This is a genomic window from Ruegeria sp. YTSA219 (assembly GCF_059609985.1).
In genome coordinates this window covers 56498-114168 of record NZ_JBXWMT010000005.1, presented here as the reverse complement: position 1 = coordinate 114168, position 57671 = coordinate 56498, and the positions used below count along the sequence as shown (strand labels likewise).

The following is a 57671-nucleotide window of genomic DNA, read 5'->3' as shown; positions in this document are numbered from 1 at the left end:
GGATGGCCGAACGCTTGACCGGCCAGCGGGTCGATCGGTTGCGGCGGCGGTCCAAGTACATTCTAGCTGATCTTAGCAGTGGCGAAACGTTACTGATTCATCTGGGCATGTCCGGGCGAATGACGGTCTCGGGTGATCCGCTGGGTCAATTTGCGCATACCCATCCCATGCCCGAGAAACATGACCATGTGGTGTTTCACATGGCCAATGGTGCCCGGATCACCTTCAATGACCCACGTCGGTTTGGTGCGATGGACCTGCTACCTACGGCAACCGCCGAGCATCATAAGCTGTTATCGGTCCTGGGACCGGAGCCTTTGGGCAATGATTTTCATGAACAGCATCTGATCGAAGCGTTCAAAGGCAAGAACACACCGGTCAAATCAGCGCTGTTGGATCAGGGAATCGTTGCAGGACTGGGCAATATCTACGTCTGCGAAGCGCTGTATCGGGGTCGAGTGTCGCCACGTCGCAAAGCGGGACAGATTTCTTCTACCCGCGTTGCCGGGTTGGTTACTATCATCCGTCAAGTGCTGCAGGAAGCGATCGAGGCAGGTGGATCGTCGCTGCGGGATTTCCGGCAAGCCGATGGAGAACTTGGATATTTTCAGCACAGCTTTGATGTCTACGGGCGCGAGGGTGCGCCCTGCCGGACAGGGGGTTGCGGGGCAGAAATCAAGAGAATCACCCAGTCCGGTCGCTCATCCTTCTATTGTGTGCAATGCCAAAGATAGCTTGATCCAAGTTTTTCGCGTGGTAAGGAATCGTACCTGAACGGAACAACCGGAAGCTTTAACTCATGGCTTTTGAGACGATCATCGTCGAAATCGAAGACCACGTCGCCCTCATCAAACTCGACCGCCCCGATGCGATGAATGCGCTGAACACTCAGTTGCTGGGTGAATTGTGCACCGCGTTGGAAGAGGCGGATGGAAACGACAAGGTACGCTGCGTCGTCATCACAGGCTCGGACAAGGCCTTTGCCGCAGGTGCGGACATCAAAGAAATGTCCGAGATGAGCTTTGTTGACGTCTTCACTGTCAACCTGTTTGCCGAGGCCAACGATCGTATCTCGGCCATCCGCAAACCTATCATTGCAGCAGTTGCGGGTTATGCGCTGGGCGGTGGCTGTGAATTGGCGATGCTGTGCGATTTCATCATTGCCGCCGATACTGCCAAGTTTGGCCAGCCTGAAATCAATCTGGGCGTTATTGCAGGGCTGGGCGGCAGCCAACGTCTGACCCGGTTCGTCGGCAAGTCAAAATCGATGGACATGAATCTGACCGGCCGCTTCATGGACGCGGAAGAGGCTGAACGTTCTGGTCTTGTCAGCCGGATTGTACCGGCCAAGAAGTTGATCGAAGAAGCCATTGGCGTGGCCCAGAAAATTGCCGAGAAATCGCAACTGTCGACCATGGCGGCAAAAGAGGCGGTCAACCGCAGCTATGAAGTGCCGTTGAGCGAAGGTATGTTGTTCGAGCGCCGGGTGTTCCATTCGATGTTCGCCACCGAGGACCAGAAAGAAGGCATGGCAGCCTTTCTGGAAAAACGCTCGGCTCAGTTCCGGGACAAGTAAACCGGCCACGAAATATGTATCGAACAGGCGGGCTGAGCCCGCCTTTTTCTTGCCCGCGGTTCAGCAGTACAGAATCGGCTTGGCAAAGCCTCAAAACTTGTCTATGCACCGCCGCTATACATGCGCGTGCGGCCCGCTTGGCCCGACTCACACTCGTGATTCTGATCCGGTGCGGATATCCGCGGCGCGCATTCTACATAACCGTACCGAACAAAGGTCAGAGACACATGGCAAATTCGCCCCAGGCAAAAAAACGCGCTCGTCAGAACGAAAAGCGTTTCGCCGTTAACAAAGCGCGTCGTTCGCGTATCCGCACCTATCTGCGCAAAGTAGAAGAAGCAATCGCATCCGGTGACAAGGACGCAGCAACTGCCGCTCTGCGCGCAGCTCAGCCCGAACTGATGCGCGGCGTCACCAAAGGCGTCTTCCACAAGAACACAGCCTCCCGCAAAATGTCCCGTCTGTCGTCCCGCGTCAAAGCGCTGGGCTGAGTCTTTATGTGACCTAGGGTCACGTAAGCATGGCTGAACTATTCCGAAGGGCGTCGCATATCGCGGCGCCCTTTTGCTGTTGCCAGAATACCGCGTCTTCACGTTGCCGAGAGATTCTTTCGCACAAAGACCCGAGTCAATATCAGAGTTTCGTTGCCGCAGACGTCGGCCTCTTGTTACCACTGATACAGCGATTCACTCGCTTGGGGGGACAGGCTGTTCCTACGATTGTACTGACGGGCATCAGAGCGGTCGAGGAACGAATGTTGGCATCCGGATAAACCGGTTTGCTGATCTGCTGAGGGTCTTGGGGTAACCGAGGATCCGAGCCCTGTCTAAAGATAAGATTGCGAAGCGCAGGCCGCTTTTCGGGATATTCAGGTGCTGGATGTCACGAGTTTGGATTGTGCTGACTTTCAGGGACAAACCCGCCAAACTTCTGCGGTTTGGCGCAGGGTATCCTTTTGCGAGTGACATCGTGATCCGGGCGACCGGGGCTTAGTAATAAGGCCGACAGGCCAATAAAGAATGGGATGCGTGAGGCGCTTAATGACACAAGAGAAATGGGGACTACTGCGTAACAAACTGCTCAAGGCGATCGGAAAGAACAACTATACCACCTGGATCGAGCCTCTTGAATTCCAAGAGCTGCAGGACGGTGTAGCGGTGTTCTCGGTTCCGACGAACTTTATGGGCAATTATGTGAGCCAGAATTTTGCGGATCTTATCCTGTATGAGATGAACACCGCCGGAGAATCTGTACAGCGCCTCGCGTTCCGAGTGGCAGCGAACTCTCCGGTACGTCCTTCGAACGACGTGGCAACTGCGCCTGCCCGCGTTCAGGAAGCGCAAACGCAGACTTTATCCGCGACCGCGAATGATGCGTTGGAATCCCTGCAGGCGGCGCCGTTGGATTCTCGTTTCACGTTTGACAGCTTTGTGGTCGGCAAACCCAACGAGCTGGCCCATGCCGCCGCGCGTCGTGTGTCCGAAGGTGGCCCCGTGACTTTTAACCCGCTGGTTCTGTATGGCGGTGTCGGCTTGGGTAAAACCCACCTGATGCATGCCATCGCCTGGGAACTAAAGACTAAACATCCCGAATTGAATGTTCTGTACCTGTCGGCGGAACAGTTCATGTACCGCTTTGTGCAGGCGCTGCGGGAACGCCGGATGATGGACTTCAAACACCTGTTCCGTTCGGTCGATGTGCTGATGGTTGATGACGTCCAGTTTATCGCTGGAAAGGATTCGACTCAGGAAGAGTTCTTTCACACGTTCAACGCGCTGGTAGACCAGAACAAACAGATCATCATCTCAGCCGACCGCGCCCCGGGCGAGATCAAGGACCTGGAGGACCGTGTGAAATCACGCCTGCAATGTGGTCTGGTCGTCGATCTGCATCCCACTGATTACGAACTGCGTCTGGGCATCCTGCAAACCAAGGTTCAGCAATACAGCCGCACCTATCCTGACGTGACTATCGTAGATGGGGTGCTGGAATTCCTGGCCCATCGCATCTCGACCAATGTGCGTGTTTTGGAAGGGGCCTTGACCCGGCTGTTTGCCTTTGCCTCGCTTGTCGGGCGCGAGATCGACATGGAGCTGACGCAGGATTGCCTGGCGGACGTGCTGCGCGCGTCAGAACGCAAGATTACCGTCGAAGAGATTCAGCGCAAAGTGTCAGAATATTACAATATCCGCCTTAGCGACATTATAGGCCCCAAGCGGTTGCGCTCCTATGCGCGCCCGCGTCAGGTGGCGATGTATCTGTGCAAACAGCTGACCAGCCGCTCTTTGCCCGAGATTGGCCGTCGGTTTGGCGGACGCGATCACACCACGGTCATGCATGGCGTCAAACGCATCGAAGAACTGAAGACAACCGATGGCCAAATCGCCGAAGACGTGGAAATGCTGCGTCGCGCGCTGGAAGCCTGAGTATCTTCTAGGCATTAAACAGGCGCCCCGGATCCTGATGGCCGGGGCGTTTTTTTGTGCGCAATAGTCCACGGTTGGCTATGAACTGTGACCGCAGGGTCACGCGCCTCTTGACCCTGCGGGCAAACCGACTCAGAAATCCATAAAAAATCCTTGTGCCTCAGGGCGGAGGCGCTAACGTGCCAGTCCCGCCCATTTTCGGCACGCAAGTCAGAGGAATTAAGGGTATGAAGATCAGCATCGAACGCGGCACCCTTCTCAAGGCCGTTTCCCAGGCCCAATCAGTCGTCGAACGACGCAACACGATCCCTATACTTGCTAATGTTCTAATCGAGGCCGAAGGCGATCAGGCCATGTTCCGCGCCACCGATCTGGATATCGAAGTGGTCGACAAGGCCCCTGCGCAGGTGGAAAAGGCCGGCGCCACCACGGTTGCCGCCACAACCCTGCACGAAATTGTGCGCAAACTGCCCGATGGCGCGTTGGTCACCCTGACCGCCGACAGTGCGGCGGGTCGCCTGACGGTTGAAGCCGGGCGATCGAACTTCTCTCTGGCGACTCTGCCGAAAGAAGATTTCCCGGTTATGGCCTCATCAGAATACCAGTCGAACTTTACGGCTTCGGCAGCATTGCTGCGCCGTTTGTTCGACAAATCGAAATTCGCCATCTCAACCGAAGAGACGCGGTACTATCTGAATGGCGTCTATATGCATGTTTCAGATGGCTCCGAAGGCGGCAAGGTGCTGCGCTGTGTGGCCACCGATGGTCACCGTCTGGCGCGCATTGACGCAGATCTTCCTGATGGGGCTGCGGACATGCCCGGCGTGATCGTGCCGCGCAAAACCGTGGGTGAAATGCGCAAGCTGTTGGACGATGACGAGATGGATATCGCCGTTTCCGTCAGCGAGACTAAAGTGCGTTTCGCAACGCCGGATATCACGCTGACCTCGAAGGTGATCGACGGCACATTCCCCGACTACACACGGGTCATCCCGCAGGGCAACACGCGGCAACTGGAAGTGGATGCGGCTGAGTTTGCGCAGGCCGTCGACCGGGTTGCGACGGTATCGTCGGAACGTTCGCGCGCGGTAAAGCTGCAGCTGGATACGGATAAACTGGTTCTTTCTGTCAATGCACCGGACAGCGGTGCAGCCGAGGAAGAATTGGCCGTCGCATATTCAGATGAACGGCTCGAGATCGGTTTCAACGCAAAATACCTGCTGGAAATTGCTTCTCAGGTAGATCGCGAAAACGCGGTGTTCCTGTTCAACTCCGCTGGTGATCCGACCCTGATGCGCGAAGGCAATGACCTGAGCGCGGTCTATGTGGTCATGCCGATGCGTGTCTGATCGGCTTTGGGGGCTGATCGCTGAGGAAAGAGAGGGGTCATGACCTTGGCCCTGACCGAACTGACGGTCTCGCATTTTCGCTCTCACAAACTGGCGCGTCTGTCGCTGGATGGCCGCCCGGTTGCCATTCACGGACCCAACGGCGCGGGTAAGACCAATATCCTAGAAGCTGTTTCGATGTTTTCACCCGGCCGTGGCATGCGGCGGGCCAGTGCGGCCGAGATGACGCGTCGCCCCGAGGCGCTGGGCTGGAAGCTATCCGGTCTGCTGCAAGCACAGGGACAGCATTACGAGATCGAGACATGGTCCGAAGGCGGCACGGCGCGGCAGGTTCGGATTGATGGCAAATCCGCCAGTCAGATTGATCTGGGTAAACTGGCGCGGGTTGTCTGGTTGATTCCTTCGATGGATCGGCTGTGGATCGAGGGGGCTGAGGGGCGGCGGCGATTTCTCGATCGCATCGCGCTCAGCTTTGATCCTGCCCACGCCGAAGCCTCGCTGATTTATGAAAAATCCATGCGCGAACGCAACCGGCTGCTGAAAGAACAGGTGCGCGATGCCCATTGGTACGCCGCGCTCGAGGGGCAGATGGCCGAAACCGGGCATCGCATCCATGTGGCGCGCATGGCCGCTCTGGATCATCTGCGCACAGCACAGGATCAGGCCGAAACGGGTTTTCCATCGGCTGATCTTGAGCTGGTTCAAACCGAAGGTGCCATGCCGGAAACGGCGGATGATCTGCGTGAGGGGCTGAATGAAAGCCGCTTTCGCGATCTGGCGGCGGGGCGCACACTGGTCGGGCCACACCGGTCTGACCTGTACGGCGTCTTTGCCGCCAAGGGCGTTCCGGCCAAGGATTGCTCGACCGGTGAGCAAAAGGCGCTGCTGGTCTCGCTGATCCTGTCCAACGCGCGCGCTTTGGCCGGGATGATCGGGGCACCGCCGATTGTGTTGCTGGATGAGGTTGCCGCCCATCTGGATGCCGGGCGCCGCGCCGCGCTTTATGAAGAGATTTGCGCGTTGGGGGCTCAGGCCTGGATGACGGGCACCGGGCCTGAACTGTTTGCAGAATTGGGGGACCGCGCCCAGACCTTGGTTGTCACCGAAGGTGATGAGGGCTCGATCGTCGATTAGGCCGGTTCGCTGACCTTACGTTCCCACAAGAAGCCGCGCATTACTTCGTCGACTGGGGTCTGTGCCATGTGGTTGACGTAATTCGACATGGTTTTCTGCGCCAGGCCCAGCACCACGTCCAACACGGCGCGGTGCGAATAACCAGCGTCAAAGAAGGCTTGCAGCTGCGCCTCGGTGGGATTGCCACGGGTCTGCATCATCTGCAGCGTAAATGTCCGCAGCGCCTCGAGCTTGGCATTGGGCAGCGCGGTTTCGTTGCGCAGCGCTTCGGTGATGTCATCCGTCACCTTCATCATCTTGGCGATGCCGGTATGGGCCGGCACGCAATAGTGGCACTCGTTCTCGACATTGATGGTCTGCCAGACGACGGTTTTTTCGTCATTGTCGAAATCGGTCTGCATGAAGAGGCCATGTAGAACCTGGTAGCCTTCCAAATGCTGTGGGCTTTCGGCCATCACCTTATGCAGGCCGGGCAGGCGGCCAAACGCGGCCTGAGATTTTTCCAGCAAAGGTTTGGATGCTTCGGGCGCGGTGGTCAGGTCGTGGGATGGGAAATCGGCCATGTGGATGCTCCATTTTTTGATGTCTGAGTGGGAAATAGTCTTTCTTGAGTGATCACTCAAGTATATATTTGAGTGACCGTTCAAGAATTGGTGATGTCGATGCCCCGCAAACCTACCTATGACCGAGACGCGCTGATCGCCCGGGCCCGCGACATATTCTGGCGCCACGGCTGGGCCGGGACGTCGTTGAAGGATCTGGAGCGCGAGCTGAAGTTGAAACCGGGCAGCTTCTATGCGGCCTTTGGGTCGAAAGACGCGCTTTATGCGCTGGCGCTGGAACGCTACACGCAGGACGGAGTAGCGCGGCTGACAGCGCTGGCAGAAGACATCGGGCCGCTGGCCGCTTTAAAGACGCAGCCGCAGATTGTGATCGATTCCAGCCAAACGCCGGTGCAGGCCTGTATGCTCGCCAAGACCTTTGCTGAATTGCAGGCCAGGGATCACCAGCTAGCGCAGAAAGCCAGCCGGCATATGGCTGAGATGAAGCAATGTTTTGCGACGCTGTTTAGGCAGGCGCAACAGGCCCGAGAGATCGGTCCTGACCACGATCCAGAGCGGCTTGCGGCGCGCTATCAATCCGACCTGTTGGGCCTGCGATTGTCCGCTGAACGCAGCGACGTCAACGCCAAGGAAATCGCCGCAGATATCGCCGCAGACCTCGATCAGCTTTGATCGGCTGAAAATCCAAACTCTGGCACAAAATATTGGGGGATCGCGTGACATTCCCCACCAGAGAACGTATAAGTTACCAAAATAATATAGGTACTAACGGCATGTCCGAAGACGCACAGGCACCGCAGGAATACGGCGCGGATTCAATCAAGGTTCTCAAAGGCTTAGAGGCAGTTCGAAAGCGCCCCGGCATGTATATCGGTGACACCGATGACGGCTCGGGTCTGCACCATATGGTGTATGAGGTTGTCGACAACGGAATTGACGAAGCTCTGGCCGGTCATGCCGACCATGTGACAGTGAAAATTCACGCCGATTCCAGCGTCTCAGTCAGCGACAACGGTCGCGGGATTCCGGTGGATATCCATCCCGAAGAAGGCGTGTCCGCCGCCGAGGTCATCATGACCCAGCTGCATGCGGGCGGTAAGTTCGACAGCAACTCGTACAAAGTGTCTGGTGGTTTGCACGGCGTGGGCGTTTCGGTTGTGAATGCGCTGTCCAACTGGTTGGAACTGCGCGTCTGGCGCAAGGGCAAAGAACATGTTGCCCGGTTCGAAGGGGGCGAAACCGTCGAGCATCTGAAAGTGGTCGGCGAATGTGGTGACCGTACGGGGACTGAGGTGCGCTTTCTGGCCTCGACTGATACGTTCTCGAACCTCGAATACTCGTTCGAGACGCTGGAAAAGCGCCTGCGCGAGCTTGCCTTCCTGAATTCGGGTGTGCGGATCATCCTGGTCGACGAACGCCCCGCAGAACGGCTGGAAACCGAGCTGTTCTATGAGGGCGGCGTGAAGGAATTCGTCAAATACCTCGACCGATCAAAGTCGTCTGCCATGCCCGAGCCGATCTATATCAAGGGTGAGCGGGACGATATCGGTGTCGAAATCGCGATGTGGTGGAATGACAGCTATCACGAGTCGGTTCTTCCCTTTACCAACAACATCCCTCAGCGCGATGGCGGTACTCATATTGCGGGTTTCCGGGGTGCGCTGACCCGCACGATCAACAACTATGCCCAATCTAGCGGCATTGCGAAAAGGGAAAAGGTCAGCTTTACGGGCGATGACGCGCGCGAGGGCCTGACCTGCGTGTTGTCGGTCAAAGTACCGGATCCAAAGTTTTCCTCACAGACCAAAGACAAGCTGGTCAGTTCCGAGGTCCGCCCGGCGGTCGAAGGGATGGTGAACGAGAAGCTGGCTGAATGGTTTGAGGAAAACCCAAATGAAGCCAAAATCATCGTGGGCAAAATCATCGAGGCTGCTCTGGCCCGTGAAGCCGCACGAAAAGCCCGTGAACTGACCCGCCGCAAAACGGCGATGGATGTGAACTATCTGGCCGGCAAGCTGAAGGATTGTTCCGAGAAGGACCCGTCAAAGACCGAAGTTTTCCTGGTCGAGGGGGACTCGGCTGGCGGCTCGGCTCAGACAGGTCGGGATCGTTTGACACAGGCTGTGTTGCCGCTGCGTGGGAAAATCCTGAACGTGGAGCGTGCACGGTTCGACCGGATGCTGTCGAGCCAGGAAATCGGTAATCTGGTAATGGCGCTGGGCACGGGCATTGGCCGCGATGAGTTCAATATCGAAAAGCTGCGCTACCACAAGATCGTTATCATGACGGATGCGGATGTGGATGGTGCACATATCCGGACGCTGTTGTTGACCTTCTTCTTCCGGCAGATGCCAGAGCTGATCGAGGGCGGATACCTGTATATCGCGCAGCCGCCGCTTTATAAGGTCGCGCGCGGTAAGTCCGAGGTGTATCTGAAAGATCAGGCGGCATTGGATGACTACCTGATCAATCAGGGCGTCGAGGGTGCGGTGCTGAAACTGGGTTCGGGCGAGGAATTGTCCGGCCAGGACTTGGCGCGCGTGGTTGACGAAGCGCGCCAGCTGAAACGCGTTCTGGATGCATTCCCGACGCACTATCCGCGCCACATTCTGGAACAGGCCGCCGTGGCCGGTGCCTTTGTCCCCGGTGCGGTTGATGCCGATCTGCAAGGCGTGGCCGACAAGGTCGCAGCCCGTCTTGACCTGATCGCATTGGAATACGAACGTGGCTGGCAGGGTCGGATCACGCAGGATCACGGCATCCGCCTGGCTCGTATTCTGCGCGGCGTTGAAGAGGTGCGTACGCTGGACGGCCCGATGCTGCGCTCGGGCGAAGCGCGCAAGACCGGCAGCTTTACCCAAAGCCTGCAGGAGATCTATAACACATCCGCAACCCTGATCCGCCGCGACCGGTCGCAGGCCATCCACGGTCCGCTGGATCTGTTGCGTGCCATTCTGGAAGAGGGTGAAAAGGGCCTGTCCCTGCAGCGCTATAAGGGACTGGGCGAGATGAACCCAGATCAGCTGTGGGAAACCACGTTGGACCCGGATGCACGGACGCTGTTGCAGGTGCGGGTGAATGATATGCTCGAAGCTGATGACCTGTTTACTAAATTGATGGGTGATGTCGTGGAACCGCGCCGTGAATTCATACAGAAAAATGCTCTGAGCGTCGAAAATCTGGACTTCTGAATTTTTGTAGGTGCGCCCATAGCTTTGCATTTCGCCCAAAGAGTTGCATTTTTAGCCCAAAACTTTGGGCGCATTAACCTTCAACTTTCTTGGTTCGAGGCTCCATATCTTCGGGTCTCATTCTTTGCTTGTTTCGCGCCATCGCCGTATTGCCGGGGAAGGTTTTCGGATGGCCGCTTCCAGCCCAAAGCAGACATTCGTAACAAGGATTTGCAGCTCCTGCTTCGGACCCAAAGCCGTCAGAGATTGATGGGAGGTGTCGTCACACTGGTTAGGGTCGCCGTTGCAAGCAGGATCAGAACAACAGCGAGAATCTCTATCGAAATCGAACGTCGTAGAGCAAGTGTCGCGCCACGCGTCTCAGCCCTGAGAGCCGGAACAAATCTCAGCTTGTTCAGCGCCGCGATGCCAAGAAGGGCGGAAACGATCATTACCTTGACCAAAAGCACCAATCCATAGGCCGTTCCGAACAAGGCGGCCAGTGAACCCGAAAGCAACCACGCGAGCGCTGCGTCCGCAACAATCAGGACGGCAACTCCATAAGCAGCGGCACTACCAAAGTGGTGCAGTAGGTCGGCCCCAGTGGAAGCGAGCGCTGCTTTGCGTAAGGGCAGGAGAGCACCGACCCAAAACGCGGCAGCCAGCAGATGCAGAACCAGCAAGACTGCGAGAAGCCCCCTGGGCTCTCCGAGCGAGTGTCCCACCTGAGCAAAGGAAATCGCTATGGCAAGGCTGCCCGCCAAAGCGATCCACTGCCCGACGCGCGGGAGCAGAATTGCCAATATCGCGAGTTCACCCATTCCTCGCCAAATCGCGGCGGTGCCAAGTGGACCGTCCCAAACAAAACCAAGCATCATTGGGTCCGTCGCGCCCTCTACTTGCCGGTAGGTACACTGGCTAGGTCAAGAGGAACTACGTCCCGAAAACTCCTGTCTGATTTTGAGAGCAAAGGGATTGAGACCCATGGTGCGCAAATTGAAGGTAAGACGACGCGAGGACACTTGGTAAAACTGAGTGATCTGGCTTCGCTGCTGTCTGAGGCGGCCTAGTGCTCGCCTGCGCCATCCGAAAAGAACACCACTGAAATGCGCTGTCCAATTGCGGGTTCGTGGCCGCGTGAAACCTGATCAGCTTCTTCGATGACCCGGACCATCTTTTCATGGATCTCAACGGACGCCTGATGATCACTTTCGAGCTTTTCCAAGATAACCTGAAGCGCGATGTACCCCTTGGGAAGACCCTCATAGGCGAAGCTGTCACGCACTTCGTGTTTCGCTTGTTCCCAGAAGGGATCAAGCTCACGGCTCCACGCTTCGCACACCATTTCCACGGCCGGTAGTGAAAGATGGCCAAACCATTCTTGATCACTGAGTTCGACACCACCTTTGCGTCCCATGAACTCGGCGCAGGCTTTCATGAGGCTCTCAACGCGCGCCGGGCGCAAGTCCCACTCGGTCAGCTTGCCGATCTGCTCTGAAATCGTCTCTAGCGCTTCAGAGAGATCTTTCAGAGACATGTGGTCGTGCTCCATGCCAAGGCTTCTGGTCCGTTCGTATGCAGTCTCCAGCGATTGGACACAGGCTAGCTGGTCGCGTTCCAATATAAGGCCTGGCGCAGTATCCTTAAGAAGCAGCAGGCGAGGCGGAAAGAAGCTATTGCTCTTGCTAAGTCCTTTGAGATGTAGCGCCGTGAATTTCTCACGGGCCGATAGGAGCGCCAACTCCGCGCCCCAGGTTCCCTGGATTTTGGCTTTGTCGATGAGCTTGTAGCGGTCTTCGGGGATTGTTTGTTTGGTGCGTTCCAGAACGTCGTGAAAGTTGTTGTCGCGAAGCTGCCTTGGGGATCGCAGATACTCAACAACACTTGCAAGGATCACTTCTGCGTCTTCGGTGCTTTCTTCTAAAACGGCGTCGATTAGCGCCTCCCCAGCCAAAGTTTTATAGTTCTCTATGCGCTGGGCGATTTTTTCGTCAGATGCAAACTGACCTACTGGCACATCAACAAGGTGGTAATTGACGACCCCGAACTCACTATCAATCCTGTCGATCCTACCCAGACCTTGGATGAGTTCTTTCAGGTTCGAGGTCAGACCAAGCAACACCAGCGTGTCTGACGACTGAAGGTTGATGCCTTCAGCCATCTTGTAAGTCAGAAAAACCGATGCGGATCCTTTTGGTTCGTTCTTTCCTCCAGGTCGGAAGTAAGACTCCACGGACTTGCCCTGTTTGATACGCTTGAAACTGTCGGGGCCATCTCCAAAGATCGCCTTCACGGCGCGATCTTCACCCTTGGTTTGGTTTCCCATGACATAGTTGGTGTGGTGGCCTCTGCGCGAAAGCGCTTCTGCAAAAATCTCGAGTGTGTCCGTCCGTTCTGCGAGAAAGACGACCCTGTCTTTTTCATTTTGTATTCTCAGGCACGCCTCATACCGCTTCTCATCAAGCTCCTTGAGAACACTGAGACAAAGTTTTTGGTTTAGAGCGTCGCATTTCTTTGTGGGTTCAGGCGCTTCTATTCCCAGTGCTGCGAACATGTCGGACTGGTCGCGGTGGGATACCTTTTTCTTCGATTTTCCACCACGCTCGAAGTCGCGAAGCGATTTGCCAATAGCCCCTTGAGACATCTCCCAATGGGCTTGGGCGGCACTCACGCGCAGAATGTTCAAAAGGTTTCGGATGTGGAGCTGATCCTGCGTGCTTTGTTGCGTGCTGACGTGTCCGAAGCGGCTTTTCTCGACTGCGGTCACCCTACCGCCAGGCGCAAGTTCTTTGCAGAGAGCCACAATCTCATCCAGGCGCGTTTGCTGAGGCTTTGTCACCTTAAGTTTCTTCGGGCGCCCGTGGTTTTCTAGTCTTGGATAACTGTGCTTGGTCGGATCTTCGTCCTCGCCAATGCATTTCCGTTGTCTGCGTGTCAAAAACGGCGAAACCAACTGAGCGAGTGCGTTGCGAGCCTCTCGCGTGAGCGTCGTGTCAGGCTCTGATAGGACGGCCAGTTGCGCATCCTGGTTGAAGATATCCTTAGGAACTTGGGTTTCGCGCTCGAACAACTCGCCCATGGCCTGAATGAAAGTCGGCGTCATGAAAATGGACGCGCGTTTCTCCTGCATATGGGTCAACCAATCGACATCGCGGTTCCCAAGTAGGGTTGCGGACAGGCAAACATTCCAGCTCGGCGGGGCAAGCTCAATAGCGGATGCCATTTGAGATGCCTGCTCAAAGCCCGGTGTAACAGTATGGCTCTCATCAATGATCAGAATGCCATATTGTTCGAGCCTGAGCCCGGGTTCCTTGTCATCCCCAGCGCCTCGCAGGTTCTGTTTTGCCAACTTGGTATTCGGCTTCGCGTCCAGAGATGGAGTTGAGTATTTTTCCCAACTTGGGATGACCTTAGGGGGTGCAATCACCACCGCATTATTGCGCGCGACACCATGCACCGGAGAGCTGGGCACGACCTTTGAGTAGGTCTTCGTCAAAGCTTCTCCCAAGTGACATCCGATCTCGGTTTTGCCCGAGCCGGTTGGCGCTTCTACGAAAGCGATACCATGGTCATAGACGATGGAACACGCCTCATAGGTCAGGTCCTGTTGATACCCAAACAGGGTATGACCCGTGATCTCTTTTCGATCACCGGTGAGCCAGGGTTCAAACCCCTTTTGCTCCGAGATCGTACGCGCCATCGCGTCTTCGGCGGTCACCGGTTTGATAAGCTTTTCTAGTATCTCCAGCGCTTCGGTATTCCAATCGACAGATACATCCCAAGCCTGCTCAGCGGCTTCTGTGCGTTCGACCTGAAGTTCATGAGTGCCCGCATCCAGGTCATCGGCATACTCGATGTTTCTGTAGAGCCCTGAGTAGGAAAAGTTTGCGGATCCGGCGACGGCACCTTTTGGCGAGCTGACGATTTTTGAGTGTAGCCGCCGATCTCCAGATATCCCCAACTTGCGTTTTGCGAGTTCCGGATCGAAGACACGCAGATCAATTTTCCCGGTTTTGATGGCGTGTTTTGCTAGCACCGCGATAAGATCGTGGTCCTCTTCCACTTGAAGCCCGGAGCGCTCCAGCCAGTAGAGTTTCATTTCTTCGGTGACTGGTTTGGGGTTGGTCAGCCTTTTGGTATTCGCTGTGTCGATCCCGAACGATATCCGTATCCGGATATCGCTGTCGTTTTCCAGAACCCGCAGTTCGGGCAATTCTTTCATCAAAATCGACAGCGAAGACAAGAAATCCTGATACCCGGTGACAATCAGACAATCCCCGGAGGTGATATGGGGTCGATAAAGATTGATGACCGGCCGGTCGATATTGGTGCCGACCTTCGCAACCGGTTCGGCACCAAGCTCGTCTTCTGGCTTTTGATTTGCTTTGGTGAGCTGCTTTGGCTTGGAACGCAGCCACTCAGGGAGTGAAAACAATGAACAAGACTTGGTTTTAGGACGCTTAGTCTAATAGTGATACTGCGCGCATCGTCCTTCAAGACATCACAGGAAGAAACATTCGTTTTCCTGAAACTGTCGGAAATTCGCACCGGTTTTGTGACTGGATGCCGGGAGTTCGAGATTTAACATAAGTCGCAATTATGGAGCGTTTGCGGCCGCTCCGGCCAATCGCCCGCCACACAAGAACCACGGTCAGTCGCAAACAATTCGTCAGCACCGGCCCTACGCCCAATGTACAAATTGCTTCTCTGCATACTAAGGTCGGTGATGCGCAGAACGCGGACTTTGCAAAATTCGAAGAACGATCATTGCGAACGTTTGCCGAGACCTTTTGGAACAACCGCTATTGGGAACTAGCTGGATATGCTTTTGATCTAATCTGCTGCTCTGCCGAAATCTCGCGCCTGACCGATGCTGATCGATGCCCCAATGACAGAAATGCGCAGAAAGCGGACTTTGCAAAGTCGAGAATAAAGGCCCGTCGTGGACGTTCCATCGCTGTCCTGAGGTTACCCGGTATCGGTCGGGTGACTGTTGTTACAGTACGTTTAGAAGCTTTGAATACCCAGCGTTTAAAACAAAAGCCGCAAGCGTCCCTGTTATCATCGCTGGTATGCCCTGCTTCCAAGTATCGAACACTAAATGGCAGAATATCGCTCCGAAAGATGTGCAGAGCAACGCAAGTGCTCCTAGTGGCCCTATCCACGACGATTGAAACCAGATGGCGAATGCCCCGAAAAGTTCTCCGCATCCGACGAGGAACATGATCTGCCTGTTGAGGCCGTAGCTTTCGAACATGCCCAACTGGATTTCAAAGACCTTCTTTTGCCACCCAAAAATCTTGATGGATGAAGCAAAGAGAAAAAATGCAGATAGAAGACCGATGGCGATGTTCAGGAGCAATGCTAGTCCTTCCGGTTTGATTTCTTGTAGGCTGCTGGAGATAGGCCCGTCCATTTACGGAAAGCTCTAGAGAAAGCTGTTGGGTCGGCATAGCCGAGCCGTTGCGCTGTCTCGCCGACGGATTTGTTGTCATTTGCTAGCAGGCGTTCGGCTTCTTCCTGCTTAATGCGCGCGATCACTTGGGACGCCGTTTGACCGTAGGGTTCCAATCGGTTGTTCAGTGTTTCCTGATGAAATCCGCAAAGGTCCGCAAGCTCATCCACACCAAATCCTGAATCCGCAAGATGGACCCTGATCAGGCCTTCCAATCCTGCAAGGAAATCCTGCGGGGCGGCCAGATCTTCATCCATAACCCTGTAGTCTGGGGGGTTTTCCAGTGCCTCTGGTCGTAGTCTGTAACTTAACCAGCTGGAGGGAAACCTGATCGAAAAACCTTGAGGATTGCACTTGATTGCCCGAACGCCGTGAAACTGACCGGGCAGCGCATCCGGGTCACTGACGCGAAGAATGACCTGGTTGGGGTCCCACCTGAAATCCAGGACACGGTGCAACAGGGATATCCATATACTTGTCAGAAACGCATCGGTTTGGCTGGGCGAAACCGAAATCTGGAAGTTCCTTTTGGCACTGAAATACGCGTGCTCTCCTTCGACAAAGAGGGATTGCGTAACGGCATTGGATTCCTTGGAAACCGCTTGTGTGAATCTGGTAAAGAAGTCTCCCAATGTAAGGGCTTCTGCCAGCATATCGCCAAGCGGGAGAAATTTGACAAGATCGACGGATTGCCCGACCCGTGCGCAAAAATCCGGTGAAGTGGCTTCTGCCACGGCCTGATAGATCTGGTAGACGGTATCGTGGCGCAGGAAATTCTTCGGGTCCATTACCTGCGCTTCGTTCAACCCCAGAGGATCAAGAACAAACGCGGGTTCGACCCCTACGCTGCGAAGCGCTGCGACAACCGGACCCGCAACTGAAGCCCTGACGAGTGGCAGCGACTGATCCGTGTTATTACCAAGTCTTCTTGTCATCTCTTCTCCAGAAATTCGCGATATGCCCGAGTGTAGGAAATTCCCACAATAAAATTATGAAATCTTGCAGTTTTCCAAAACTATTTTTCACGAACCGGCAAATTGTCAGGCATCAAGTTATTCGAATTCTATAATGACTCCTAAATGCGCCTTTTGCGATTCTTGTTGATAGGAGCCCTGATGAACGGATGTCTGATGCGCATACTTGTGCCCGCAGTACTAGCTGCGAGCCATCTGTTTCCAACTCATGCCGCTGCACAGGAAGAAAGTTTCCCGATCCTTTTCACAAATGTTCATGTCTTTGATGGGGTGAACGAAGCGCGGATCGAGAACGCAAATGTTTTGGTCGTTGATAACCTGATCGCCGAGGTCTCGACTGAGCCGCTTGCCGTCGCCAATGCGCAAATCATCGACGGTGGTGGGCGCACACTGATGCCCGGAATGCATGATCAACACGTGCATCTTACGGTGTTCAACCCTCTCAGCGATGGGTTGCGCCAGAATATCACACCCTTTCATCTTGGCGGCGTCGCGACAATTCGGTCTGAACGCATCCTGATGAATGGGTTCACCACTGTCCGGGACCTGGGCGGACCAGCAAAATCCATCGCTCGCATTATAGATTCCGGCATGTTTCCCGGGCCGCGCATTTACTCCTCTGAAGCCTTCATCACCCAGACATCCGGGCACGCGGACTTCCGTAAACTGAACGACCGGCATCCCACACTGTCTGGGCAAGGACCATCACATTGGGTCGAAAGTGAAATGAGCTTTATAGCCGATGGGCCGGATCAGATCCGGATGGCCGTACGCGAGAACCTGCGCCGCGGGGCAACCCAGATCAAAATTATGGTCAGCGGCGGTGTTACGTCCGAGTTCGACCCCCTGCATTCGCTTCAGTACCAAGCCGATGAAATCCAGATGGCAGTCAAAACCGCCGAACAGTGGGGCACATATGTGACCTGCCATGTGTTCACTGAACAGGCGATCCGAAACTGTATCGACAATGGCGCGAAGACCGTCGAACACATCCCGTTTCTGACTCCGGAAGTGGCCGAGGTCATGGTTCAAAAACAGATCATGTTTGCGACCGCCGTGGCTCCGGTCTACTCGGTCTCCACCGAGCAGGCCGAAGCATTTTACACACCAGCGTCGTTTGCGAAGTGGAAGACGGTGCGGGATGCCGCGGCCAACATGATTGAAGTAATTCAAACCACGCCAGGCATGATCGACCTCTATACCCTGGGCACTGACCTCATCAACAACTGGGACCAAACACTAGAGCAGGACAAGAAGATGAGCGACGAGTTCAAATACCTGCTTGAAGCGAATTTCACACCCTTCGACATATTGCGCATCGCAACTTCAAACGGCGCGCGCATGAACCGTCTTACTGGTTTGAACAATCCTTATCAGGACGGCCCGCTGGGTGTGGTCGAAGTGGGTGCATACGCCGATCTTCTATTGGTCGACGGGAACCCGCTGGAGGACATCCTGCTGCTGTCCGATCCCGACACCAATCTGAAGATCATCATGAAGGATGGCGTGATCTACAAGAACACACTCGACTGAGTGTCGCGTGGGGTGAACTTACCTCGGCACCCCGCGCACTAAATTTTAGGGGAGAGAAGGACATGAATATTTCGACAAAGACGGGTGCCGTCGCGAGCCTGGTTTTTTTCACGGCCACTGCCGCGTTTGCGCAGGACACCCTGCCACAAACCCTGTTCACCAACGTCCATGTCTTTGACGGAGTAAATGAGGCGCGGATCGAGAACGCCAGCGTTTTGGTTGAAGGCAACTTGATCAAAGAAGTGTCCACCGAGGCCATCGACGCACCTGGCGCGACGGTTGTGGATGGAGGTGGTCGCACATTGATGCCGGGGCTGATCGACAGCCACGTCCACCTGAACCTAACCGGTCTGTTCACAAGCTTTGGCGGCGCGGAATATGCGAATTGGGACGGCGTCGGCGCGATGGCAGTCGCAAACGCGCGTGATTACCTTATGGATGGGTACACAACGGTTCGCGATGCCTGTGGCCAAGGCGATGCGATGAAAAAGCTGATCGATCAGGATATTCTTGTCGGGCCACGGATTTACCCGAGCGGTGCGTGCATCGGTCCACAATCTGGTCACACGGACTGGCGCAGCCCTCGTGCCCGGGCTGAAGGTGGCCCCGTCGCACAGGTGGAAGAACTCAATCTCGCGGTCGTTGCAGACGGCGTAGACGAAATCAGAACGGCCGCGCGCCGGAACCTCAGCTATGGGGCCACGCAAATCAAGCTAACCGTCGGCGGCGGAGTTTCCTCGGAATTGGACCCGCTTTGGTCCGTTGGATACAGCGTGGAAGAAATAAAGGCAGCGGTCGACGTTGCGGCTTTTTTTGACACTTATGCTTTCACGCATGCCTACACGGACGAAACTGTCCAAATGGCACTGGATGCGGGCGTCAAGGTCATTGAACACGGCCAGATGGTCACAGAAGAAACCGTGAAACGAATGGCTGATGAAGGGATATTCTGGTCCCTCAACACCGCCGGGTTCTCACCGATCCTGTTTGAGCACCCGAACTTTGCACCGGGTACGCCAGCAGGCATCAAGCTTGCGGTTGCACATGACCAAAGCAAGGATCTCATCGCGCTTGTCAAGAAATACAAACCCAAGGTCGTGCACAACGTTGATACAGTACTGTCAACGCTCGATCAGGGCCGTGCCCATCGCGATTTCGAAAAGTACCAGTTTGCTGATTGGTTCGGCAATCATGCCATGCTGGTCTCCGCTACGTCGACCGCGGGCGAACTGGCGCAGCTGACTGGCCAACGTAATCCTTATCCGGAGCAGTTGGGGGTGATCCAAGAAGGAGCCTACGCCGATATCCTGATCGTCGATGGCAACCCGCTGGAAGATCTTTCTGTCTTGGGGGCCCAACCGAAATGGTTTGACGCGGAACCGCGTGAAGAAGGTTTCGACACCATCCGTGTCATCATGAAGGACGGCAAATTCTACAAGAATACGCTGGAATAAAGGAAAGTGGGGTGGTCTATCTTTGATAACCCCACACTTCAGCCAAGAAACCTTCCCTGAAAGGAAAGACTGTGAAACATCTCAGCCTTGGCGTCTTTATGGCGATCTGTGGTTCAATTGCCGCTGCTGAAGACGCCGAAAGCATGCGTACGTTTTTGTTCATTGGCACGTCCAATAGCACCGCTTGGGAAATGCAGATCGCCAATCCGGGGGATCGCGCAGCCTCGGTGAAAGGCGGGATCGAAGCGCTCGGTGGAGAGCTTTTGAGCTATTACTGGGGACTTGGGAACGGGAAGAACTACATCACCGTCTCCCTGCCAGATGACCCTACCTTTATCCAAGCCTTCTATGTTAGCCGCCTCGGCGATGGCCTGCTTGATGATTACCAGATGATCGAGTTGATGAGCAGCGCCGACATGGCTGCGGCGCTGGAACGTGTTTCCGAAATAAAAGCTGTGGATGATGTAAAGTGATTGGAGTTTTGTCGCACCAGAGATCGTACCTTCCATCACGACCGACCCTTTCCACCGCGTTATTGAGCGCCTTTGCACTATTTGCCGGTGCTGCTGGCGCACAGGAAAACGCTGGTCAGGCCAAACTGGAGGCCGCAGCCCAGGTATCGTTGGGTGGTCCGGGATCAGCCAGCGCGCAGCAGGAGCAAGACAGGTTGCGCCGGCTGGAAGATTCGCGTTGGCCCGGTTTGGACCGTGCCATTGATCCAGCCGAGAACGCTTTGGGTCGATTTCGGGAAAACACCGGATTAGCCCTCAGCTTCGACTATCAGGCGCTATACCAGCGCAGTTCTCACAGCCTGACCGGGCAAGACGAATCTGCATCCGGTCAGCTCAGGATGATCGGGACGTGGGAATTGGCAAACCGGGGTGGTGAAAACCCGGGTAGCCTTGTCTTTATTCTGGAGAACCGACACCGGTTGGGCCAGTCCATTGCACCTTCAGCGCTGCCTGCGCAAATTGGGTATCAAGGGGCAACCGCGGTCACGTTTGGGGACACAAACACGACCTTGTCGGTAGCTTACTGGCAACAAGCCTTCGCAAACGGCCGCGGAGGAGTGGTGGCGGGTCGGATCGATCCGGGCGACTACTCTGACATTCTGGGTTACGTGAACCCACGAACGACCTTTTCGAACTATTCGATCCTGTTTAGCCCGGTGCTGCCAATCCCCGATCCAGGTTTTGGCGTCACCGTCGGCGGCTATCTAACGGACCAGATTTACGCGTTAGGGGTAGTTAGCGATGCCAATGGGTCTCTCACAGACATTGAGTGGTTTTCCGGGGGTAGCGAATTCTACAAATACGCCGAGATCGGCTGGACGCCCGAAAAATCAAAACGATTTCTGACAAACGTTCATCTGGGGATGTTTCACACAGATGCGCGCCGACAAGTTGGCGTACCGGAAACATATGGAGCCACACTTTCTGCCAACCATACATTCGACAGCCAACTGATGATTTTCGGACGGCTGGGATGGTCCAATGGCGGGGGTGCGCTGGCCAGGCGTGCAGTCAACGCAGGCTTGATGTGGCGACCTGGCACCTACGATGATCTCCTTGGCATAGCGGCCACTGTTGCCGACCTGACGACACCAGGATTGCCCAGTCAAACGACACTTGAAGTTTTCTACCGTTTGGACCTGGCCGACAATCTGGCACTGACGGCAGACGTGCAATACCTGAAAAATCCCGGATCAAACTCGAACGACCCGCTGGTCTTAGGACTGAGACTGAGGGTCAATCTTTGATGCATGCCGGTTAGTAGTTTCCGTTCGGGCTGCATTTTTGCCGGAACGGGCGGGGGCGGCAAGTGAGTGGGTCGCCCCCAACTATTTTTGATGGCAGACCTTTCCGGTCTCCTTACGATCTCTTCAGTCTTTATGTGGGAGCTTTAGTGTCATGGCGCGATACATCTACGGTTTGGTTATTTTGCTCTTTGCTGCGGCGGTATCGACGTCAAACGCTGTTCCAGCGTACGCACAGAATGCTGCAACTGAACAGGAACCTGCTGCGGTACAGCAAGAAGATCTCTTAACTGAGGTTGCCGACAAATCAATTTCTGCCGGTGACCTGGAGATACTGCTTGTTCCGCTGACGACTGATGAGCTTTCAGAAATTGCTGTTGCCTGGCAAGACCATGTTCGCAACCAACTTGAAGAAATTGCCCGTATTAATCTTAGCCTTCAGGCCGGAAACGAAGCGCAAGAAGATGACCTGAGATCACAGCTTTCTTTGATAAACGATACTGGCACTGTAATTTTGGATAATTACACTCTGGTCTTGAACGAGTGGGCCTTAAAGGGTGCCGCCGAAGAAGACCTGAAACCGCATACCGATTATGTCTTAGCGCTCAAAACTGGCGTGCTTAAAACAACGGATTTGCAGACGTTATTTCACAACGCTCTCCAATGGTTGGTTTCCTGGGAGGGAGGTGCTGGTCTTTTATTGGCTGGGCTGGGTGTTTTGGCGGCTGTTTGGGTTATGATGTTTGTCGCGAAAGTGGTGCGTCGTCTATCTGAGCGCGGCCTTGAAAAGATACCTACAATTTCGCGGATGCTTAAGAAATTCATTGCGACCGCAGTGTTTTGGGCGGTCTTTATTCTCGGCATTCTGGTTGTACTTGCCCTGTTTGGTGTGAATGTCACTCCTTTGTTTGCAATATTTGGTGGTTTGTCTTTCATTCTTGGCTTTGCGCTTCAGGAAACGCTAGGCAATCTCGCCAGCGGTCTGATGATCATGGTTTTAAAGCCATTCGATACCGGAGACTATATTCAGGTTGGCGGGTCATCTGGTTTTGTTGACGAGATGTCGGTCGTTTCGACAAAAATCCGAACCTTCGACAATCAGATCATCATTGTGCCGAATAGTAAGATCTGGGGTGACGTAATCACAAATGTCAGCGCATCTGATGAGCGTCGCGTCGATCTGGTTTTTGGTATCGCGTATTCAGACAATGCTGCCCACGCAATCAATGTGCTGAAAGAATTGGTCGGAAGGCATGAACTATGCCTGAAATCGCCTGATCCAGAAATATTTGTTGGTGAGCTTGGCGACAATTCAGTCAATATCTTTTGTCGACCGTGGTCTAAGTCTGACGACTATTGGACTGTCTATTGGGACCTCACAGGACAAGCCAAGGAACGGTTTGACCAAGAGGGAATATCAATACCGTTCCCGCAGCGCGATGTTCACCTGATCCCAGTGGAAGGAGCAAAGACATGAGAGCATTAGTAATATGGATGATGTCCTTTCTGCTTCTTTGCAGTGTCGCCTCGGCTCAGTCAGAAGAAATACTGCTGCCACAGCAGGAACGAGAAGATCCCGAATTCATAGCACCTGTTGTTGTCGATGGGGATGAACTTTTTGTCGTCCGCGGATCCAGCGCATTGCCTGCAACGGACAGGGCCGCAAAGATTGAAGAAAGAATTACTCAAGTCGCGGATAGATCAGAGAGCAAAACGGTCGACATCCAAATCTCCCGGGCTGAATTTGGACAACTCGTACGCGTCGACGGCCATATGGTCACTATTACCACTCAGGCTGACGCCGACCACGAACTGATGGACATTGAAGTTCTGGCCGGGCTGCAAGCAGAGGCCATCGAAAATGCCATTTTAAAGTACCGGGAAGCGCGATCCAGCGAAGGCCGCGTTGACAGCACCTTGGCCGCTGTTGCTTGGACGGCGTTGTTTGCACTGGTGTCATACTTCTTCTTTGCCAAACGGAAGAAGTTTCTGGGCTACGTCAGAAACAACTTGGAAAAGAGAGCGGAAAGCGTCGAGGAAGCTACAAAGTCAATCCTACGAAGCAGGGCAATCGCGTCTATCATCGTTTATTCAATTCATGCTTTGATGTGGGTGCTGTTTCTGTTTTTTCTCTACTACTACCTGTCCTTGGTATTGCTGTCGTTCGCGGAAACCCGGGCCATTGCTCAAGTTCTTCTTAAGTACGTCAGTGAGCCATTGATTACCGTTGTGCTGGCTGTCATTGGGTACATCCCAAATCTGATCATGCTGGTAATTATAGCAGCTGTAAGCCGGTTTGCGATCCGTGGCCTCGATCTGTTCTTTGACAACCTGGAGAACGGGGCGTTTGAAATCAAAGGTTTCGAGGCGCACTGGATCGCGCCAACAAACATGCTGTTCAGGGCTTTGGTTATCGTGATCGCGCTGGTGTTCGCTTACCCATACATTCCGGGCTCAGGTTCCCGGGCGTTTCAGGGTTTGACAATTCTCGCCGGCATCATGGTCTCGTTAGGGTCCAACACGGTTGTGTCAAACATGATGGCAGGTCTGTTTGTCATCTATCGACGTAGTACGAATGTTGGTGATCGAATAATGGTCGGAGACAAGATAGGGGACGTGACCGAAATCAAACTCATGGAAACACTTATCAAGTCTATCAAAAACGAAATGATCAGTATTCCAAATGCTCAGTTGTTGAACTCAGAGGTCGTGAACTATTCGCGAAAAGTCGATGGTCGAGGCCTTGTCGTTTACACAACTGTCGGGATCGGGTACGAGGAGCCGCCAAAAAAAATCACGGCAATGTTGATAGAGGCGGCTCATCGCACACAGGGATTGAGAAAAAGCCCGGAACCTTTTGTGCTTTGGACACAGTTGGCTGACTATGCCATCAATTACGAAATTAACGCATACACATCTCGAGGATCGAGTTTGCCTAAGATTCTGTCTGATCTACACCAAAACATCGTGGAAGTGTTCAACGAGAACGGTACGCAAATTATGACACCGTCCTACATGGCTGACCCGCCAAGTCCTAAGATTCCCACTGAGGAATGGGATGGAAAGCTTGCTCATATAGCGGAGTAAAAGAATACCAAGTCCACTCTGGGTCTACTAAACCCCGCCCTTGCAGGTTGTCGGATTAGTTTGATTGATCCAGAGCAATGGGTAGGATTAATGCAATAGTTTTCAGAACGTTTTGGGGTTCCAGATGATCAATTGGGCATTTACCGCAATAGTAACGCTTCTCGCGAGTGGCGCTCATGCCGCTGGTATGGAGCCGTGGGGTGAGTCCGGCGACTGGAAAATTTTGATCGACCCCGAGAAAGGAAATGGCTGCCTCGCGTGGAAGCCCTTCGAAGACGACATGACAGTTGAGATTGGCGTCGCACCCAATCAGGCTGGCGGTTTCTTCGCCGCTTACAATCCGACCTGGGTTCAGATTGAGGACGGTTCAACCGGTATCGTGAAATTCGATTTTGGTGACGCAAAGTTTGAAGGCGAAGCCGTAGGTGTTTTTAAAAATGGCGTCCCCGGGGGGTATGCCTTTTTCGACAACCCTGCGTTTGTAACCGAATTCGGGAAACGCCAAAGCGTCACGATAATTGGTGAAAGTGGGGCCGAAGTGGAACTTGATCTAAGTGGGTCCTCAAAAGCCATCGAGGCCGTTTTGGCATGTCAGGCAGAACAGCCTGAACCACTCAAGAACTAGGTCGTGACCGACTATTGAAGCTGATTCATGTCTGGCACGCACGGTTGCCTGTCTGCTGGCATCGCATCAGCACCTTCCGGAGCCTTGTTTCTGGATCCACCCACATCCAACTTGAACTTCGGTGACGAAAGTTGGCCAGTCACGTCAAACGGCCACGCGCTACGGGATAGCGGTTTGCCAACTCGACGAGGTTCTGCCCTGATCGCAATAGTATCTTTGACCCAATCCACTTGGCCCTTGGCCACCAATTGAACAGAACCCGTTTCAACCACGATGGAGTCTGAGCTTACCCGGCCGGCTTCGATGTTAATTGGTGCCACAACGCATGTTATGTCCGTGTAACCTTGACGGAGTTCCTCTGAAAACAGCCATGGGAAAATACCAAGCCCTGCCAACTCCAGAAGGCTGGTGCTGACATAGCCTTGTGACATCGATAAAGAAGCAGTGCCGCGCATGGAATTCACAAACGCATTGCCAGACGCAGTGCTGCCTGAAACGTTGAACTCACCACTCAACCGCCCATATGCATCTATCCCGATACCCAGTTCATCGAGAATCTCTCCGAATTCCCATCCTGAGGTTGACCCCGACAAGGAGAGCCAATCAGGTGAGTCAATCAGATCCATCACTGCCCGTAGGCTGAAGTTTCCACCGCCATATGCCAATTGGAGCGGCCCAAAATCTACGGTCCCTTCTTTTGCAGACAATTGGCTGGAAACAGAAGTTACGCCTTGTTGGCCAACAATCTCCTTAAAGTCGATTTGTACCTCGACGTCAGCCTCTCTCAGTACGCGCTGCACATCCAGAAGATCGGCTGGCTTTCCTTTCTCCTTTGGTAAAACCAGGGGCTGTACGTTGGTTTCCTTCGGTAGAACCAAGGGCTGTACGTCGGCTTCAGGATCTTTTGAAGCGTCGCCTACCAAGCTCTTAAGCTGGTCCAACGTGGCGGTCAGGTTTTTTAGATCATTCAAATCGAGCCTTTTACTCGCAACGTTTCCGCGAATTACAGAAGCGCCCTCGGGAAATTTTGCATCCAAAGCGGCCAGAAGGTGTGACGAACCGGCTTCAAACTCGATTGAGGCGGTGAAGTCCTCGCCCTGCTTCGACGTCACTGCATCGACGGCAAGTGCGCCAATCTCGACAGGTTGCAATTTGAGCGCAGTCAGAAAACTAGCTCCGTCGCTGACTTCCAGTTCCACGTCAAAATCAAGGCCTGACAGCCCTTTCAATTCGCTGACCGATAGCGCGAGGTCAAGCGCCCAAAGATTTGTGCCATAGGTGGTTGCGTTAAACCTGTTAAGCGAAACAGGCCCTCCTTCATTGGACAAGCTGAAGTCGGCAATTATGCCACCGAGCTGATCGACAAAATCTTCATCCATATTTGGCAAAATCAATTTGGCCGGCCCGTTGAGTGTGCCATCGAAGGTCACGTCCTGAAGCTGAAGCAGGTCGAGAATTTCGCCGTCGGCCTTTAGAATTGGGTCCTCAATGGGTCCAGCCTGTAAGGCGATGCCCAGCATCGCAAGCCGACCATCGGGCATGCGGCGAATGCGTTCAATAGAGGCTGGCCCGATTACGTCCAGGCCTTGGTCAAATGCGTTAGTTTGGAACAGAAGTTTCTCGAACTCGAAAGATGCAAGTGAGCCCACCATGTGCATTTCAAAGGCTGTGAACTTCAGCTCCTGGAAACTCTTTGCTGCGTTCGGCGGCTGCCCCTCAGGGTAAAGCCGCGCGTCGAATAACAGATCAACGCCCCGAGCTGTGTAGAAGTCTTCTATCGATCCTTCTGCTGTAAGTTGCTGTCCGTCCTCAAGGTTTACGGTGGTCGTAAAGGTCTCGATTTTCAGAGCATCCTGAGAAACAAGCTCTGCTTGCAACTGGCCATTCCCTTCCAGAACTCGCTCCAGCCCAATGACTTCAAGAAAGTCACCGAATTCACCAGTGTCCATCTGCAAGACAGCACGATAGCCGCCTCCCTCGTTTTCCGAAAATGGTTCGCCGTCGTAGCTTACCGTCATTTCGCCAAAATTGGCGCGCGTCGTAAACGGTGCGCTATGAGGATAGTCACCCTCGATTTCGAAACTTTGACTGTTGACGGAGCCGGTCCCCGAGACCTTTGTTCTTTGCCCTTCGTCTACCTGTTCCAGAGCGAGAGACTGGAGGTCAAACACGAACGAGAAGCCAGAAGTTTGATCATCAATGTTCAACCCAATGGATGTGAAAGCTACATTCTTGTCGCTCAGGAATGAGAGGATCCCGCTACCTTCTGGGTCGCCCTCATTGGACCCGCCTGTCTCAGCTATAGCCTCTTGATTGTCCTCTTCCGTGGCGTTTTCGGGTTCAGGTTTTGGCGTCGGTCGGCCTTTTCGCCAACTTGTAGTGCCGTCAGCAGCTGTAAAGAAATTCGCCTGGAGACCGTCAACGACGAGGTTGTCAAAGTGCAGACGACGATTGGCCAAAGCGGCAACATCCAATTCCAGTTCCAGAAGGTTCAATTCTGCAAGAGATGTTTCCGGCATTGATTGGCTCGGGATAACCACACCACCGACGTAAATGTGGGTGATGCGTCCAAGCGCGACACTTACATCGTCGTTGACTACAATCGGTTGTCCGATTTGTTCAGAAAGGACTTTTTCGACCAGGTCACGTCGCATCTCCGAGAATAGCGGCGCAGCAAGTAGCAACCAAACAAGTGTGATTGTTGCAAACACAAGTAGTACGACAATCCCAATTGTTCTAAACAGCCAAGTCCTCATGCATCCCCCTGTCGTCGCCTACGCCGTTTTGTCTATCTTCAATTCGGCGTTCGCCAATCCGCTGGACTAGATGGGCACATAATTCGGATCGCGCGCGCCGCGCATTTCGTGCTCATCGGTCCAAAGCCGCCAGGATACGAGCATCCCGCTCGTATGGGTCCTCGCGGAAATGAACGACCCCGTCTTCGACCCACGCTGTCCAATATGTCAAAAGAACTGGCATTGGCTCAGGTAGATCAACGCGCGTCGTCTTTCCGCTATCCAAAATGGACTGCATCTTCTGTCGGCTCCAATCTGGCTCTCCCTCCATCAGAAGGCTCGCGAACTCGAACGGATACTCAAGGCGAACGCAGCCGGAACTGAGATTTCTCTCGTTTCGGTCAAAAAGGGTTTTGTCGTTTGTGTCGTGCAAGTATACAGCGTATTTGTTTGGAAACATGAACTTAACCAAACCCAGCGCATTGTCTGGGCCCGGCTGCTGAACCAGGGTCACGCCGGGGTTCTTCGCCCCCCAGTTTACAGCGTTTGCGGGGATTGTCTGGCCATCCTTGTTCCGAACGACATAGTTGTTGCGTGTCAGATAGGCTGGATCCTTGCGGATGCGCGAAAGTTTGTCTTTACGAAAAATAGAGGCGGGAACGGTCCAGGTGGGATTGAATTCCATGTACTTGATTTCGTCTCGGAACACTGGGGTCTTTCGATAGGCTGACCCTGTGATTGATCTAGTGGTCCAAAGCGTGCCATCCGACTTGGCCAAATATGTGCGGGCCCCTGCAATGTTCACCAGCACGAATTCGTCGTCGACTTCCCGCATAAGCCAGCGGCCACGTTCCAAGCTGAGACGCAGCTTGTTAATGCGATCTTCCACCGGTTTGTTTAGCGATGCGAACGTCTTACCGCCAATGACCCCATCGGCTTCTAATCCATGCCGACTCTGAAAAGATTTGACTAATTTCACCAAGTTATCGTCGTAAACCCAAGCTGTGTTTATGCCGTTTTCGCCATCTTCAGAAGAACCGCTTGTTTCAACGAAGCCTTCTGCCGCCAGCCTTTCGCGCAGCTTGGCGACAGCAGGGTCCACCATCTCTGGTTTAAGAACGGTTTCATCCGGAACATTGGTCCAACCGCCCTGTAAAGCAATGGCCCTATACTTACTCAGTGCTTCGACAAGCATCATATACTGCGCATTGTCGATATCGATGCGTTCGATTAACGCGCTGAAACCTTCACCTTGAAGAAACTGATTTAGGACAACAGCTGGGTCTTGTTGAATTACCGGTTTTGAGAAGTTCCAATCGTCGTCCAGTGCATTTGGGTCGACTTTCCCAAACACCAAATGATGAACCAGTTTCACCGCAGCGTCCGTTGCCAGAATATCGAACAATGCTTGATTAGAAACATCGCCAGTTTGGGCGGTCTTAAATGCGGCTTGAAGCTCCGCTAAGTCAAAATCCTCCGGTCTGAAACCCTGTTCTATTGCACTATCCAACTCATCAAAGAGTTCGTCCGACAATACATCGCGTGTCCACGCAGGAGTGAAGTCCCTCTCTTCGTAAAAACGCGGCACTAGGATTTCAGCATCCAAGCTCTTGTTGTCAGGTAGCGTGCTACTCACGTCCAACTTGGCACCGAGTAGAGCAGCAATCTGCTCTGAGATCTCGTTTGCGACGCTTGAGTTGGGGAATATTGTTACCAATGCAGTTAGCGAAATCGCGACTAACGACTTAACGTGACCCACCAATACCTCCTGCGGCTTCGCGCGATATGCTGTCTCTATGTGGGAGGATACTCATACATAATGTATAATCAAATCGTAATTTATGATTTTAGTATGGCCATTTGATTGGAGGGTTCGAGAGCTGTGTGTATATGCAGGGGATTGACGCTGAACGTCCAAACGATCCTGTGGACGAGCCGGCCCTGTTGAATCTACTGTCATTGCAGTATCGACGGAGTTGGGCGGGTTATGGCGACATTTGTATTGGTCCATGGAGCGTGGCAAGGGGGATGGTGCTGGGCTCGCGTAGCCGCCCTTCTGCGCAGGGACGGCCACGACGTTTTCACTCCGACACTGACAGGGTTGGGTGAACGTGCTCACCTCGTGAGTGACGAAACCGATCTGGCCATGCATATCGAAGATGTCCTAGGGGTAATCAAGTGCGAGGAACTTTCTGACATTGTTTTGTGCGGTCATAGCTATGGCGGCATGGTCGTCACCGGAGTCGCAGATAGAGCGCCCAACCACATTCGCTCACTTGTGTACCTCGATGCGCTCGTGCCGGGCGATGGGCAGGCCGCCTTGGATGTGTTGCCTGCGGATATCGCGGCAGGGCTTCGTGATAGTGCTGTCGATGGCAAAGTCGCGCCGGGCCCAGCGGAGGCTTTTTCGGTGAATGGAGCAGACTGTGCGTGGGTGGGCCGCCGAAATGTCGCGCAACCACTCAAGACATTTGAGCAACCGATTCAACTGGTGAGCGGCGGAGCCAAGGTGTTAAAGCGGACCTACATCTATGCCACCGGCTGGGTCCCAGGGCTTGGCCAACCGTTTTTTGAGCGATACCAGCATCAGTCGGGGTGGACAGCGATTTCGGTGCCATTCGGGCACTACGTGATGATCGATAGGCCTGAAGACTTGGCCCGAATTCTAATGTCCGCAATTTGAACGTGGCCGCCGATTCCTGCACGAGTGGGCAGACAGCGAAATCGCCCGTATTAGAATGGTTATTGCTTCCATTCCGATTGTCCTACTTCAACCACCGCTTCGGGGGAAGATGTTCGAAAGCCTGGACGATGCCCGCCGCAAGCTGGCGCTCTGGCGCTACGACTACAACAACGTCAGGCCGCACTCATCGCTCGGCAACCAAACACCCGCAGAAGCGCGCCGGACGCTTGAGCAATTTGAGGGCTCCGCGCCCGGCGCGCTTGCCCAAACTGACGACGAAGACTATGAAAACCAGACCCGCAGACTCTCGTTATGAATGAGGGAGCCTCGGGGGGCAGGTCACCTTATCGGATACTTGCGTCGTCTAGCCCATGTAAATGGATACAGAGATGTCTCTGAATTTTTGACACGGTTCCGGCGGAAGTATGGGCGAATTCTAGTCGAGAACATCGAGCACTTTGAGCAAGAGATGGGCTTAGAGAAAGGTTTGTTGGTTACTATCTCCCCTTCTGCTAAACCTGAGTCACCCAGCTTAAACTGGCGTTTCGAGCGGCATCATAGCGATCCGATTTGCCCTTCATGTCTTGCCGATGGCTTACCCTTTCAACAAACTTGGCGTCATTACTTGGTGACAGCCTGTCACCATCACAAAACGCGTCTTCAAGATGTTTGCCCTGTCTGCAAAACCACATTGCGTCCGACGTCCGGCGGCTTTGATAAATGCAGATGTGGCTTTAGCTACTCCAATTTCCCACGGGTGGCAGCAAAGGACCACGAAGTGATCATCTCCGCCTTGATTGCGGGAGATTCAACGGTTGGCAAGCGGTTTCTTGACCTTGCAGGAGGGCGTCAGGTCCCAAAAGACATTGGCGCTTTTATTAATTTCCTAGCGTGTGGTTTCGCTCAGAACCGCACGGGCAAGTCTGGGAAAACACAAACACCCAAAAGCGTTGCAGATTCGTTGGAACTGATTGAGCCGTTGGCAACTGTATTTGACCATTGGCCAAATGGGTTCGAAGAACACGTTCGAGGGTTGATACTGGCAGGAAATTCAGAATCCAACTCTGTGCCGTCCATGCTCGGAAGCTGGTATCAAAGACTTATGAAGTTCGAAGATGATGCGTACCAGCCTTTCAGAGATGCAGTGTCGCGTGCTGCTTCAACCGAGTTCAAGGGAACCTACCTGGGAAAGCTAACGCCGTTGCAAGCTCGGGAATGAGTCTCGGCTAAACAAGCGGCCAAGGAACTGGGAATTTCTGCACAGCGCTTGGTGGCTGAGGTTCAGTCAGGTCAAATTGCCGGAAAGCAAGCCCGTAGCGGGTATGGGCACCGGCATACGATGATTCCACGCTTCGAAATTTCGAACATCTATCTGGATAGGAAGCGATATTGGGATGGGTTGCAGGCCAGAGACTACCTTGGTGTTACAAGAAAGCAATTTGATCTGCTTCGCGCGTCAGAATTGATCCACGAGGTTGCTGCTGAATACCGTCCTCCACTTGTTGATGGCTGCATTGACGGTGAAAGCCTAAAAGAGCTCACAACAAACATTCGAAACTGCACTAAAGTTCAAGCGGGAGAAACTATTCCGTTCAATCAGCTCAGTCGTGAAATCTAGATCAGTTGTAGCGTTGAGCCGAGAACACAAAGTGCTTGTCCGTGCCGTAAGGTCAGCGATGCGCAGGAATCCGGACTTTGCAAAATTCAGCGGACGGCCCAATTCGGACGTGGCCCAATGGGCGTCGTTGCTGCGGTGCGGCCCGCCAAGCCAGCCATTCGCCGCGAGCGCAACGCTAGAAACTAATTCGACGCGAGCACATGACCTTGCCGAAACCACCTGCCAAGAGGCCAGAGATTGTTCCATTGTCGATTTCCAGATCGACTTTTATCAGGCTCGGACTCGCCGGGTTCATAAACACCCCTTGTTCGATTTGAAATGATCGTTGAGATGATACGACAAAGTCGTGCAATACACATGCTAAGGGCCCCGCAGCCATCCCCGTCGCGGCTTCTTCCTCAATCGCGTATCGGGGCGCAAACATGCGGGTTGTAGCGTCTCGGTCGGTCGCCGATGGGTCTCTTGTGAAGACGTAGTAGCCGATCAAATCCAGTCGTTCGCTGATTTGCGTGATTTTGGCAAAATCTGGTTTCACATTGGCAAGACCATCGGCATCAGCGAGGCCGATGACAATGAAACTGTTACCGGTATTGACTAAAACCGGTGGTATTTCCTGATCAAGATGATGTCTGTTGATCCCAAGGGAGTTCAGTACATCGTCGATGCTTACACCTTTTTCCACCCAGTCCTCTGGTATCGCGTATTTTGGGGCCAGCTGTTCCATATAGGCGGCACCCTCTTTCATTAGTATGCGCCTTGGCCCATCAACTGTCTCCTTCGAGGTGTTGGGATTGGGAATCCGGCCCAGCGCGTCAAGGTGAGAGAAGGCGGCAATTGTTGCATGACCGCAATGAGCGATGCGCCTGTTCGGTGTGAAGAAATCCAGTTTGAAGCCCTCTGTCTTGGACTGCGACACAAAGGCCGTTTCGGACAATCCAACCCTTGCCGCGACGGTTTGCATATCCTGTTCGCCCAATTCATCAGCATCCAGGACGACGCCTGCGGGATTTCCACCGGCGCCACCGTCGACAAAGCCGTGTACGATTTCAACCGTTACCTGCCTGACAGTATTTGCTTGCGTATTCATTGGTTTTCTCCATACGTCGGCCGCACCTTTGAGCATGGTGCGGCCAGTTTTACGTCAGTTGCTGGCGGCGGTGATGCGGTTCAGAAAGGCGGTCATTTGCGCCGCAATCTCGGGCCCATATTCTTCCAGCGCGAAGTGACCCGTATCGAGCAGATGAAACTCGAGATCATTCAGATCGCGTTCATAGGGATAGGCGCCTTCGACCGGAAAGATGTGATCATTCTTACCCCACATCAGTAGCGCCGGGGGTTGATGCTTCCGAAACAGCGCTTGCCATTTTGGGTACTCGGCAACATTGGTGCCGTAGTCTAGGAAGAGTTCAAGTTGCACCTCTTGATTACCTTCGCGGTCGAGCAGGTATTGGACATGCCAATAATTGTCGGGACTGATCAGTTCCGGTTTTTTAACGCCGTGGGTGAACTGCCATTTGGTTGCATCCAGAGTGAGGAATCCACGAAGCTGGTCGCCGTTCTCTTGCGATGGCTCGGCCCAATAGGCTTTGATTGGATCCCAGAACTCGCGCAGCCCTTCCTCGTAAGCATTCCCGTTTTGAATGATGAAGCCGGTTACCCGCTCGGGCTGTTCCGCAAACATTCGGAAACCAACCGGGGCACCATAGTCCATCAAATAGACCGAGTACTGTTCGACTCCCTTCCGGTCTAGCAGCGATGTCATCATTTCGGAGATATTCGCGAAGGAATACTCGAAGCCTTCGGTCTTTGGCATCTCCGACGCTCCAAATCCGGGAAAATCGGGTGCGATCACGTGGTAGTGCTTGGCCAGTTCAGGGATAAGGTTGCGGAACATATGTGATGAGGTCGGAAAGCCGTGAAGCAGCAGGACAGTAGGTCTGTTTGGATCTCCTGCTTCACGATAGGCGATAGCGATGTCGCCGATTTCTTCCGTGCGGAAGCTGACAGCCTGCGTAGCTTCAATTCCAGTCTCTGCGGCGATTGCTGGCGACGGTGTAAATGGCGCAGCAATGGAAAGTGCGAGAATGCTGGCGCTCAGGACGGATTTCAGATTGCGCGACATGGATGTTTCCTTTCTTCAGGTTACGGCGTGCGTGCTTGAACGCGGGGGCTTGATATCGGTCAGTTTCGCTGACCCAGTGCCTCTTCGAGCCTTGCGTTTCGAGCTTTCAGTGCTTCCAGCTCAGTGCGAAGCGGGACGAGGTAATCTTCAAATTCTTCAAGGGTCAGGCGTTGGGGGATGTGCTGCGGGCAGTTCCAGTCCATCGCCTCAAGCTTGATCACAATCGCCCGCTCAGGATGAGCGCGATAGCCCGGCTCACTCAGGCGTTGCATCAGCGCCGGATCGGCATTGGCATCAATGAGTTTCGCCCGACCCCAGATCTTGAGGCGTCGCTGATTGGGATAATCCATCAGGATCAGCGAGATTCGGTCATTGCCCAGCAGATTCCCAGTGCTGAGATATTGCCGGTTGCCGAGGAAATCGGCGTAGGCAAGTGTCCGTTCATCCAACACTTTCAGAAAACCCGCTGGTCCACCGCGAAATTGTACATAGGGCCAGCCGGTTTCCGAGACTGTTGCCTGATAGAAGCCGTCTCTTTGCCCGATGAACCTGGCCTCGACCGGGCTGATTGAGTCCTCCTGACGCGTGCCGTCCAGAAACTTCGCGTAGCCGTTAGCTGACCCGTTTTTGGCCTGCGTTTCGCGAACGGAGGGCGTGAAGCTGATCTCTGCAAAGGGTCGTGCCATTGAATTCTCCATCTCGGCCTGGGCGATGCCCTGGGACTGAGGTGAAGTTAATTGGAGCTTTCAAGTTGCGGAATTTGGATACTTGGCAATATATTATTCAAAAATATGGAATAATATCTTGGACAGATTTCACGCGTTAAAAGTCTTTGTGAAGGTCGCCGAACTAAAAGGTTTCGCTGCTGCGGCCCGCGACCTCAACATGTCACCACCGACAGTGACCCGAATGGTTTCTATGCTTGAGGACAGCTTCGGGCTACGTCTTTTTGTACGCACAACGCGCTCAGTGATGCTGACTGATAGCGGGCAAAGGTTTTTTGAGGATGCCAGACGTATTCTGGCTGACCTTGAAGAGGCCGAGCGCGCCGCTGTCGGTTCCTATGCCGAACCGACCGGGGAAATTAATGTTACTGCATCAGTCCTGTTTGGCCGTATGTTCGTCACTCCAATTTTGGGCGAATTTCTGGATCTGTATCCAAAGCTCTCAGCGCGCACGCTCTATGTGGACCGAGTGGTCAATCTGGTTGATGAGGGTCTCGACGTCGGGATCAGAATTGGCAACCTCGCTGATTCCAGTTTGATGGCTGTCAGGTGTGGTACGGTGAGGCAGGTCGCGTTTGCTTCCCGTAAATATCTTGACCAATATGGCGAACCAGATACGCCCGAGGATTTATCCTGCCATGCAATCATTAATTCAACTGCCTTGAATGCATCGGCCCAATGGCATTTTCAACGGGGCAGAAAGACTGTCACCAAACGCATGAGCCCACGCATCAGCATGAACACAAATGACGCTGTGATCGAGTTGGCCTTGCAAGGTCACGGTGTCGGGCGGCTTCTGTCCTATCAAGTCGCACCCTACATTGCAGATGGGCGGCTCAAGACTGTTCTAAAGTCGTATGAACCACCCGAAGTCCCCATCCATCTTGTGCATCAAGAGGGACGAACCGTGTCTGCGAAGGTGCGCACCTTTGTTGACTTTGCTGTCGGACGTCTAAAATCAGATCCCCTTCTTGTCGGGAATCAAACACAGGTCCAAAAGCAAGATTAACAAATGGGCGGGCGTCGCGCTATTCAGCCACTGCCGCGACCGAGGCGATCCATGCATTTGGCACAAAGGCATCATCCAACGCGGTTTCCGCCACATGGTTCGTATAGTTCGACAGGGTTTTCAACGCTGTGCCGAGGATGACTTCCAGCATAGATCGGCGTGTGTAACCAGCCGTCAGAAACGCTTCGACCTGTGCGTCGCTGGGCCAGCCTCGGCTTTCGTTGATCACGATGGCGAATCTGCGCAGTGCTTCCAATTTGGGGTCGGCGATAGGGCTGCCATCGCGTAACGCTGCGATCACGTCTTCGCGACACCGGCCATCTGTGAAAGAGTGGTATGGGCGGCCATGCAGTACTTGCACCCGTTCAACCGGTTGTTAGTCATAAGGTGATCTGGCGCTCAGTCTCTGACAGGCTGGTCTTTCCAAAGATGCTGGAAAGTGTCGTATAGCCTTCCAAAATTGCGGGCGCTTCGGCCATGGCCGCATAAAGGTTGGGTACAAAACCATATCCTTTCAGCGATGCTTCCAGAATTGGTTTCGCGGCATCAGGGGCTGAGGCGATTGTATATGTCTCAAAATCAGTCATGTCTGGTTTCCTTTGGGAAGAGTTTTCGACACACGCGAATTGTCATTGCGGACAGGGTGTCTTGGAGAAATGCCGGCCTTTTGGGGAGGGGAGAGGCAGCGGTGGCTCCGACCGGCAAAAGCCACCAAATTCCTCGATCAAAGGCTGCCGACAGGCGTGTGGTGGATGTCTGCCCACTTGGCATGGGCGCCTTGGATCACGGTCTCTTTGTCCTCAAGGTACTTCTTGAAGATTTCTTCATTCACAAAGAGATAGAGCTTGTCGTCCACGATATCGGCATACCGAACATCGCCATCAAGCTTCTTGCCTACATAGACGCCAAAGGCGCAGAACCCGCCGAATTGAGGCAGATGTGCCGTCGGATCCGCCTCGAATGTGGCTTTCGCTGCCTGCGACGCAAAATAGTAGTCCACTCCATCATGGGCCGATGTAAAAGTGGCGTTGCCCATTTCGGGTATTTCGGCTTCAAACATCGATACAGGATCGACGCCATGCATGCCGAGGGGCTGCCCGGTCAAGGTAAGACTGTTCGAAACGTTGTATTCATCGTCAGCCAATGCCGCCGCCGCCAGGGCGAGAGTCAACGCTGTTGTAAGCGTGGGAAATGTAAAGATGCGTGTCATGATATGTCCTTTCAGGATGCTAGGATCAAATTTGAAGATCGATTTGGGTCAGGCCGATTGGCCAATGCGCTCAACCGCGTCGTCGGTCCACCAGACGCCGTTGGCGACCATGCGGAAGTTGATGATGGCGGCGAGATACCCGTCACCTTCAGGCACCTTGGCCCCGGCTGTGGCATCGCGAACGACAGCGACTTCGTAGCCCAGCTCCAGCAGCTCGTAGAGATGCGCCTGCGTACACAGGTTCGCCGACATCCCCGCGAGGATCACCTTGTCGATCTTGCGTTTACGCAATTGCAGGTTCAGGTCATTCTGAGCAGGGCTGTAAACCTTGTGTGGCGAGCAAATGATGGTTTCGCCATCCTCGATGTACTTCTTGTATTGCGGCATCCAGTCGGCACCTGAGCCCTCGAAGTTGTCCAAATTGAGCGGTCCCAGGCGGTCAAACATGCCGATGCTGTGCATCGTCGCTTCCAGAGTGCCCTCGAACTCCCATTTGTGGTCATGTGGGTAGTAATAGTGGGGCGAGATGAAGACCGGCATCCCCGCAGCCTTGGCGGCAATGAAAAGCCGTTCGATATTGTCGACCGTGCCCTGTTCGGTCACGCTTTCGCCAACGACGCCCCACGTCACACCGTCCTCTGACAAAAAATCAATCTGGGGGTCGGTCACCACAAGCGCAGTACGCCCCGGCTCGATGGTCATGTCGATTTGGGGAAGGCCTGGATTTTCCGGGTCAGCATAGTAGGCGCGTGCTTCGTCGGTCGCGGCAAGGGCCTGCCCGCCAGCCACTATTGTTGTACCTGCCGCGGCCGCACCGGCGGCTTGTTGCAAGAGTCGCCGGCGCGCCATATCAACGCGTTCGGGCGTGACGTCGCAAGCGCAGCTTGCTCCATGTTTGTGGTCATGATTGCTCATTGCAAATTTCCTTTGTCTGAGAGGGGCAAATGGGTTTGCTTTACTCGGCAGCGCCCCAGGTGGATCTGACAAAGAAGAAGTTATGCACCACATCGATTGAGGTATCGGCTCGCCCTGCCAAGGTTTTGGCCGAACCTGCCATGTGGTCTTGAGGTGTGTGCCTAGTCGGAGGTCGCTTGCTGCCTGAATCGTGCCGGAGCCTGGCCAACCCAGCGCTTGAAGGCGCGGCTGAACGTGCTCTGTTCCGAAAACCCGGTCATAAAGGCGATCTCGGCTATGGAAGCCTTACCGTCACGGAGCAGGTCACGAGCAAGTGCAACTTGTGCCTGACCAAGAACGTCGCGATAGGTCAGCCCTTCCTCGGCCAACCTGCGGTAAAGCGTGCGCTCGCTCATTCCCATCTCTTGTGCGACATGCGCTGCTTGCGGCGCGCCGTTACTCAGGGCCGGTGTAAGCCGGTGGACAATTGCTTGGCTCAGTGAGGTGTCGTCATCGCGAGAGTTGAACTCCTCATCCAGGTGCTTCGTCATGAAATCTGACAAGCCCGGATCGCCAAGACGATTTTCGCTTTCCAGCATAGCAGGGCGCATAGCAATGGCGTTGTGGGCGCTCCCAAATCGAACCGGGCACCCGAAATATTCGGCGTAACGCTCTGGTTCTTGTCTGCATGGATGCTGAAACGTGACATATGCGAGCGACAACCCATCACCCACAAACCGATGCATGTTCCTCGCAAAGGCCGCAAGCGCGCATTCGTTGCGCAGCTCCAAGGCAGCGCGATGTGATGTTTGTCCCTCAAAAATCCAAAGGACCGGATCGCCGGTTTCATCAAGTCTGTAAACTGCGGTGTCCGTTACGAGACGAAAATAACGCTCGATCCGTTGCAAAGATTGCCGCAAGGTCGGAGCTGTCTTTACGGCTAGGCCAAGGACGCCGAGATCATCGGTCGCAATCGCGTTCGCATAGGCCTCAACCAACGCGGCCTCGTCCGCTTGTTGCGTACGAATCCAATCGATCAGATCGAAATACGCATCATCCGCCAATTGGCCGTCTTGAGCTTCTGGTAGACGCAGCACGACAGCGCCATTTGAAATCAGGGCGCCATCGTCGTTTAGCGTCATCCCGGCGGCGTTGGCCATCGCGCGGGCGAATGCGTAAGTTACACTTGCCATACAGTGAGATTAGCACTGGAAAGCTCTTTCACGCCAGATCGTCCAACCCTGTGATAGGTATAATAAATAGAGACAGCCTCGATCTTCGGGCGCTTGAGGATAAATGCGCCAAACTGATAACACTCGTCATCAGGTTTTCTGAACGGTATCGTCCGAAAGCGTGCGGAAGCATGCAGCCATAGAGGTCATGGTAGATGGGCGAAATTTTCATATCTGTGCTGCTGCCGCTCGCAGTTGTTGTCATCATGTTCTGCCTTGGCCTCGGACTCACAGCGGCTGACTTTCAACGCATCGGACGACGTCCACGGGCCTTTTGCGTCGGCGCTCTCAACCAGATCATTTTGCTGCCTTGCATCGCTTTGATGGTGACTTTTATCTTTGGGATTTCCGCTGAGGCAGCCGTTGGCATCATGATTTTAGCGGCCTGTCCGGGCGGGGTGATCAGTAACATCGTGACCAAGCTTTCGAATTGGGATGTCGCTTTGTCCGTTACTCTTACAGCAGTCTTCAGTCTGACTTGTGTCGTTACCGTACCGCTCATCCTGGGGTTTTCGATGCAGATGTTCATGGGGGCAACTGCGCCCGCTATCGACATTTCTTCGACGGCTTTAGCAATGTTTTTTTTAACAGCTTCACCGATCCTAGCCGGGGTGATCGCGCGATCCTTGGCGCCGCGAATTGTAGCTGCGGTCGAACCAATCTTTAGCAAGGTCTCTATGCTACTTTTTGCGATGGTCATCGGAGGCGCTATCATTTCAAACTGGGTGGTGGTCGCGGATAACTACCTTAGGCTTGGACCCGCACTTTTTGTTGTAGGTGCGTCACTCACGTTTATTGGCATCATGAGTTCAGGGATGCTCGGATGCACAGACATCGAGGCGAAGACGATTTCAATTGAGACCGGCGTTCAAAACGGAGCTTTGGGAATCGCAATTGCTACTTTGCTGTTGCCTAACACCAATGGGTTAAGCGAATATGCCATACCATCCGCAATTTATAGCGTGGTCTGGATCGTAACAATGTTGCCTGTCTTCGCCCTCCTTGCGCGAAGAAGCCCAATTTCATGATCCTGACGCCTATTCGCTAGCTTTGGTTATGCGCTGAGCCAAGCCCCTTTGTTTCCATGCCAGAACGCCGTCTGGTCAAAGAGCGACCAAGGAGCTCCAAAGCCCGTTGTGGAACGGCCGCCTTGGCGATTTTCCCTGTTGAAGGGAAGAGCTGTTGTTGCCAGTGCGGTGGATCCTGCGTCAGCGAAGGTGTAGACGCCAAGGTCAGTTTTGTCCGCAAGTCGGAATTGCAAAGTCTTGGATTAAGTGTCCGGATTGGGCTGGACCTGCCAAACATGCAAGCCGCGGAGAATGGCCGCATCAGCGCTATTGGTCTATTTGGTCATTGCCAAGCTTGGTTTGCCCGGACGAGACAGATGAAGATCGCATCTGTTGGCCCGCGGCGTCGAGGGCACCTCCGCTCGCCGGGCCGCGCAGCGGCTGAATCAGCATTCGGTCGAGCCAGAGGTCTCGGCGTGTGCGAAACTGCTTGATGCCGATTTCCATGCTTTTGTGCCCCTTCTTGGGTTGCGCAACGTAAGTGCCTAGAAGTCGGTCCCACCACGGTAGATTAAAGCCAAAGTTCGAGTTGGTCTCGCTTGGATCGACTGAATGGTGGACTCGGTGCATGTCTGGAGTGACGACGATCCATCTGAGAATTCGATCCACCGGACGCGGCAATTCAATGTTTGCGTGATTGAAGAGCGCGGTAGCGTTCAGGGTCACCTCGAAAAGGAGCACGGCGACAGCGGGCGGCCCCAAGGTTGCTACGACCGCTAGCTTGATCCCCATCGAGATGAGGATTTCTACCGGATGGAAACGCAAGCCAGTAGTCGCGTCAAAATCAAGGTCGGCGTGATGCATCCGGTGCAGACGCCAAAGCCCCGGTACGGCGTGGAACATCACATGCTGAAGATAAATTGCGAGATCTAGAAGCAGCATGGAGACCACGATGGCAACCCAAACCGGCGCCTCGATGTTATTGAAGAGCCCCCATCCGCGATCCTCGGCCATGGCTGCGAGACCAACTGCGAGGATTGGAAAGGTCAGCCGCAGGATGGCGGTGTCGAGCACCACGAGCGCAAGGTTGTTTGTCCATCGGATAACGCGCGGAATATCCCGACTTCGCCGGGGTGCGGCCACTTCCCAAAGTGCCATCGCCGCCAGGACGGATAGGAAGGCAATAATGCGGATAGTTGGTTCAGCAGCTAGGATTGTGTCGGACATGGACATCCACTATTCGGGTTTCCGTCGCGATAGAATTGCAAGCTGTTCTAGGCGACGACCGTTCCAATGTAACGCAGACATGCAAGCGATACCATCTGAGGGCGGCTTGGTCCGCAAGGCGGACATTCAGCGGAATTAACCGAACGTCTGCTTCGAGTCCAACCTGTCAATTCGATTCTTTTGCTGCGAGCGCACGCAGCAGGAGTTATGCCGCGGGTGCGCAGATTTTTGCCGCTGCATCGTAGCAAGCTAACCGGTCGTTCGTCATCGCCAAAGCTTGCGCTTAGGCCATTCGAGCTCAAGCCGGTCCGACTTATACGCCTAGGGGCCATCGAAGAGTGCAATGCACAACTCGTTGATATGATCTGACAGTCAGCGCGGTGCTGATGCTTGGGGTTGGAGGGTGGAGTGGAGGAAATTCCCATGCCAAGAGTTCAACTTCCCGCCGTCACTCCGAAACACCGAGCTTGGAACAAGGGCAAGATTGTTGGTCAAAAGCGGCCTCTCTTGCCAAAACAGGTCTGGGGTATCCGTGCGCGGCTGGAACTGGCGGGCAACCTTCGCGACCTCGCCTTGTTCAATGTTGCCATCGACAGCAAACTGCGTGGTTGCGACCTCGTCACCCTCACGGTTGCCGATCTGGTTCGAGACGAGCGTGTTCGCGAACGGGTTTCATTGATCCAGAGAAAGACAAATAAGCCGGTTCAGTTCGAGTTGACCGAGAATACGCGGGATACGGTTGCCGAGTGGATCAAATCGCCCGAGATGATGGGTTGCCAGTATATGTTCCCCAGCCGCTTCCATGATCGCCCTCACATTTCGACGCGCCAGTATGGCAGGCTCGTCCGTCACTGGGTAACAGCGATTGGTCTGGAACCGAGTGGATATGGCACGCATTCGCTTCGTCGAACCAAGGCGGCCGAGATCTACCGCAAGACTGGCAATCTGAGAGCGGTCCAGCTCTTGCTTGGCCACACAAAGGTTGACAGCACAGTGCGTTACCTTGGGGTCGAGTTGGAGGACGCGCTAACCATCGCGGAACGGATCGACATTTGAACCATTTTGGCGGGTGGCGATGCCGCTCGCCATCTGGGAATTGCGACTATCTAAAGGTTTGTTGCTGACAGAAAGCCCAATTCACCCAGAGTTTCCCGGGAACGTTGGCGTCCGTGAAACAGTCCAGCTTAAAATAGCGCACTGCGCTATTCGAAAATGAAACTCAACTTCGCCCCGTTACACTGTCTTGATATCTGTCGAGTTCATGGATCAGCGCCTGACCATTTGGAACATCTTCGCGCGCGGAGAACTCATTCCACACCACACCGAACGGCATGTCTTTGAACTCTTCCGTGACCGCCATGCGTTTCGAAAAATCGAGTTGATCCTCTGCTGCTTTCAACTGCTCCAGCGGCATCAACAAAGCGCGAAGCAAGGCTTTCTGCATATTGCGGGTACCGATGACCCAGGCCGCGGTCCGACTGATCGTTGCATCAAAAAAGTCGAGCCCGATGTGAGTGCGACCAAGGAGATCTGCACTGACCAGCTCCTGCGCCATTTGCAGGATGTCGTCGTTCAGAAGGATCACGTGATCGCTGTCCCACCTCATGGGGCGCGACACGTGCAGAAGGATTTCGTCCAGCGACAATGCCACCGCGCTCAGCTTGTCGGCTATGTTCTCGGTCGGGTGGAAATGACCCATATCGAGACAAAGAAGCGTACCCTTGCGGATCGCGTAGCCCATGTAGAATTCGTGGCTGCCCACAGTGCAGGCTTCGACGCCGATCCCGAAAAGCTTGCTTTCGACAGCATCCAGCATCTGTGCTCTATCTTGCGACGGCGCCATCATGGCATCAAGTGAAGCTTCCAGACGCGCCCGGGCCGACATGCGGTCAACAGGCGTGTCCTTGTAGCCGTCCGGCACCCAAATGTTGTTGACGCAGGGCGACCCCAGTTCGGTGCCCATTCGAGCGGCAATGTCGCGGGACCGCTTCCCATGTTCGATCCAGAATTCGCGAATTCCCTGATCAGGATGACTGAGCGTAAGATTATCGTCTGCCTTGGCATGGGCAAAGAAGGTCGGATTGAAATCCAGACCGATGCCTTGGTCCTTGGCCCAATCGACCCAGGGCGCGAAGTGCTGATACTCGATCTCGTCTCGATCCGGGTTGGCCTCTGTGTCCAGATACATCGCATGAAGGTTCAAGCGGTGTTTGCCCGGGATCATCGAATAGGCAAACTCCAGATCAGCGCGCAGTTCATCTGGCGTGCGCGCGCGGCCGGGATGGTTGCCGGTAGCCTGAATGCCGCCCCCGGATGAGCCAGACTTCTGTTCAAATCCGACCACATCGTCGCCCTGCCAGCAATGCATCGAGATCGGGATGGTTTTCAGGCGTTCCAGCGCTGCTTCGGTATCAACGCCCCAGTCGGCGAAGGCGGCTTTTGCTGCTTCGTAGCTCATCTCGACCCCCTAGCGTGTGAAGGCCTGGACGTTGCCAGCATCCACGTTGATGATGTTGCCGGTGGATTTGGCGGAGGTATCGGCGGCGAAGAAATAGCAGGCCTCGGCGATGTCTTCGGGCAGGACCGAGCGTTTCAACATGGATCGCTGGCGGTACATTTCCTCCAGCCCGTCCTTGTCGGTGCCGTAAGTGCCGGCGCGCTGTTCCAGCCAATCACCTTCCCAGATCTTCGATCCGCGCAAAACCGCGTCGGGGTTGACGACATTGACGCGGATGCCAGCCTCCGCACCTTCCAGGGCAAGGCAGCGGGCAAGGTGGATTTCCGAGGCTTTCGCGGTGCAATAAGCGGCAGCGTTCGGCGAGGCTGCGAGGCCATTTTTCGACGCCACAAAGACGACCGAGCCACCCATATCCTGCACCCGCATGATCTTGAATGCCTCGCGGCTGACAAGGAAATAACCCGTGGACAGGATGTCCATGTTCTTGTTCCAGAGTGCCAGCGAGGTGTCCTCGATCGGTGCGGAAGAGGCAATGCCAGCGTTGGAGACCAGGATGTCGACCCCGCCAAATTCTACCGAGGTTTCCGCGAAGGCCGATGCCACGGCCTCTTCGCTTGTGACATTCATGTTGACGCTTCGCACGACGTCCGCGCTGTAGCGTTCCGTCAGATGCTTTCTGGTAGATGCCAAGGCGTTTTCGTTGATGTCGGCCAGAACGACGCAGGCGCCTTCCTGAAGGTAGCGTTCAGCGGTTGCCGCACCGATGCCGCCCGCTCCGCCCGTCACAAGGGCGACACGTCCGGCAAGTGACTTGGGCTTCGGCATGCGCTGCAATTTCGCTTCTTCAAGCAACCAGTATTCGATGTCGAAGGCTTCCTGTTCGGGCAGCCCCTGATATTCACTGACTGCCGAGGCACCGCGCATCACGTTGATCGCGTTGACGTAGAACTCGCCCGAGATCCTTGCGGTTGCCTTGTCCTTGGCGAAAGTGATCATGCCGACGCCGGGCACAATGTAGACAACAGCATTCGGATCGCGAATGTCGGGGCTGTCGCCGTGCTTGCAGCGGTCGTAATAGGCTGCGTAGTCCTTGCGGTAGGATTCGATCTGGTCCGGCAATCCAGCCAAGACGTCGTCGATATTCCCGCGAGCGGGATCAAACGGAACGACAAGTGGGCGGATTTTCGTGCGCAGGAAGTGATCCGGACAGGACGTTCCCAAAGCCGCAAGCGGTTTCATGTCTTTCGCGTTTACAAATTCCAGAACGGCATCGCTGTCGTTGAAATGACCGACCATGTGCTGGTTGCCGGAAACAAAACCCCGGATCGCCGGCATAAGACGCGCGGCAATGCTGCTGCGTTCGCTGGCCGACAGGCTTTCGTGGATCGCGCCGCCAAAGGGCGCGACGCCCCTGCTTTGCTCATCAAGCCATTTGGTCGCGACGTTGATCACATCGATTGTCTGGTCATAGCAGTCCTTGGCCGTATCACCCCATGTGAACAGTCCATGGCTTTCAAGGACCACACCGTCGGCGTCCGGGTTTTCGTTGCAGTACTTTTCCAGCCACAAGCCCAGCTCGTAGCCCGGCTTCTTCCAGGGCAACCAACCGATGCGATCCCCAAAGATTTCCTGCGTCAGTTCTTTCGAGTTCTTGGACGCAGCGATCGCGATGATCGCATCTGCATGAACGTGGTCAACGTGTTTGCGTGGAACGTAGGCGTGCAAGGGCGTGTCTATCGAGGCCGCGCGCGGGTTCAGCTTGAAGGTGCAATGCGGCAGGTAGCCGACCATCTCGTCTTCGAATTCCACGCCACGGTAGAGCGATTTCAGCGCTTGAAGCTTGTCCATGTAAAGCGTGGCGAATCCGTCAAGCTTCATCGAGCCGATGTCACCACCTGACCCTTTGACCCAAAGCACCTCAACCTCGTCGCCCGTGAGGGGGTCTGTCTCGATCACCTTGGCAGACGTATTGCCGCCGCCGTAATTGGTCACGCGCTTGTCAGAACCAAGAATGTTTGAGCGATAGAGAAGAAGCTCTGATTCGCTTTTTCCTTTTGCCTCAGCATCATCCCAGCGACTTTCGAGCAGATTATTTTCCAATGATTTCAACATATTTCCTCCCAATTGGCGCATAGCGCCGGAATTCCCGATTGATCGCAACGATGCGCCGCGTGCGCCAATATGTCAATCATTTTCAATCATATTCGATCATTCTGCGGCGCAGTATGATTGTTTTTGATCGTTTTTGATTGACATGTGACGCGAATCTCGCCAGCTTGAAGTCAAAGGGAGGCACAAATGCACGAAAAAGAACGCCATACGATTATCTTGTCCGCGGTCGAAGAACGCCCGGTGGCTACAGTATTGGACTTGTGCAATCTAACCGGCGCCTCCGAAGCCACTATTCGGCGCGACATTGCCACGCTGGACCAGGATGGGCTGTTGCGCCGTGTGCGCGGCGGGGCCGAGGCGTTGAGCCCTCCGCAGATCGTGGGCCTTGCGGGGCGCCCCTTCTCTGTCAATGAAACCATGCGCATTGAAGAAAAGCAGGCGATTGCTGCCGCCGCGGTCGATCTTTGCGAAGATGGCGACGCGATCATTATCAATGGCGGCACGACGACCTTTCAGATGGTGCACCCGCTGGCGAGCCGTCGAATGCAGGTTTTCACGAACTCGTTCCCGATCGCCGAACATCTGCTGAAGCATTCCAAGAATACCATCATGCTCTCGGGCGGCACGATCTATCGCGAGCAAAACATCATCCTGTCACCATTCGACAATGATGTGACGCGCAACTTCTGCGCTCGTCGCATGTTCATGGGCGCCCAGGGGCTTGGGCCGCTTGGCCTGATGGAAGCCGACCCGCTACTAATCCAGGCTGAACAAAAGCTCATCGACCAGGCCGATGAACTGATCGTTCTCGCCGACAGCACGAAGTTTGAACGACGCTCCAGCCTTGTGCTCTGTCCACTGAACCGCATCACAACCGTCATCACCGATGACCAGATATCCGACAAAGCCGCCGCCATGCTGGAGGCCGCAGAAGTGACGCTGATCGTCGCCCAATCCGGGGGCGCTCAGAGAAACGTGGCCTCTTAAAGAGGCTCCAATCGCGAACGTATTTAAGGGAGGACTCCAAATGAAACGTCGCACTTTTACCACTCTCACCGCCGGTCTCAGCCTGGCTGCAAGCCTGTTCGGCACCACCGCCATGGCCCAGGACGATATGCGCATCGCGCTTGTCGTTAAGGCGCTTGGCATCGGCTTCTTTGAAGCCGCCGCTGAAGGCGCCGAAGAAGCCGCCGCCGAACTGGGTGGGGTCGAGATCATCTATACCGGCCCGACGGACACGACCGCTGAAGGCCAGATCGAGGTGATCAATTCGCTGATCGCGCAAGGCGTGGACGCCATCGCAGTTTCCGCGAATGACACGGACGCACTGGTACCGACCCTGCAAAAAGCAATGCAGCGGGGCATCACTGTTATCTCCTGGGACTCCGGCGTGGCAGAAGAAGGCCGAATGGTGCACCTGAATCCGTCGTCCAACGCGCTGATCGGTAACATGATCATCAAGCTTGCCGCAGATCATCTGCCTGACGGTGGCGATGTGGCCGTTCTTTCCGCGACCACCACTTCGACAAATCAGAACATCTGGATCGAAGAGATGAACAAGGTGATGGGCAACTATCCCGGCATCAACGTCGTGACGACCGTTTACGGCGACGACCTTGCAGACAAGTCCTATCGCGAAGCCACGGGCCTCATGCAGTCCTATCCGGATCTGGATGCGATCATTGCACCGACTTCTGTTGGCATCGTGGCCGCCGCTCAGGCTGTTGTCGACGCCGGCAAGGTGGGCGAGGTAAATGTGACCGGCCTTGGTCTTCCGTCCGAAATGGCAGGTGCGATTGAAAGCGGTGCATCGCAATCCTTCGCGATCTGGAACCCTATTGATCTGGGGTATTCGGCAGCGATGATTGCCCATGCGCTGGCTTCGGGGAATGCAACGGCCGAGCCGGGTGCGGAAATTTCGATCGGCCGCGTTGGCACGATTACGCTGGACGAGACCAATTCGGCCGCCATGGCGGACCCGTTTGTCTACGACGCCTCGAACATCGATCAGTTCAAGTCGATCTTCTAAGCGACCAATCTCCTGCGCGGCGATCTGCGCTGCGCAGGAGTCCCTTGCCCAATCCCGAGAGATCCGATGCTAGAACAAACGGACAATACGATCGTGCGCGATGCCGCATCCGATGATGTCGCTGTCTTGGCGCTTGATCGGATCACCAAGACTTTTCCTGGCGTCAAAGCACTTTCAGAGGTTTCGCTGCAGCTCTATCCCGGCAAGGTGACGGCTCTTATCGGGGAAAACGGTGCGGGCAAATCTACGGTCGTGAAAACCCTGACCGGCATCTACCAGCCGGACGGCGGCGCGATCCTAGTCGACGGGAAAGTCACCAAGTTCCCGGTTCCACAAGCTGCATCGGACCATGGCGTCACGGCGATCCATCAGGAAACCGTCCTGTTTGACGAATTGTCCGTGGCCGAAAATATCTTCCTTGGGCATGCGCCTCGCGGCGCCTTCGGCTTGATCGATTTGAAGAAAATGGCCGAACGGGCGCGCGGAATACTGAACGGCATTGGCGCAAACATCGATCCCGAACACAAACTGAAAGACCTTGGCATCGCCAACAAGCACCTTGTGGCTGTCGCCCGCGCGCTGTCGATAGATGCCCGCGTGGTAATCATGGACGAGCCGACGGCCGCACTTTCACACAAGGAAATCGAAGAGCTTTATGAGTTGGTCGAGACCTTGAAGGCGCAGGGCAAGGCGATCCTGTTCATCAGCCACAAGTTCGATGAGATCTTCCGCATTGCCGACAACTACACCGTTTTTCGCGATGGTCAGCTGATCGGGGACGGTGCTATCGCAGATGTCAGCGAACCTGATCTGGTCAAGATGATGGTCGGCCGGGATGTCAGCCAGATTTTCCCCAAGCGGGACTCCAGCCCCGGCGACACCGTTCTGAGAGTCGAGGGATATTCCCATCCGACCGAGTTTGAAGACATCGTATTCACCCTGCGCAAGGGCGAGATTCTTGGGTTTTATGGCCTCGTGGGCGCCGGCCGCTCCGAATTCATGCAAGCTCTTTTTGGAATCACGCGCCCTTCGGGCGGCAGGGTCGAGATTGACGGCGCAGCGGTGCACATCAAGTCTCCGGCCGACGCGGTCGACAGTGGTATTGTTTATGTGCCCGAAGATCGCGGCAAGCAGGGTGCCATCCTGGACCTGCCGATTTTTCAGAATGTCACACTACCTTCGCTTGGGCGCATTTCCAGCAGGGGTTTTCTGAAGCTCGCTGAAGAATTCAAGCTGGCCCGCGAATACACCGAACGACTGGACCTGCGGGCAGCCTCGCTCGACACCCACGTGGGCAACCTTTCGGGCGGCAACCAGCAAAAGGTCGTGATCGCCAAATGGCTGGCTACAAAGCCTAAGGTCATCATCCTCGATGAGCCTACCAAAGGCGTAGACATCGGGTCAAAGGCCGCCGTGCACGAATTCATGGCGGAGCTGGCGGCGCAGGGCCTTGCAGTGATCATGGTGAGCTCGGAAATCCCAGAAGTTCTTGGCATGTCCGACCGCGTCATCGTCATGCGCGAAGGCCGCATGGTCGCCGAGCTGGCCAATGGCGACCTGCAACCCGAAACACTTGTCCGTCATGCCGCCGGAATCTGAAGGGAAACGCCCATGCTGAAACGCATTCTGACATCACGAGAAACCCTGCTGGTTGGCGCGATCCTCCTTCTGCTGGCACTGATCTCATCGCGCTTTCCGGGCTTCGTCGCGCCCTCCAACCTTGCCAATGTGTTCAACGACACCTCGCCCCTGATCCTGCTGGCGATCGGGCAGATGATCGTCATCCTGACCAAGTGCATCGACCTCAGCGTTGCCGCAAATCTGGCGCTGACAGGCATGGTCGTGTCGATGGTGAACGTCGCTGCCCCCGGCTTGCCGATTGTCGTGATCCTGATGATCGCGATCGGGCTCGGCACGATCCTGGGCATGATCAATGGTATTCTTGTCTGGAAACTGGCCATCCCGCCCATCGTTGTGACGCTTGGCACAATGACGATCTTCCGCGGGATCATATTCGTGATCTCGGACGGGAAATGGGTCAACAGCCATGAAATGAGCCCAGCGTTCAAGGCATTCCCACGTGCAGAATTCCTGGGTCTACCTGTTCTGGGATGGATCGCGATTGTCGCGGTGATTATCTTCACAATCGTCATGACGCGTACAACTCTGGGGCGCGCATTCTATGCAGCGGGCGGTAATCCTCATGCTGCGACCTACGCGGGCATCAACGTCGGCAAGACACAGTTCTGGGCGTTCACGATCTCCGGCGCATTGGCAGGGCTGACAGGGTACCTCTGGGTTTCGCGGTTTGCCGTGTCCTATGTCGATATCGCTGGGGGTTTCGAGTTGGACGTTGTCGCCGCCTGCGTGATCGGCGGTGTGTCGATCATGGGCGGTATTGGGACGGTCACGGGCGCGCTGCTCGGGGCCTTGTTCCTCGGCATCATCAAGAACGCGCTTCCGGTCGTCGACATCTCTCCATTCTGGCAGCTGGCCATCTCAGGCGGCGCGATCATCATCGCCGTGGCCCTTAACGCCCAGGCCAATCGCGAGAAGGGCCGCATCATTCTCAAACGCGCGGAGCATGCAACATGAGCACCACAGACCGTTTCGTCCCGGACCGCCTGCAGTCGCCGCTCGAGCAAAGGCTGAAAAGCTGGGAAACGCTGCTGCTTCTGGTCGCCATCGGCATCTTCGTCGCCAACAGCTTTGCGTCGCCTTACTTCCTGAACGCCTGGAACCTGAGCGACGCGACCTTCAACTTCACAGAAAAGGCGATGATTGCCTTTGCGATGGCCCTTCTGATTATCTCAGGCGAGATCGATTTGTCAGTCGCGTCGATCATCGCACTGGCCTCAACCGCCATGGGGGCTGCCGTCCAGATGGGTGTCGGCACTCCTGGTCTTGTGCTGATCGGACTCGGTGTCGGTCTTCTTTGCGGTGCATTCAACGGTCTCCTGGTGACCCGCATGGGTCTGCCATCCATCGTTGTCACCATTGGCACGATGAGCCTGTTTCGCGGCATCAGCTTTATCGTACTCGGAGATCAGGCCTTTCGCGGATATCCCCAGAGCTTCTCTTGGTTCGGCCAAGGTTACGTCTGGTGGGTGATCTCGTTCGAGTTCGTGCTCTTCGCGATCATCGCACTGATCTATGCAATCCTCCTTCACAAGACGAACTTCGGCCGGGCGGTCTATGCGATTGGGAACAATGCAACCGGTGCGATGTTCTCGGGCATTCGTGTGCAGCGCGTGAAGTTCATCCTGTTCCTTCTAACAGGGCTGATGTCAGGTGTTGCCGCGATCTGCCTGACCGCGCGGCTCGGTTCCACGCGCCCGTCCATTGCGACAGGCTGGGAGCTTGAGATCGTCACGATGGTTGTGCTGGGAGGCGTCAGCATTCTGGGCGGCTCGGGAACGATCATCGGCGTTGTCATCGCGGCCTTCGTGATGGGGCTGGTGACCTTTGGTCTGGGCCTTTTGAATGTGCCGGGCATTGTGATGTCGATCGTCATCGGCGCGCTTTTGATTGGGGTTATCGCCCTGCCGCGTCTCTGGTCCATGTGGCGGGCGCGTTGATGGAGAAATTCGCCTTTAAGATGATGCTGAACCCCGGCTGCCGCGCGGAATACATCAAGCGCCACGACGCGATATGGCCAGAGCTATCCGAACTGCTGAAAAACGCCGGCGTCAGCGATTACTCGATCCATCTGGATGGCGAAACGAATATGCTGTTCGGAGTGCTTTGGCGCGAAGACGGGCACGGCATGGATGATCTGCCGAGCCATCCCGTGATGAAGAAGTGGTGGGCGCATATGGCGGACATCATGCAGACTCATCCGACCAACGAACCCGTGGCAACGCCGCTTGAAATCGTTTTCCACCTGCCATGACATCCCATGTCGCGGTCATAGATATCGGGAAAACCAACGCGAAACTGGTATTGGTTGATCGTGACACTCTGACCGAGGTCGCGGTGATCACGCGCCCGAACACCGTTCTGCCCGGCCCACCCTGGCCGCATTTCGATGTTGAAGGACACTGGGCTTTCCTGCTGGACGGATTGCGCGAATTTCACGAAACGCATGGCGTCGATGCCATATCGATTACGACCCACGGGGCCTGCGCGGCCTTGCTGGACCGCGACGGAAACCTTGCCGCCCCGATCCTGGACTACGAATTTGCCGGGCCGGATGATCTGGCGGACGACTACGACGCAATCCGCCCGCCATTCTCGGTGACGGGATCCCCGAAGCTGGCCGGCGGTTTGAACATTGGCGCTCAACTCCATTGGCAATTCCACGTCGACCCAGATTTGAAACGCCGGACACAACAGATCGTCACATACCCGCAGTTTTGGGGCGCTCGGCTGACGGGCGCAACGGCTACGGATGTGACCTCGCTCGGCTGCCACACCGATCTTTGGAGCCCGGGCGCCGGTTCATTCTCGTCGCTGGTCGAGGCGCTTGGTATCACTGAAAAGATGGCCCCTGTGCGGAGACCTTCGGATCGCCTTGGGACCATCTTGTCGCAAATTGCCGAAGAAACGGGTCTGCCGCCCGAGACCCCCGTATATTGCGGTATCCACGATTCCAACGCGTCGCTTTTGCCCTATGTTCTGGCCGAAACTCCCCCGTTCAGTGTCGTGTCGACCGGAACCTGGGTGATTGCGATGTCCATAGGTGGAACAAAGGCCACGCTCAATCCCGATCTCGACACGCTCATCAATGTGACGGCCCGTGGACATCCAGCGCCGTCTGCGCGGTTCATGGGAGGACGGGAGCATGATGTTGCGACCGGAGGAGCCTATCCCAACCCATCTCCACAAGACCTGGCGCATGTCCTCTCAAATGAGATCATGCTTCTGCCCGCCGTCGTGCCCGACACCGGTCCTTTCAAGGGGCAGACCTCGCGGTGGAGCGGCGATGAGCCAAAGATCGGAACCGGTGAGCGCGGCGCGGTTGTGGCGCTTTATCTCGCGCTTGTGACGGCAGAGTGCCTGTCCAACATCGGGCACACCGGAAGCATCATTGTCGAAGGCCCCTTCGCGGCAAACCAGATTTATCTCGATATGCTGAGCATCGCGACAGACGCCGACGTCCATCGTTCGCTTGGGTCCACAGGAACCAGCGCAGGGGCGGCCTTGCTTGTCGGGGGCCACGCTGCGCCGCCACCAGTTGATAAACGCACTATGCAGATCAACGATTCGACTGCCGCAGCACTCAAGACCTATGCGGGACATTGGCGACGGAATGTGGGTGTGCAGAGAGCCTGAACCGCTGACATCCAATCCAGCGAGGCCTCCGTCGCTCCCAAGAGCTTATATGTTGCACCCAATGGCGTGACCGCCCCGAAAGTACATCGTTTTGAAGAGAAAGTCCGGTATCGAGATATCTGCGGAGCGCCCACAGTAGCCTTTCCGCACTCGCAAAACAATGCTGCGTTAGCACTAGCTGCAAAGGCAAAAGGCAGCAAAGTCCCACAGAGCCGACATCAGGCGCTCCTTATTGTGAACTCTCGAATGTCCGCTGAGAGCCCAAAGCAGAAAAGCCATGCGATTAAGCAGAAGAACCTGCTAGCACCAAAAATCAGTGGTCAACAATCTTACTCAATTTCCGAGGATCGCGCCCAGAGATTGATTTCCTCTTCCGAGCTTACCTCGTCAATCTTAGCGAGTTCCGCTTCGGTAAATTCCAAATTCTGGACCGCACCTACGCAATCCACGATCTGCTCAGGTCGCGAAGCGCCAATAAGGGCTGTCGTAATCCGGTCACCTCTCAGCACCCAAGCAAGCGCCATCTGAGCTAATGATTGACCGCGTGACGCCGCTATGTCGTTTAGAGCCCTGACACTCGTCAATGAACGTTCGTTGATCATTCCGTCCAATAGAGACTTGCCTTGGGTCGCACGACTGTCTTCGGGAATGCCGTTCAGATACTTCGATGTCAAAATACCCTGGGCAAGTGGCGTGAACGCAATCGATCCCACGTTCAATTCGTCAAGCGTATCCAACAGCCCGTCCCGTTCAACCCAACGGTTGAGTAGGTTATACGACGGCTGATGAATCAGGCACGGCGTGCCAAGGTCTTTCAAGATGGCCAGCGCTTCGCGCGTTCGTTGCGAGTTGTAGCTTGAAACTCCGACGTAAAGTGCGCGCCCAGAGCGCACTATATAGTCTAAGGCCCCCATAGTTTCTTCCAGAGGGGTATCTGGATCGTAACGGTGGGAATAAAAGATATCTGCGTATTCTAACCCCATCCGCTTGAGCGACTGATCACAAGAGGCCACAAGATACTTTCGTGATCCCCACTCCCCATAGGGGCCCGGCCACATATCATACCCTGCCTTGGTAGATATGATGAGTTCGTCCCGATAGCCTGCGAAATCAGTTTTTAAAATTTCACCGAATGCTTCTTCCGCCGATCCCGGTGGTGGGCCATAGTTATTTGCTAAATCAAAGTGCGTTACACCCAAGTCAAAAGCAGTGCGGCAGAGATCGCGCTTTGTCTGGTGCGGGGTATCCCCACCAAAGTTGTGCCATAGCCCAAGGCTTATCGCGGGTAGCTTTATGCCAGACCGCCCACAACGGCGATAGACCATTTGCTCGTAGCGGTCCGGATTAGGAAGAAATGGGCGTGGCCGAGGCTTCGGGGGGCGTTGTAATTTGCTCATCTGTCCATAATCCGAGATCATCACCCCGTGTCAATTCAACGAGATAGTAATCGGCTATCAGCGAAGCCTGACGTATAGACGGAACATGCCTAAGGCATTGCCAGCGCAGATTGTCAAACTGCAAACTAGTCCTCGAATAACGCGCGAACCTTCGACATGTCATAGGCATGTTCCGTCAGGTTTTCAGGATCCCATTCGCTTCGCTCAGCTTCAAAAAAATCCCCGCCGTATACGTGGATTGCTCCGGTCAACTTGGGGATAGGGTTTGTAACCGAGTGAATGAGGTCCTTACCAAGCGGAGCATATTCACCCGTCGACAATGCTCGAGCCCCCGCCGCTTCAATGCGTCCGTTAGGGTCATCTGCTACGCGCCGCCAAAAAATGTTATCTTCTCGGCCACCATAAATACCGATCACGGCCCACATTTCGTGATTGTGGGGCATTATGGTCATTCCTGGCTTCCATACGACGTTGACGATTGTCAGATCACCTGACTTGTAAATGGGAAAGATACCGCTTTCGGTCGGCTCTCCCAAGGCTTGCGTCACGCCCGCGGGATCGCGCATCGCCCGGTCCACCACCTCAGCCACCGATTTGTGAGACGCGTCCTGATCTACTGCGGTCCGGCAGTCCGCTACAAACTGTTCCATGTTCCACATATCTTCAGCCCTCAATTGCATACGATAAATGCAACAGGGTAGCACATGCTGTAAAATAGACGAAATTGGGACCCAGATTGCAGCTGCATGTATCGGGCATCTAAGACTTCCAATGACTGCTTGGCTTGCTTAGCGTTCTTTCGCCAGATCGGGGCGGATGTCTAATTTGCGGAACCATCCGTCGATTGCATCGCATAAATTAGGCTGTCTGTTTGCTTAATCGAAAATGCGGTTGCCCTGCTCGTCGATCACCTGTTTCGCCTTTGCGATGCTGAAGCTTTCGCCCTGATCCCGGGTCTCAAAAACATCCGCCCGGATCACTGTATGGGTCTTGCGATTTCCGCCGATGGTCTTTTCGATACGGGCTAGAAGGCGGTACTTGCCACCTTCGGGCATCAGGTCCGGAAAGATTTCGAACCCTCTGTAAGAGACTGGCTCCGGCTCCGACTTTTCACCACCACCGAAGAGTTTAGAGAAGAGGGACATTGGGCGGCTCCTTTCAGCGTTGCTATGACGGGAGACTAGCGCCGCTTAGGACAGGCGCGAAGCATGTCGTGCTATCACAACATTTGCCTTCGATCCGTTGGCACGCTCCTTGCGTTGCCTAGTACGTCCAGATCCGCGGTAGAAGTCCATTCCCCACACCACGCTCCCTTGTAAGACTGTCCAGACCGCCATTCTGACACGCCGCCGCCGACGACCGCTTTGAGCCCCGAGCAGTTGTTACAAAGCTGGCTTTGAGCAAAGGACTTCATCTGGAACTCAGTCCAGCGTGTTCTTGTAGACTTTGCCGTCTTTCATGATCAGATCGAAATTCTCATGCGGGTCTGCGATCAGGTCGATATCTTGCAGCGGATTGCCATCCACAAGGATTAAGTCGGCATAAGCGCCCTTTGCGATTACACCCAAATCGCCTTGTTGATAGGGGTGGCGCGGGCCTGAGAGTTTGAGCAGTTCAGCATTGGTTGAAGTCGCCATTTTCAGCACCTCGTATGGCGTGTACCAGCGCTGCAACTTGGCAAGGAACGCGCCTTGACGTTCGGCCAGTTTGGGATCGAACAGGATGTCGGTGCCGAAAGCGACTTTCACGCCAACTTCTTTCGCCGTTTTGTAGGTGAAATCTGTACCGTTGGTGACGTCGATCCATTTCTGCTGGCTAACAGGGTCGTCGAAAGAAAAGCCATCCTCGTCATCCAGAAGAGGCTGCACTGACAACCACACGTCGTTGTCGCGCATCAGTTCCATCGTTTCGCGGCTCATCAAGAAGCCATGCTCGATGGACTTAACGCCAGCGGCAACGGCTATCTCCACTGCCTCGTCCGTGAAGACATGAGATGCAACATAGGTGTTGTAGGTGTCAGCTACCTCTACGAATGCCTCGATTTCGGCCTTGGTGTATTGGCGTACATCCAGAGGGTCATAGGTAGATGACACCCCGCCGCCGGTGGAAATCTTAAGCTGGGTCGCGCCCATGCGCATGATCTCACGCGCGCGTTTGACCACTTCCGGAACACCATCAGCCTGCGCCATCAAACCAACGCTGTACCAGTACCATTGCGAATCCGCGCCGTTCGTCGGAACCGCTTGGTAGGGGCGATAGTCAAAGTGGCCGCCGGTTTGTGTCACGGGCGGGCCGGACGGCAGGATACGAGGGCCTTCGATCTCGCCTGCGTCAATCATCCGTTTTATGGCAAATGAATTGCCGCCAACGTCGCGCACCGTAGTGAAGCCGCGCATTAATGTGCCTTCGGACCCGATGGCACCCCGCACCGCGACCTCAAGAATATCGCCGGTCACAACCACGCTCTGCGGATTGCAGCAGTAAAGCGTGTGCCAGTGTACGTCGATCAGGCCAGGCATCAACGTGCGTCCACCGCCGTCGATGACGATACCATTAGCGACTGAAAGGGGTTCTAAGGAAACTTCTGTGATCAGATTGTCGGTTACAACGACATTGGCATTTGCAATCATTTCCTCATTCACACCATCAAACACGTTGACGTTTGTGAACAGTATCGGTCCCCCATCCTGGGAGAGCGCTTGCGAACTGGTTATTGCAAGAGCAATCGACGAAACTGCGGCAAGTTTGGGAAAATGCATTCGAAATTCCTCAGAAAATTCTGTCGGATAAACCATCCCAGCGGAAGCAAGATTTTTCAAGCATTACCTCGCTTTTCT

General features: G+C 54.8%; 50 protein-coding genes and 1 pseudogene (1 of these 51 cut by a window edge). 29 read left to right on the top strand and 22 right to left on the bottom strand.

The window, feature by feature from the left end; all coding sequences use genetic code 11:
* From mutM to recF, 6 genes are all read left to right on the top strand, one after another.
* Positions 1-734, top strand: the 3' portion of a protein-coding gene (mutM, locus tag AC2FFB_RS09475) for a bifunctional DNA-formamidopyrimidine glycosylase/DNA-(apurinic or apyrimidinic site) lyase (protein ID WP_496694102.1). Its footprint begins 118 nt before the window's first position; only the last 734 of its 852 coding nucleotides appear in the window; its start codon lies off the left edge, out of view; it ends in the stop codon at positions 732-734.
* Between the two features lie 65 nt (positions 735-799).
* Entirely contained in the window at positions 800-1576 is a 777-nt protein-coding gene (gene acuK, locus AC2FFB_RS09470; protein ID WP_496689845.1) for an acryloyl-CoA hydratase, read from the top strand.
* A gap of 227 nt (positions 1577-1803) precedes the next feature.
* Positions 1804-2067 (top strand): 30S ribosomal protein S20, encoded by a 264-nt coding sequence (gene rpsT / locus AC2FFB_RS09465; RefSeq protein ID WP_037313205.1) that lies wholly within the window; start codon positions 1804-1806, stop codon positions 2065-2067.
* 549 nt (positions 2068-2616) lie between these two features.
* On the top strand, positions 2617-4002 hold the full coding sequence (gene dnaA / locus AC2FFB_RS09460) for a chromosomal replication initiator protein DnaA (protein WP_142638224.1): 1386 nt from the start codon (positions 2617-2619) through the stop codon (positions 4000-4002).
* Between the two features lie 227 nt (positions 4003-4229).
* The gene (gene dnaN, locus AC2FFB_RS09455) at positions 4230-5351 is read left to right on the top strand and encodes a DNA polymerase III subunit beta (RefSeq protein ID WP_271950744.1); all 1122 of its coding nucleotides are present in this window, start codon (positions 4230-4232) and stop codon (positions 5349-5351) included.
* A gap of 39 nt (positions 5352-5390) precedes the next feature.
* The gene (gene recF, locus AC2FFB_RS09450) at positions 5391-6485 is read left to right on the top strand and encodes a DNA replication/repair protein RecF (protein WP_496689843.1); all 1095 of its coding nucleotides are present in this window, start codon (positions 5391-5393) and stop codon (positions 6483-6485) included.
* Here the strand turns inward: recF and AC2FFB_RS09445 are convergent.
* The gene (locus tag AC2FFB_RS09445) at positions 6482-7048 is read right to left on the bottom strand and encodes a carboxymuconolactone decarboxylase family protein (RefSeq protein WP_496823540.1); all 567 of its coding nucleotides are present in this window, start codon (positions 7046-7048) and stop codon (positions 6482-6484) included. The genes recF and AC2FFB_RS09445 overlap by 4 nt on opposite strands.
* Positions 7049-7147: 99 nt before the next feature.
* Between AC2FFB_RS09445 and AC2FFB_RS09440 the strand changes: the two genes are divergently transcribed.
* Together AC2FFB_RS09440 and gyrB are read left to right on the top strand one after the other, a co-directional pair.
* On the top strand, positions 7148-7720 hold the full coding sequence (locus tag AC2FFB_RS09440; RefSeq protein WP_496678621.1) for a TetR/AcrR family transcriptional regulator: 573 nt from the start codon (positions 7148-7150) through the stop codon (positions 7718-7720).
* A gap of 101 nt (positions 7721-7821) precedes the next feature.
* Positions 7822-10239 carry a DNA topoisomerase (ATP-hydrolyzing) subunit B gene (gyrB, locus tag AC2FFB_RS09435; protein WP_496689842.1) on the top strand — a complete coding sequence of 806 codons (2418 nt, stop codon included), beginning with the start codon at positions 7822-7824 and terminating at the stop codon, positions 10237-10239.
* Positions 10240-10478: 239 nt separating this feature from the next.
* Here the strand turns inward: gyrB and AC2FFB_RS09430 are convergent, their stop codons facing one another.
* From AC2FFB_RS09430 to AC2FFB_RS09415, 4 genes are all read right to left on the bottom strand, one after another.
* Complete coding sequence (locus AC2FFB_RS09430) at positions 10479-11093, bottom strand: CopD family protein (protein WP_496874833.1); 615 nt, start codon at positions 11091-11093, stop codon at positions 10479-10481.
* Between the two features lie 191 nt (positions 11094-11284).
* A complete protein-coding gene (locus AC2FFB_RS09425) occupies positions 11285-14653 on the bottom strand; it encodes a DEAD/DEAH box helicase family protein (protein ID WP_496874832.1) in 3369 nt (1122 codons plus the stop codon).
* Positions 14654-15214: 561 nt separating this feature from the next.
* Positions 15215-15634, bottom strand: a complete 420-nt coding sequence (locus AC2FFB_RS09420; protein ID WP_260023749.1) for a DoxX family protein — start codon at positions 15632-15634, stop codon at positions 15215-15217.
* Positions 15583-16608: a helix-turn-helix domain-containing protein gene (locus AC2FFB_RS09415; RefSeq protein WP_480608076.1), complete on the bottom strand. Its 1026-nt coding sequence runs from the start codon at positions 16606-16608 to the stop codon at positions 15583-15585. Before AC2FFB_RS09415 ends, AC2FFB_RS09420 begins: the two co-directional genes overlap by 52 nt.
* Before the next feature lie 180 nt (positions 16609-16788).
* Between AC2FFB_RS09415 and AC2FFB_RS09410 the strand changes: the two genes are divergently transcribed.
* The 7 genes from AC2FFB_RS09410 (at position 16789) to AC2FFB_RS09380 (ending at position 25102) form a co-directional block, all read left to right on the top strand.
* Complete coding sequence (locus AC2FFB_RS09410) at positions 16789-18180, top strand: metal-dependent hydrolase family protein (RefSeq protein WP_496845314.1); 1392 nt, start codon at positions 16789-16791, stop codon at positions 18178-18180.
* A gap of 62 nt (positions 18181-18242) precedes the next feature.
* On the top strand, positions 18243-19634 hold the full coding sequence (locus AC2FFB_RS09405; RefSeq protein ID WP_496686360.1) for a metal-dependent hydrolase family protein: 1392 nt from the start codon (positions 18243-18245) through the stop codon (positions 19632-19634).
* A 71-nt stretch (positions 19635-19705) separates the two neighbouring features.
* The gene (locus AC2FFB_RS09400; RefSeq protein WP_010438197.1) at positions 19706-20107 is read left to right on the top strand and encodes a hypothetical protein; all 402 of its coding nucleotides are present in this window, start codon (positions 19706-19708) and stop codon (positions 20105-20107) included.
* Positions 20108-20169: 62 nt separating this feature from the next.
* Positions 20170-21393 (top strand): carbohydrate porin, encoded by a 1224-nt coding sequence (locus AC2FFB_RS09395; RefSeq protein WP_029621684.1) that lies wholly within the window; start codon positions 20170-20172, stop codon positions 21391-21393.
* Between the two features lie 151 nt (positions 21394-21544).
* Positions 21545-22867, top strand: coding sequence for a mechanosensitive ion channel family protein (locus AC2FFB_RS09390; protein ID WP_260023743.1), 1323 nt, complete (start codon positions 21545-21547; stop codon positions 22865-22867).
* On the top strand, positions 22864-24477 hold the full coding sequence (locus tag AC2FFB_RS09385; RefSeq protein WP_496874831.1) for a mechanosensitive ion channel family protein: 1614 nt from the start codon (positions 22864-22866) through the stop codon (positions 24475-24477). Before AC2FFB_RS09390 ends, AC2FFB_RS09385 begins: the two co-directional genes overlap by 4 nt.
* 124 nt (positions 24478-24601) lie before the next feature.
* Positions 24602-25102: a hypothetical protein gene (locus tag AC2FFB_RS09380; RefSeq protein WP_260023741.1), complete on the top strand. Its 501-nt coding sequence runs from the start codon at positions 24602-24604 to the stop codon at positions 25100-25102.
* Positions 25103-25113: 11 nt separating this feature from the next.
* Here the strand turns inward: AC2FFB_RS09380 and AC2FFB_RS09375 are convergent, their stop codons facing one another.
* Together AC2FFB_RS09375 and AC2FFB_RS09370 are read right to left on the bottom strand one after the other, a co-directional pair.
* Positions 25114-27858 (bottom strand): AsmA family protein, encoded by a 2745-nt coding sequence (locus tag AC2FFB_RS09375; protein ID WP_496874830.1) that lies wholly within the window; start codon positions 27856-27858, stop codon positions 25114-25116.
* 112 nt (positions 27859-27970) lie between these two features.
* The gene (locus AC2FFB_RS09370) at positions 27971-29596 is read right to left on the bottom strand and encodes a L,D-transpeptidase family protein (RefSeq protein ID WP_480608058.1); all 1626 of its coding nucleotides are present in this window, start codon (positions 29594-29596) and stop codon (positions 27971-27973) included.
* Between the two features lie 228 nt (positions 29597-29824).
* Between AC2FFB_RS09370 and AC2FFB_RS09365 the strand changes: the two genes are divergently transcribed.
* The 4 genes and pseudogenes from AC2FFB_RS09365 to AC2FFB_RS09350 all read left to right on the top strand — a co-directional run bounded on the left by AC2FFB_RS09365 (position 29825) and on the right by AC2FFB_RS09350 (position 32138).
* Complete coding sequence (locus tag AC2FFB_RS09365) at positions 29825-30520, top strand: alpha/beta fold hydrolase (protein WP_480608055.1); 696 nt, start codon at positions 29825-29827, stop codon at positions 30518-30520.
* Positions 30521-30617: 97 nt separating this feature from the next.
* Positions 30618-30836: pseudogene (locus AC2FFB_RS09360) on the top strand (integrase core domain-containing protein); the annotation flags it as partial.
* Positions 30837-31739 carry a TniQ family protein gene (locus AC2FFB_RS09355; protein WP_496874829.1) on the top strand — a complete coding sequence of 301 codons (903 nt, stop codon included), beginning with the start codon at positions 30837-30839 and terminating at the stop codon, positions 31737-31739.
* A gap of 51 nt (positions 31740-31790) precedes the next feature.
* Positions 31791-32138 (top strand): hypothetical protein, encoded by a 348-nt coding sequence (locus tag AC2FFB_RS09350; RefSeq protein WP_496689838.1) that lies wholly within the window; start codon positions 31791-31793, stop codon positions 32136-32138.
* 175 nt (positions 32139-32313) lie between these two features.
* Here AC2FFB_RS09350 and AC2FFB_RS09345 read toward each other — a convergent pair whose 3' ends face one another.
* Genes AC2FFB_RS09345 through AC2FFB_RS09335 form a run of 3 tightly spaced genes read right to left on the bottom strand, consistent with a single transcriptional unit; the run spans position 32314 to position 34946 of the window.
* Positions 32314-33225, bottom strand: a complete 912-nt coding sequence (locus AC2FFB_RS09345; protein WP_496737885.1) for a PhzF family phenazine biosynthesis protein — start codon at positions 33223-33225, stop codon at positions 32314-32316.
* Between the two features lie 54 nt (positions 33226-33279).
* The gene (locus AC2FFB_RS09340; RefSeq protein WP_496874828.1) at positions 33280-34260 is read right to left on the bottom strand and encodes an alpha/beta fold hydrolase; all 981 of its coding nucleotides are present in this window, start codon (positions 34258-34260) and stop codon (positions 33280-33282) included.
* 59 nt (positions 34261-34319) lie between these two features.
* On the bottom strand, positions 34320-34946 hold the full coding sequence (locus AC2FFB_RS09335; protein ID WP_496714150.1) for a pyridoxamine 5'-phosphate oxidase family protein: 627 nt from the start codon (positions 34944-34946) through the stop codon (positions 34320-34322).
* A gap of 82 nt (positions 34947-35028) precedes the next feature.
* Between AC2FFB_RS09335 and AC2FFB_RS09330 the strand changes: the two genes are divergently transcribed.
* Positions 35029-35994, top strand: a complete 966-nt coding sequence (locus AC2FFB_RS09330) for a LysR family transcriptional regulator (RefSeq protein WP_496874827.1) — start codon at positions 35029-35031, stop codon at positions 35992-35994.
* A 19-nt stretch (positions 35995-36013) separates the two neighbouring features.
* Here AC2FFB_RS09330 and AC2FFB_RS09325 read toward each other — a convergent pair whose 3' ends face one another.
* From AC2FFB_RS09325 to AC2FFB_RS09305, 5 genes are all read right to left on the bottom strand, one after another.
* Positions 36014-36295, bottom strand: a complete 282-nt coding sequence (locus AC2FFB_RS09325; protein WP_496874826.1) for a carboxymuconolactone decarboxylase family protein — start codon at positions 36293-36295, stop codon at positions 36014-36016.
* Positions 36296-36374: 79 nt separating this feature from the next.
* Entirely contained in the window at positions 36375-36581 is a 207-nt protein-coding gene (locus AC2FFB_RS09320; RefSeq protein WP_496874825.1) for a hypothetical protein, read from the bottom strand.
* Between the two features lie 137 nt (positions 36582-36718).
* Positions 36719-37204 carry a YHS domain-containing (seleno)protein gene (locus AC2FFB_RS09315; protein WP_142639615.1) on the bottom strand — a complete coding sequence of 162 codons (486 nt, stop codon included), beginning with the start codon at positions 37202-37204 and terminating at the stop codon, positions 36719-36721.
* A 48-nt stretch (positions 37205-37252) separates the two neighbouring features.
* Positions 37253-38119 carry a cysteine hydrolase family protein gene (locus AC2FFB_RS09310; RefSeq protein WP_058282012.1) on the bottom strand — a complete coding sequence of 289 codons (867 nt, stop codon included), beginning with the start codon at positions 38117-38119 and terminating at the stop codon, positions 37253-37255.
* A 161-nt stretch (positions 38120-38280) separates the two neighbouring features.
* Entirely contained in the window at positions 38281-39258 is a 978-nt protein-coding gene (locus AC2FFB_RS09305) for an AraC family transcriptional regulator (protein ID WP_246097325.1), read from the bottom strand.
* A 227-nt stretch (positions 39259-39485) separates the two neighbouring features.
* Between AC2FFB_RS09305 and AC2FFB_RS09300 the strand changes: the two genes are divergently transcribed.
* Entirely contained in the window at positions 39486-40358 is an 873-nt protein-coding gene (locus AC2FFB_RS09300) for a bile acid:sodium symporter family protein (protein ID WP_142639611.1), read from the top strand.
* Between the two features lie 306 nt (positions 40359-40664).
* Here the strand turns inward: AC2FFB_RS09300 and AC2FFB_RS09295 are convergent, their stop codons facing one another.
* Positions 40665-41564, bottom strand: coding sequence for a sterol desaturase family protein (locus AC2FFB_RS09295; RefSeq protein ID WP_496689894.1), 900 nt, complete (start codon positions 41562-41564; stop codon positions 40665-40667).
* A 423-nt stretch (positions 41565-41987) separates the two neighbouring features.
* On the opposite strand from AC2FFB_RS09295, the gene AC2FFB_RS09290 reads away from it, so the two are divergent.
* The gene (locus tag AC2FFB_RS09290) at positions 41988-42620 is read left to right on the top strand and encodes a tyrosine-type recombinase/integrase (protein WP_496874824.1); all 633 of its coding nucleotides are present in this window, start codon (positions 41988-41990) and stop codon (positions 42618-42620) included.
* A gap of 163 nt (positions 42621-42783) precedes the next feature.
* Here the strand turns inward: AC2FFB_RS09290 and AC2FFB_RS09285 are convergent, their stop codons facing one another.
* Both AC2FFB_RS09285 and AC2FFB_RS09280 read right to left on the bottom strand, forming a co-directional pair.
* Complete coding sequence (locus AC2FFB_RS09285) at positions 42784-44022, bottom strand: L-rhamnose isomerase (RefSeq protein WP_496874823.1); 1239 nt, start codon at positions 44020-44022, stop codon at positions 42784-42786.
* A gap of 9 nt (positions 44023-44031) precedes the next feature.
* Positions 44032-46134: a bifunctional rhamnulose-1-phosphate aldolase/short-chain dehydrogenase gene (locus AC2FFB_RS09280; RefSeq protein WP_496874822.1), complete on the bottom strand. Its 2103-nt coding sequence runs from the start codon at positions 46132-46134 to the stop codon at positions 44032-44034.
* Between the two features lie 186 nt (positions 46135-46320).
* Between AC2FFB_RS09280 and AC2FFB_RS09275 the strand changes: the two genes are divergently transcribed.
* From AC2FFB_RS09275 to AC2FFB_RS09245, 7 genes are all read left to right on the top strand, one after another.
* On the top strand, positions 46321-47121 hold the full coding sequence (locus AC2FFB_RS09275; RefSeq protein ID WP_496874821.1) for a DeoR/GlpR family DNA-binding transcription regulator: 801 nt from the start codon (positions 46321-46323) through the stop codon (positions 47119-47121).
* A gap of 40 nt (positions 47122-47161) precedes the next feature.
* Complete coding sequence (rhaS, locus tag AC2FFB_RS09270; RefSeq protein WP_496874820.1) at positions 47162-48163, top strand: rhamnose ABC transporter substrate-binding protein; 1002 nt, start codon at positions 47162-47164, stop codon at positions 48161-48163.
* Positions 48164-48229: 66 nt separating this feature from the next.
* Positions 48230-49762: a sugar ABC transporter ATP-binding protein gene (locus tag AC2FFB_RS09265; RefSeq protein WP_496874819.1), complete on the top strand. Its 1533-nt coding sequence runs from the start codon at positions 48230-48232 to the stop codon at positions 49760-49762.
* Between the two features lie 12 nt (positions 49763-49774).
* Positions 49775-50758, top strand: a complete 984-nt coding sequence (locus tag AC2FFB_RS09260) for an ABC transporter permease (RefSeq protein ID WP_496874818.1) — start codon at positions 49775-49777, stop codon at positions 50756-50758.
* Positions 50755-51741 carry an ABC transporter permease gene (locus AC2FFB_RS09255; RefSeq protein WP_496874817.1) on the top strand — a complete coding sequence of 329 codons (987 nt, stop codon included), beginning with the start codon at positions 50755-50757 and terminating at the stop codon, positions 51739-51741. The genes AC2FFB_RS09260 and AC2FFB_RS09255 overlap by 4 nt, the downstream gene beginning before the upstream one ends.
* On the top strand, positions 51741-52055 hold the full coding sequence (rhaM, locus tag AC2FFB_RS09250) for an L-rhamnose mutarotase (protein ID WP_496874816.1): 315 nt from the start codon (positions 51741-51743) through the stop codon (positions 52053-52055). Before AC2FFB_RS09255 ends, rhaM begins: the two co-directional genes overlap by 1 nt.
* Positions 52052-53437: an FGGY-family carbohydrate kinase gene (locus AC2FFB_RS09245; RefSeq protein WP_496874815.1), complete on the top strand. Its 1386-nt coding sequence runs from the start codon at positions 52052-52054 to the stop codon at positions 53435-53437. The genes rhaM and AC2FFB_RS09245 overlap by 4 nt, the downstream gene beginning before the upstream one ends.
* Positions 53438-53766: 329 nt before the next feature.
* Here the strand turns inward: AC2FFB_RS09245 and mgrA are convergent, their stop codons facing one another.
* The 4 genes from mgrA to AC2FFB_RS09225 all read right to left on the bottom strand — a co-directional run bounded on the left by mgrA (position 53767) and on the right by AC2FFB_RS09225 (position 57593).
* Positions 53767-54834 (bottom strand): L-glyceraldehyde 3-phosphate reductase, encoded by a 1068-nt coding sequence (gene mgrA / locus AC2FFB_RS09240; RefSeq protein WP_496874867.1) that lies wholly within the window; start codon positions 54832-54834, stop codon positions 53767-53769.
* Positions 54835-54959: 125 nt separating this feature from the next.
* Positions 54960-55484 (bottom strand): cysteine dioxygenase family protein, encoded by a 525-nt coding sequence (locus tag AC2FFB_RS09235; protein ID WP_246097323.1) that lies wholly within the window; start codon positions 55482-55484, stop codon positions 54960-54962.
* Positions 55485-55709: 225 nt separating this feature from the next.
* Entirely contained in the window at positions 55710-55979 is a 270-nt protein-coding gene (locus AC2FFB_RS09230; RefSeq protein WP_281973667.1) for an HlyU family transcriptional regulator, read from the bottom strand.
* Between the two features lie 276 nt (positions 55980-56255).
* A complete protein-coding gene (locus AC2FFB_RS09225; RefSeq protein ID WP_496690512.1) occupies positions 56256-57593 on the bottom strand; it encodes a metal-dependent hydrolase family protein in 1338 nt (445 codons plus the stop codon).
* Positions 57594-57671: the final 78 nt, after the last annotated feature.

Bases quoted from the DNA above. Each gene is read 5' to 3' on its own strand.
- mgrA (WP_496874867.1), bottom strand. From the start codon at position 54,834: ATGAGCAAATTACAACGCCCCCCGAAGCCTCGGCCACGCCCATTTCTT.
- AC2FFB_RS09280 (WP_496874822.1), bottom strand. From the start codon at position 46,134: ATGTTGAAATCATTGGAAAATAATCTGCTCGAAAGTCGCTGGGATGAT.
- AC2FFB_RS09380 (WP_260023741.1), top strand. From the start codon at position 24,602: ATGATCAATTGGGCATTTACCGCAATAGTAACGCTTCTCGCGAGTGGC.
- AC2FFB_RS09265 (WP_496874819.1), top strand. From the start codon at position 48,230: ATGCTAGAACAAACGGACAATACGATCGTGCGCGATGCCGCATCCGAT.
- AC2FFB_RS09275 (WP_496874821.1), top strand. From the start codon at position 46,321: ATGCACGAAAAAGAACGCCATACGATTATCTTGTCCGCGGTCGAAGAA.
- AC2FFB_RS09440 (WP_496678621.1), top strand. From the start codon at position 7,148: ATGCCCCGCAAACCTACCTATGACCGAGACGCGCTGATCGCCCGGGCC.
- AC2FFB_RS09415 (WP_480608076.1), bottom strand. From the start codon at position 16,608: ATGACAAGAAGACTTGGTAATAACACGGATCAGTCGCTGCCACTCGTC.
- AC2FFB_RS09255 (WP_496874817.1), top strand. From the start codon at position 50,755: ATGAGCACCACAGACCGTTTCGTCCCGGACCGCCTGCAGTCGCCGCTC.
- AC2FFB_RS09375 (WP_496874830.1), bottom strand. From the start codon at position 27,858: ATGAGGACTTGGCTGTTTAGAACAATTGGGATTGTCGTACTACTTGTG.
- dnaN (WP_271950744.1), top strand. From the start codon at position 4,230: ATGAAGATCAGCATCGAACGCGGCACCCTTCTCAAGGCCGTTTCCCAG.
- rhaM (WP_496874816.1), top strand. From the start codon at position 51,741: ATGGAGAAATTCGCCTTTAAGATGATGCTGAACCCCGGCTGCCGCGCG.
- acuK (WP_496689845.1), top strand. From the start codon at position 800: ATGGCTTTTGAGACGATCATCGTCGAAATCGAAGACCACGTCGCCCTC.
- recF (WP_496689843.1), top strand. From the start codon at position 5,391: ATGACCTTGGCCCTGACCGAACTGACGGTCTCGCATTTTCGCTCTCAC.
- AC2FFB_RS09385 (WP_496874831.1), top strand. From the start codon at position 22,864: ATGAGAGCATTAGTAATATGGATGATGTCCTTTCTGCTTCTTTGCAGT.
- rhaS (WP_496874820.1), top strand. From the start codon at position 47,162: ATGAAACGTCGCACTTTTACCACTCTCACCGCCGGTCTCAGCCTGGCT.
- AC2FFB_RS09230 (WP_281973667.1), bottom strand. From the start codon at position 55,979: ATGTCCCTCTTCTCTAAACTCTTCGGTGGTGGTGAAAAGTCGGAGCCG.
- AC2FFB_RS09420 (WP_260023749.1), bottom strand. From the start codon at position 15,634: ATGGACGGGCCTATCTCCAGCAGCCTACAAGAAATCAAACCGGAAGGA.
- gyrB (WP_496689842.1), top strand. From the start codon at position 7,822: ATGTCCGAAGACGCACAGGCACCGCAGGAATACGGCGCGGATTCAATC.
- AC2FFB_RS09225 (WP_496690512.1), bottom strand. From the start codon at position 57,593: ATGCATTTTCCCAAACTTGCCGCAGTTTCGTCGATTGCTCTTGCAATA.
- AC2FFB_RS09390 (WP_260023743.1), top strand. From the start codon at position 21,545: ATGGCGCGATACATCTACGGTTTGGTTATTTTGCTCTTTGCTGCGGCG.
- AC2FFB_RS09260 (WP_496874818.1), top strand. From the start codon at position 49,775: ATGCTGAAACGCATTCTGACATCACGAGAAACCCTGCTGGTTGGCGCG.
- AC2FFB_RS09445 (WP_496823540.1), bottom strand. From the start codon at position 7,048: ATGGCCGATTTCCCATCCCACGACCTGACCACCGCGCCCGAAGCATCC.
- AC2FFB_RS09320 (WP_496874825.1), bottom strand. From the start codon at position 36,581: ATGACTGATTTTGAGACATATACAATCGCCTCAGCCCCTGATGCCGCG.
- AC2FFB_RS09355 (WP_496874829.1), top strand. From the start codon at position 30,837: ATGAGGGAGCCTCGGGGGGCAGGTCACCTTATCGGATACTTGCGTCGT.
- AC2FFB_RS09245 (WP_496874815.1), top strand. From the start codon at position 52,052: ATGACATCCCATGTCGCGGTCATAGATATCGGGAAAACCAACGCGAAA.
- AC2FFB_RS09290 (WP_496874824.1), top strand. From the start codon at position 41,988: ATGCCAAGAGTTCAACTTCCCGCCGTCACTCCGAAACACCGAGCTTGG.
- AC2FFB_RS09295 (WP_496689894.1), bottom strand. From the start codon at position 41,564: ATGTCCGACACAATCCTAGCTGCTGAACCAACTATCCGCATTATTGCC.
- AC2FFB_RS09405 (WP_496686360.1), top strand. From the start codon at position 18,243: ATGAATATTTCGACAAAGACGGGTGCCGTCGCGAGCCTGGTTTTTTTC.
- dnaA (WP_142638224.1), top strand. From the start codon at position 2,617: ATGACACAAGAGAAATGGGGACTACTGCGTAACAAACTGCTCAAGGCG.
- AC2FFB_RS09410 (WP_496845314.1), top strand. From the start codon at position 16,789: ATGAACGGATGTCTGATGCGCATACTTGTGCCCGCAGTACTAGCTGCG.
- AC2FFB_RS09365 (WP_480608055.1), top strand. From the start codon at position 29,825: ATGGCGACATTTGTATTGGTCCATGGAGCGTGGCAAGGGGGATGGTGC.
- AC2FFB_RS09305 (WP_246097325.1), bottom strand. From the start codon at position 39,258: ATGGCCAACGCCGCCGGGATGACGCTAAACGACGATGGCGCCCTGATT.
- AC2FFB_RS09300 (WP_142639611.1), top strand. From the start codon at position 39,486: ATGGGCGAAATTTTCATATCTGTGCTGCTGCCGCTCGCAGTTGTTGTC.
- AC2FFB_RS09235 (WP_246097323.1), bottom strand. From the start codon at position 55,484: ATGGAACAGTTTGTAGCGGACTGCCGGACCGCAGTAGATCAGGACGCG.
- AC2FFB_RS09345 (WP_496737885.1), bottom strand. From the start codon at position 33,225: ATGAATACGCAAGCAAATACTGTCAGGCAGGTAACGGTTGAAATCGTA.
- AC2FFB_RS09315 (WP_142639615.1), bottom strand. From the start codon at position 37,204: ATGACACGCATCTTTACATTTCCCACGCTTACAACAGCGTTGACTCTC.
- rpsT (WP_037313205.1), top strand. From the start codon at position 1,804: ATGGCAAATTCGCCCCAGGCAAAAAAACGCGCTCGTCAGAACGAAAAG.
- AC2FFB_RS09335 (WP_496714150.1), bottom strand. From the start codon at position 34,946: ATGGCACGACCCTTTGCAGAGATCAGCTTCACGCCCTCCGTTCGCGAA.
- AC2FFB_RS09310 (WP_058282012.1), bottom strand. From the start codon at position 38,119: ATGAGCAATCATGACCACAAACATGGAGCAAGCTGCGCTTGCGACGTC.
- AC2FFB_RS09430 (WP_496874833.1), bottom strand. From the start codon at position 11,093: ATGCTTGGTTTTGTTTGGGACGGTCCACTTGGCACCGCCGCGATTTGG.
- AC2FFB_RS09340 (WP_496874828.1), bottom strand. From the start codon at position 34,260: ATGTCGCGCAATCTGAAATCCGTCCTGAGCGCCAGCATTCTCGCACTT.
- AC2FFB_RS09285 (WP_496874823.1), bottom strand. From the start codon at position 44,022: ATGAGCTACGAAGCAGCAAAAGCCGCCTTCGCCGACTGGGGCGTTGAT.